Below are 57,671 nucleotides of genomic sequence, written 5' to 3' on the forward strand. Positions count from 1 at the left end.
GCACAGAATTGGCCACAACTGACCATCTGTCGGCCTTCATTGCTGCTGGGCGATCGCCTGGAACCGCGCATGGCGGAGCAAATTGCCGGACCGTTGTCGCGACTTATCCCCGGCAAATATCGCGGCATCGAGGCCTGCCAATTGGCGCGGGCGATGTGGCGGCTGGCGCTGGAAGAGCAGGATGGCGTGCGGATCGTCGAGTCGGATGAGCTGCGTAAACTCGGCAAATAATGCCCCACAAGGATCGTTCCCAAGCAGAGCGTGGGAACGATCAGCTAGAGACCGCCAGTTGCCTGGAAGCTGACGCCGATCACCGTCAGCACAGACAACGGCAGCAACAGCGTATCGAGCAATGCGCTGGCCGGCAGGTCGACACCGGGATAGCTCGGTGCTTCGGCGCCAAACCGGTCCTTCGCGCAGCAACCGCCGTTCATCGCATACAAATCCAGACGCGTGCCCGAGTACACCACGGGCGCCCCGGGTTTGGCCGCATCGAGGGTGCGCGCCGTGGCGCAACCCGTCAGTTGCAACACCAGCACCATGATCAGCAGCTTATTCATCGCTGCTCAAATGGTGTTCCCCCCAGCGCGGCAGCATGTCTTGCGGGATGTTCAGCAGATTGAGAATCCTCGCCACCACAAAGTCGATCAAGTCATCGATGGTCTGTGGCTGATGATAGAAGCCTGGCGAGGCCGGCAAAATCGTCACCCCCATGTTCGACAACTTGAGCATGTGCTCCAGATGAATGCTCGAATACGGTGCCTCACGCGGCACCAGAATCAGCTGGCGGCGCTCCTTCAGCGTGACGTCGGCCGCCCGCTCGATCAAGTTGTTGCAGGCGCCGGTCGCAATCGCCGACAGCGTCCCGGTCGAGCACGGCACCACCACCATCGCCGCTGGCGCACCGGAGCCCGATGCCACCGGCGACATCCAGTCTTCCTTGCCGTACACCTTGATCTGCCCGGCGGCGGCGCCGGTGTATTCGGTCAGGAAAGCCTGCATCGTCTGCGGTTTGGCGGGCAGCGTGACGTCGGTTTCGGTGGCCATCACCAGTTGCGCAGCCTTGGAGATCAGGAAATGCACCTCGCGGTCTTCGCGGATCAGGCAGTCAAGCAGGCGTAAACCGTACTGGGCGCCCGAAGCACCCGTCATCGCCAGTGTGATGCGTTCCGGGCCGCTGTTCATTTGAGTGCCTCGGCGAGCTTGCCGTGCAGGCCGCCGAAGCCGCCGTTGCTCATGATGACCACGTGGGTGCCAGGTTGGGCCTGGGACTTCACGCGCTCGATGATGCCTTCCAGCGAATCGCTGACTATCGACGGCACGGTGCACAACGCAGCGGTCGCGCCCAGGTCCCAGCCGAGGTTGGCCGGGGCGTACCAGATCACCTGATCGGCATCGACCACGCTTTCCGGCAGGCCGTCGCGGTGCGCGCCAAGCTTCATCGAATTGGAGCGCGGCTCAATGATCGCAATCAACGGCGCATCACCGATGCGCTTGCGCAGGCCGTCCAGGGTCGTGGCGATGGCAGTCGGGTGGTGAGCGAAGTCGTCGTAGATGGTGATACCGCGCACTTCGGCGACTTTCTCCATCCGCCGCTTCACGCTTTTGAAGGCGCTCAACGCAGCGATGCCCATCGACGGCACGACACCGACGTGGCGGGCCGCAGCCAAGGTGGCCAAGGCATTGGCGACGTTATGCTGGCCGGTCATGTCCCACTCGACCACGCCTTGGGCGACGCCTTCGAACATCACTTCAAACTTGGAACCGTCTTCGCTGAGCAGTTTGACCTGCCACTGACCGCCGGCGCCGGTGGTTTGCACCGGTGTCCAGCAGCCCATCTCGATGACGCGCTGCAAAGCGGGTTCGGTCGTCGGGTGGATCACCAGGCCTTCGCTCGGGATGGTCCGCACCAAATGGTGGAACTGGCGCTCGATGGCCGGCAGATCGGGGAAGATGTCGGCATGATCGTATTCAAGATTGTTCAGGATCGCCGTGCGTGGGCGGTAGTGAACAAATTTCGAGCGCTTGTCGAAAAACGCGCTGTCGTACTCGTCGGCTTCGATGACGAAGAACGGCGTATCGCCCAAGCGGGCCGACACCGAGAAATTCTGCGGCACGCCGCCAATCAAGAAGCCCGGGCTCATGCCCGCGTGCTCCAGGACCCAGGCGAGCATGCTGCTGGTGGTGGTTTTGCCGTGGGTGCCGGCGACGGCCAGGACCCAGCGACCTTGCAGCACGTGATCCGCCAGCCATTGCGGGCCGGAGACGTAAGGCAGGCCTTTGTTCAACACGTATTCCACGGCCGGGTTGCCGCGGGACATTGCGTTGCCGATCACCACCAGATCCGGTGCCGGATCGAGTTGAGCGGGATCGTAGCCTTGGGTCAACTCAATGCCCTGCGCTTCAAGCTGAGTGCTCATCGGCGGATAGACGTTGGCATCGGAGCCCGTCACGTGATGACCCAGCTCTTTGGCCAGAACTGCCATCGAACCCATGAAAGTGCCGCAGATACCAAGAATATGAATGTGCATTAGTCGACCTCGTAAAACATGGCCGCAGGTTAGCGTAGGGAGTGGGAAATCGCACCCTGTGTTTCGGTCTCACGCACGCCAACCGCGGGCAAGCCCGCTCCCACAGGGTCCAACGGCGCTCGGAAAATGGTGCTCACACCGCAACTCTGTGGGAGCGGGCTTGCCCGCGATTGGCCGCAACGCGGTTTACCGGGCGATACCGTGTTTACGCAGCTTGCGATAGAGGGTGTTACGGCTGACGCCGAGCTGTTCAGCGGTATTCGTCATATGCCAGCGCGTCTGCTCCAGCGCATTGAGCAAGGCCAATCGCTCGGCATCGTCCAGCGGATGCTCTGACGGCTCTTCAACGGCCACAGCCGGCAATGGCCGAACCTGACGAATCATCGCCGGCAAATCTCCCAGCCCGATCCGTCCACCGTCACACAGCGCCGCCAAGGTGCGCAGCACATTGCGCAATTGCCGCACATTCCCCGGCCACGCGAAGCCCAGCAACGCCTGCCGCGCCGGCTCATCGATCACCACCGTTTCACCGCCCGCCTCTTCAGTCAGCAAAAAGTCGAGCAGTTGCGATTTATCACTGCGATCGCGCAACGCCGGCAACGCCACCTCCAGCCCATTGAGCCGGTAATACAAATCCTCGCGGAAACTGCCGTCCTGCACGCGCTCCAGCAAATTACGGTGCGTGGCGCTGATGATCCGCACATTGACCGGCTCCGGCTCGCCACCGATCGGCACGACCTGGCGATCTTCCAGCACTCTCAATAGTCGGGTCTGCAATGCCAACGGCATGTCGCCGATTTCATCGAGGAACAAGGTCCCGCCATCGGCCTGCTGCAACTTGCCGCGCATGCCTTCCTTGCGCGCGCCGGTGAAGCTGCCGCCGCGATAGCCGAACAATTCGCTCTCGATCAAGCTCTCAGGGATGGCCGCACAATTGAGGGCGACGAAGGCTTTTTCAGCCCGTTGACTGGCCTGGTGCACGGCTTTGGCGAATGCCTCTTTGCCGGAACCGGTTTCACCGTTGATCAACAGCGGCACGTCCCGTTCGAACACGCGCAGGGACTTGCGGAAATCTTCCTGTAACGCGGTATCGCCAATACAAATGCCCGACAGGCGCGCCTGCTCGGCAATCACCGGACGTTGCACCACCGGCACTGGAATGCTGCGTGGCTGCCCACGCAACAGCGCAAACAGACTCCGCCCGTCCCGGGTGCGCAGCGGCCAACTGGCGCTGGCGTTTACGCTCGCGCGGCTGAGCAATTCATCCAGCGAGCAATCGAAAAACGCCTCGACCGGCTGCCCCAACAATCCGCAGCGACCATGCCCCAGCAGGTTCAGGGCACTTTGATTGACGGCACTGATCCGCCCTTCCCCGTCAAACGCCAGCAGCCCTTCGCTGAACAGCCCGACGGACTCTGCCTGCAGGTGAAAACGCAACAGCCATTGATTGTCGAAGTAACGCAGGAAATAGCAGCTCTCAATCATTTTCGCCGAAAGATTGACCAGCGCCATGGTGTGAAACTGGCTCTGACGCGAAACCTCGTGACGCGCCGAAGACACATCGAGCACCGCCAGCAGTTCGCCATGCGGGTCGAACACCGGGCTCGCCGAGCAGGTCAGGCCGGTGTGGCGACCGCGAAAGTGTTCGTCCTGGTGGATAGTCAGCGACTGACGCTCCACCAGGCAGGTGCCGATGCCGTTGGTGCCTTCGCAGGCTTCGCTCCAGTCAGCGCCGAGCCAGAGCCCGGCACGCTCGAAAATCTTGCGCTCGGCGGGCGCGGTGACGCAATTGAGGATCACGCCACGGGCGTCGGTCAGCAGCACCGCGTGACCGGCGCCGGAAAGTTGCTGATGCAGGCTGGTCATTTCGTTGCCGGCGATTTGCAGCACTTGCTGCAAGCGCTCGCGGCTTTCCAATACGCGGCCGTGCTCCAGCACCGTCGGTGCCACGGTCAGGGCGGGGTCGAGGTGATAGTCCTCAAGACACCGCAGCCAGGAACGGGCAATCGACGGATCGCTGCCCGGACCGTGCAGGTGAGATTTGCCCTGAGTGACGGTCAGGACCTGCTGGGCATGGCGACTCAAATGGTTGTCGTGCATTTCTTATTATTCTCCCCGGGGTTCGGCGACCCGTGGTTGAGGTGATGCGAGCATCCTCCAGCCTAGCCGGCATTGCAATGGTGGCAAGACCGTGCGGTCACAGGTTGTGCCACAAGCGGTACAAAGTGTCACGGTGACTGTACCGGAAGCGTCACAGCGGCGTTCCGCCCGTCCGACAAAAACGGCGCAAGGCCTTGATTTACCTGACCTGCAAGGCAGTGGCCCGACCTTTGCTCTACGCTTATAGCAAGCGCACATGCGCTCTCTCTTATAAGTACAAAAGCCAAGGAGAAATCACTATGCGTTACGCTCACCCCGGTACTGAAGGCGCTATCGTTTCGTTCAAGAGCAAGTACGGTAACTACATCGGCGGCGAGTTCGTCGCGCCTGTCAAAGGTCAGTACTTCACCAATACCTCGCCAGTAAATGGCCAACCGATTGCCGAATTTCCGCGCTCCACGGCCGAAGACATCGACAAAGCCCTGGACGCCGCCCACGCTGCAGCCGATGCCTGGGGCGCCACGTCCGCCCAGGCGCGCTCGCTGGTGCTGCTGAAAATCGCCGACCGCATCGAACAGAACCTGGAACTGCTGGCAATCACCGAATCCTGGGACAACGGCAAAGCCGTGCGTGAAACGCTCAATGCCGACATCCCGCTGGCCGCGGACCATTTCCGCTACTTCGCCGGCTGCATCCGTGCCCAGGAAGGCAGCGCCGCCGAGATCGACGGCAACACCGTGGCTTATCACATCCATGAACCGCTGGGCGTGGTCGGGCAGATCATCCCGTGGAACTTCCCGATCCTGATGGCTGCCTGGAAACTCGCCCCGGCCCTGGCCGCCGGCAACTGCGTGGTGCTCAAGCCTGCCGAGCAAACGCCACTGGGCATTACCGTGCTGATGGAGCTGATCGGCGACCTGCTGCCGCCGGGCGTGCTGAACGTCGTGCAAGGCTTCGGCAAAGAAGCCGGCGAAGCACTGGCCACCAGCAAACGCATTGCCAAGATCGCCTTCACCGGCTCGACCCCGGTTGGCTCGCACATCATGAAATGCGCGGCTGAAAACATCATTCCGTCCACCGTGGAGCTGGGTGGCAAGTCGCCGAACATCTTCTTCGAAGACATCATGAAAGCCGAACCGTCTTTCATCGAGAAAGCCGCCGAAGGCTTGGTGCTGGCGTTCTTCAACCAAGGCGAAGTCTGCACCTGCCCATCCCGTGCACTGGTCCAAGAGTCCATCTACGACGACTTCATGAAAGTCGTGATGAAGAAAGTGTTGTCGATCAAACGTGGTGACCCGCTGGACACCGACACCATGGTCGGCGCCCAGGCATCCGAGCAGCAATTCGACAAAATCCTTTCGTACCTGGAAATCGCCAAGGGCGAAGGCGCCGAGCTGCTGACTGGCGGCAAGGTGGAAAAACTCGAGGGCAACCTGGCGACCGGGTATTACATCCAGCCGACTCTGCTCAAGGGCACCAACAAAATGCGCGTGTTCCAGGAAGAAATCTTTGGCCCGGTGGTGAGCATCACCACGTTCAAGGACGAAGCCGAAGCCCTGGCCATCGCCAACGACACCGAGTTCGGCCTGGGTGCCGGCCTCTGGACCCGCGACATCAACCGCGCCTATCGCATGGGCCGCGCCATCAAGGCCGGTCGTGTGTGGACCAACTGCTACCACCTGTACCCGGCGCATGCCGCGTTCGGTGGTTACAAAAAGTCTGGCGTCGGGCGTGAAACCCACAAAATGATGCTCGATCACTATCAGCAGACCAAAAACCTGCTGGTGAGCTACGACATCAATCCGCTGGGCTTCTTCTAAAAACCGGGGGCGACACAGGGACTTCTGTGTCGCCCTTCAAATGGCTATCGCGAGCAGGCTCGCTCCCACAGGGATTTGTGGTTATTCCCAACATTTTGGTTCACCCCAAAACCCTGTGGGAGCGGGCTTGCCCGCGATGGCGTCCTTAACGACAACATAAAAACATTGCCCTGCCGCTCTGGCACGGGCCTTGCGTGCCCGCTCCACACCCAAACGTCGTACCTGAAAGTCCAAAAGATCAAACAATAAAAAAATACAGCGAGGACTTATGACTTCTTCCACACAGCTCAAACCCACACTCGGCACCCTGCATTTATGGGGCATTGCCGTCGGCCTGGTGATTTCCGGCGAGTATTTCGGCTGGAGTTACGGCTGGGGCACCGCAGGCACCCTGGGCTTTCTCGTCACCGCCCTGATGGTGGCGACGATGTACACCTGCTTCATCTTCAGTTTTACCGAATTGACCACCGCCATTCCCCACGCTGGCGGGCCGTTTGCCTATAGCCGGCGGGCCTTTGGCGAGAAAGGCGGATTGATCGCCGGCATCGCCACCCTGATCGAGTTCGTCTTTGCGCCCCCGGCCATCGCGATGGCAATTGGCGCCTACCTCAATGTGCAATACCCGGAACTTGACCCCAAGATCGCCGCAGTGGGCGCGTATTTCGTGTTCATGGGCCTGAATATCCTCGGAGTCAGTATCGCGGCGACCTTCGAACTGGTGGTCACCGTGCTGGCCGTCGCCGAGTTGCTGGTATTCATGGGCGTCGTCGCACCGGGCTTCAGCTTCAGTAACTTCGTACTCAATGGCTGGTCGGGCTCTAACGAATTCACGATCGCGTCCATTCCCGGCATATTCGCCGCCATTCCGTTCGCAATCTGGTTTTTCCTCGCGATCGAAGGCGCGGCCATGGCAGCAGAAGAAGCCAAGGACCCGAAACGCACGATTCCCAAGGCCTATGTCAGCGGCATTCTGACCCTGGTGTTCCTGGCCATTGGCGTGATGGTGATGGCCGGCGGCGTCGGCGACTGGCGCCAACTGTCTAACATCAACGATCCGCTGCCGCAGGCGATGAAAGCTGTGGTCGGCAACAATTCGAGCTGGATGCACATGCTGGTCTGGATTGGCCTGTTTGGCCTGGTGGCAAGTTTCCACGGGATCATCCTTGGCTACTCGCGGCAGTTCTTTGCCCTGGCCCGGGCCGGTTACCTGCCCCCTTCGCTGGCCAAGCTTTCGCGCTTCCAGACACCGCACCGTGCCATTTTGGCCGGCGGTGTGATTGGTATCGCGGCAATCTACAGCGACGGCCTGGTCAACCTGCAAGGCATGACCCTGACGGCGGCGATGATCACCATGTCGGTGTTCGGCGCCATCGTGATGTACATCATCAGCATGCTGAGCCTGTTCAAACTGCGTAAAACCGAGCCGAACCTGGAACGCAGCTTCCGCGCGCCGGGCTATCCGATTGTGCCGGGGATTGCGCTGTTTCTGGCGGTGGTGTGCCTGGTGGCGATGGCCTGGTTCAACACGTTGATCGGCTGTGTTTTCCTCGGCTTCATGGCGGCCGGATACTTGTATTTCCAATTGACCGCCAAGCAGCGTTTCGATGCCCCGGCAGATGCGATGCTCGAAAGCGTCTGAGTTGCACCGGCGCCGGGCCAAACTCCCGGCGCCTGCCATATAGAAGTGCATGCAGTTCCCTTGTGGGAGCGAGCCTGCTCGCGATTGCGCTGTTTCATTCAGCGCATGTGACGGATGTAAACCGCAATCGCGAGCAGGCTCACTCCCACAAGGGGATAGTGGTGAATTTGAGTTATTGATTGAATCAGGAGGACACCGTGGCCACATTTGCCCATTCTGTCGGCGCCCAGACCTATCGCTTCGCCAACCTCAAGGACGTCATGGCCAAGGCCAGTCCGGCGCGTTCCGGGGACTTCCTGGCCGGCGTCGCGGCCCTCAACGATGGCGAGCGAGTGGCCGCACAGATGGCCCTGGCCGACATTCCGCTGACGCACTTCCTGGAGGAAATGCTGGTTCCTTACGAGGCCGATGAAGTCACCCGACTGATCATCGACACCCACGACGCACAGGCTTTTTCAGCCGTCAGTCACCTCACCGTCGGCGGTTTTCGCGATTGGCTGCTGAGCGACGCCGCTGACGAACAGAGCCTGCGCGCCCTCGCCCCCGGCCTGACCCCGGAAATGGCCGCCGCCGTGTCGAAAATCATGCGCGTGCAGGATCTGGTGCTGGTGGCGCAGAAAATCCGCGTCGTCACAAAATTTCGCGGCACGATGGGCTTGCGTGGACGTTTATCCACCCGCCTGCAACCCAATCACCCCACCGACGAACCGGCCGGCATCGCAGCGAGCATTCTCGACGGCCTGCTGTACGGCAACGGCGACGCGATGATCGGCATCAACCCGGCCACCGACAGCATCGCCTCGATCTGCGCCATGCTGGAAATGCTCGACGCGATCATCCAGCGCTACGAAATTCCGACCCAGGCCTGCGTGCTGACGCACGTCACGACCTCCATCGAAGCGATCAATCGCGGCGTCCCGCTGGACCTGGTGTTCCAGTCGATCGCCGGCACTGAAGCGGCCAATGCCAGCTTCGGCATCAACCTGAATGTCCTGCAGGAAGGTTACGACGCCGGTCTGAGCCTGAATCGCGGAACGCTTGGCCGCAACCTGATGTATTTCGAGACTGGCCAGGGCAGTGCCCTGTCAGCCAACGCCCACCACGGCATGGATCAGCAGACCTGCGAAACCCGCGCCTACGCCGTGGCACGCCATTTCAAGCCGTTCCTGGTCAATACGGTTGTAGGATTCATTGGCCCGGAATACCTCTACAACGGCAAACAGATCATTCGCGCCGGCCTCGAAGACCACTTCTGCGGCAAACTTCTGGGCGTGCCAATGGGCTGCGACATTTGCTACACCAACCACGCCGAAGCCGATCAGGACGACATGGACACCCTGCTGACCCTGTTGGGCGTGGCCGGGATCAACTTCATCATGGGCATCCCGGGCTCCGACGACATCATGCTCAACTACCAGACCACCTCGTTCCACGACGCCCTGTATGCGCGCCAGACACTGGGGCTGAAACCGGCGCCGGAGTTCGAACAGTGGCTGGCGAAAATGGGCATCCTCACCCAGGCGGATGGCAAGATTCACTTCGGTGACAGGCTACCGCCGGCTTTCCGCCAAGCGATGGCGCAACTGGGATGAGTGTTGAAATGGATAAACCGCCTGTAGATGCAGAAAATCCGCTGCTGGAATTGCGTCGCCTGACACCGGCACGCATTGCTCTGGGCCGCACCGGCACCAGCATGCCAACCAGCGCGCAGCTGGATTTTCAGTACGCCCACGCCCAGGCTCGGGATGCCGTGCATTTGCCGTTCGATCATGCCGGGCTCAGCGCGCAATTGGCTGAATGCGGGCGCGACAGTCTGTTGCTGCACAGCGCCGCCGCCAACCGTGACAGTTACTTGCAGCGTCCCGATCTGGGGCGAAAGTTGAGTGATGAGTCGGCGCAGACCTTGCGCGATTACGCCTTGGCTCATCCTGGCGGCGTGGATCTGGCAATTGTCGTGGCCGATGGTCTGTCGGCGCTGGCGGTTCATCGTCATACACTGCCGTTTCTGACGCGAATGGAAGAACAGATCAAGGCTGAAGGCTGGTCGGTGTCGCCAGTCATACTGGTAGCCCAGGGCCGGGTCGCCGTGGCCGACGAGATTGGCGAGCTGTTGGGCGCTAAAATGGTGGTCATTCTCATTGGCGAGCGCCCGGGCCTCAGTTCGCCGGACAGCCTGGGTTTGTATTTCACTTACGGTCCCAAGGTCGGGCTGACGGACGCCTACCGCAATTGCATTTCCAATGTTCGACTTGAGGGCCTGAGTTACGGCATGGCGGCACACCGTTTGCTGTACTTGATGCGTGAGGCTTGCCGGCGCCAACTGTCGGGCGTCAACTTGAAGGACGAAGCGCAGATTCACACGCTGGAGTCGGACGCAGGTGCGGACATGAAAGGTAACTTCCTGCTCAGCCCACCCGATGCCTGAACCGTTTCCGCATTGCGTTTGTGCTTTGATTTCAGGCAGGATCGATGCACGGCTGCCCGAGTGAAGAACCGTTCGCCGTCAGAGCACGTGATGACAGCCACTTGAAGACGAGACCTACCGATGCGGATTATTCAAGCGACCCTCGAACACCTGGACCTGCTGACCCCGTTGTTCGTCAAATATCGCGAGTTTTATGGCGCCCTGGCCTATCCGGACTCGTCCCGGGCGTTCCTTGAGAAACGCCTGCGACGCAAGGAATCGGTGATCTACCTGGCACTGGCCGATGACGACAGCAACAAACTGATGGGTTTTTGTCAGTTGTATCCGAGCTTTTCGTCCCTTTCGCTTAAACGCGTGTGGATCCTCAACGACATCTACGTCGCCGAAGAAGCCCGCCGCCAACTGGTGGCCGACAACCTCATCCGCACCGCGAAGAAAATGGCCAAGGAAACCAATGCCGTGCGCATGCGTGTTTCCACCAGCAGCAACAATGAAGTGGCGCAGAAAACCTACGAGTCCATCGGCTTCAAGGAAGACACCGAATTCAAGAACTACGTATTGCCGATCAGCGACGAACTTTAAGGTCGCTCCAATGTGGCGAAGGGCTTGCCCCCGCTCGCCACAGGGTTAGTGTGCAGCCTGTCGGACCACGGACATTCCCCGCTACAAACTCGACAGGTTTTTCACGAATCAAATCGTATAATGCCGCACTTTCCGGCTTGTACGAAAAACTACACTCGTCTGTAGGCTTTCGCGAAGTCATCCGCACAGGCCTGCAGAGTTGGGCCATCACGACAGGTGCCCTACATGGATTTCAACCCGATCGACCTTATTTTGCATCTCGATGTTTACCTCGACTTGCTGGTAAAAAACTACGGGTTATGGATCTACGCCATCCTGTTTCTGGTGATTTTCTGCGAAACCGGTCTGGTGGTGATGCCGTTCCTGCCGGGCGACTCCCTGTTGTTCATCGCCGGCGCTGTAGCCGCTGGCGGCGGCATGGACCCGGTATTGCTGGGCGGCCTGTTGATGCTGGCGGCAATCCTCGGCGACAGTACCAACTACATCATTGGCCGAACGGCCGGCGAGAAACTGTTCAGCAATCCAAACTCGAAAATCTTCCGCCGCGACTACCTGCAGCAAACCCACGACTTCTATGACAAGCACGGTGGCAAGACCGTCACCCTGGCCCGTTTCCTGCCGATCATCCGTACGTTTGCACCGTTCGTCGCCGGTGTCGGCAAAATGCCTTACCTGCGTTTCTTTTCCTTCAGCGTCCTCGGCACCATTTTGTGGGTGGGCGGCCTGGTGACCCTCGGTTACTTCTTCGGCAACGTACCGTTCATCAAGAAAAACCTCTCGCTGCTGGTCGTGGGCATCATTGTGCTGTCGCTGCTTCCGATGATCATCGGCTTCATCCGCAGCCGTTACGGCAACGCCGCGCCCAAAGCGCAATAGCGCTGATCCACGATGTGGTCGCTTAGTGCCTGGCGTCGCCAGCGCACCCTGGCTAAACACCCGATTGCCGACGACCTGTGGCAACGGGTGCGTCACCATCTGAGTTTTCTCGACGGCATCAGCGCCGCCGAAGACCAGTGGCTGCGTGAAGCCTGCGTCTTGTTCCTGCAGGACAAACACCTGACCGCCTTGCAGGGCGTCGAACTCCACCAGGAACAGCGCCTGCTGCTTGCCGCTCAGGCGCAATTGCCGCTGCTGCACCTGGGCGATCTGAACTGGTATCAGGGCTTCCACGAAATCGTCCTCTACCCCGACGACTTCCTCAGCCCCCAGCGTCATCGCGACGCCAGCGGCGTTGAACACGAGTGGGACGGTGAACACAGCGGCGAAGCCTGGCAGCAAGGCCCAATCATCCTCGCCTGGCCCGGGGTGATGGCCAGTGGCGGCTGGGAAGGCTACAACCTGGTGATCCACGAACTCGCGCACAAGCTCGACATGCTCAACGGCGACGCCAACGGCCTGCCGCCATTGCACCCCGACATGCGCGTCAGCGACTGGGCCAAGGTCATGCAAGAAGCCTACGACGACCTCAATCGGCAACTCGACCGCAATCCGGACGTTGAAACAGCCATCGACCCCTACGCGGCGGAAAACCCCGCCGAGTTCTTCGCAGTGACCAGCGAATACTTCTTCAGCGCTCCGGACTTGCTGGCCGAGGCTTATCCCCAGGTCTATGAGCAGTTAAAGCTGTTTTACCGCCAGGACCCATTGGCCCGGTTGCGGCAACTTCTGGCCGAAGACCCGGTCTATCAGGCACGCGACTAAGGTCTACACGACCTCTGATCCATAGCAACGGTGGCGGAATATGCCTATAATCGCCGCCACTTTTTGGTCAATCCGGCCAAGTGTTTTTGGTCAACTAACGGGGGCACCGCCCAATGAGCTACAGCAAGATTCCGGCTGGCAAAGACCTGCCGAACGACATCTACGTCGCGATCGAGATTCCGGCCAACCACGCGCCGATCAAATACGAAATCGACAAAGACAGCGATTGCCTGTTCGTTGACCGTTTCATGGCCACCCCGATGTTCTACCCGGCCAACTACGGTTACATCCCGAACACCCTGGCTGACGACGGTGATCCCCTCGACGTGCTGGTCGTGACCCCTTACCCGGTTGCTCCAGGTTCGGTGATCCGCGCTCGTCCAGTCGGCATCCTGAACATGACCGACGACGGCGGCGGCGATGCCAAAGTCATCGCAGTCCCACACGATAAGCTGTCCCAGCTGTACGTCGACGTGAAGGAATACACCGACCTGCCACCACTGCTGATCCAGCAGATCGAGCACTTCTTCGCGAACTACAAAGATCTCGAAAAAGGCAAATGGGTGAAGATCGAAGGCTGGGCCGGTGCAGATGCCGCTCGCGAAGCGATCACCAAGTCGGCTGCGGCCTATAAAGGCTGAGACGCCATTGGCCTCGCGCCGATGACGACTTGAAAAAAACCCCGGTTGATCCGGGGTTTTTTGTGGCCGCTCATAAAGCGCATTAAACAGTGTGTTTATCGTTCAGCTGTCGCGGTTTTTTTCTGTTTAATTTGTTCCAAATACGTCTTACATCCGGTCGTAAATTTCCCGCCTAATTTGAACGGTTCGTTTATTCAAAGCCCCGCCCTGCGCCCGTAGACTCGTGTTTATGAAAAAGAACACTAGCGGCCCACGGTTCAAGGCGCTCCTCGAAAAAGCGAAGATCACAACGACAGGATTCGCTGCTTTTTTCGACACGGAAGCTCAAAACATCCACAACTGGTACACCCGCGGTGTGCCCGCCTACCGCATGGAAGAGGTCTCCAGATTACTCTCGGTCAACAGCGACTGGCTCAAGACCGGCGAAGGCCCACAGGACTCCAAACACCTGCGCCTGCTCGACGAGTCTGGCAACACCTTCGACGCCCAGGCGATTCGTGGCATCTACACGGTCATCGAACCCACTGACGTCGAATTACCCGTCTACAAGGAAACGCCCATCCGCCCGGGGTCCAGCAAAACCCACGTCGTCGAAGACCCTGGCCAATTCATCCGCCTGCCCAAAAGCCACCTCGACACCCTGGAAATCAACCATACGGATGTATTTTGTGTCCAGATGGTCGGTAACGGCATGGGGGCAAGGATTGAGGATGGCTCCACCCTCGCCGTCGACCGGGGGCTGACCAAGGTGATCGACGGAGAGATTTACGCGCTCGAGCACGACGGAATGCTGCGAATCAAATACCTGCACCGGATGCCGGGCAATGCGTTGCGGTTGCGCAGCTACAACAAAGCCGAGCACCCCGACGAGATCTTCAATGCCGAACAGATAGATAAGCAGAACATCCGGGTATTGGGCTGGGTGTTCTGGTGGTCGACGCTGAACAAGCGGCGGCCGGTAGTGCCGTTTCTGTGACCTCTACACCCTCACGGGCCTGCCCACACCCACAGGCATCACACGATCCTTGTGGGAGTGGGCTTGCCCGCGAAGGCGATGCAACATTCACCCTGATCATCCGGACAGGCCACCCGCCGCCCCCAAGCCACGACAGCTCTAATACGCACATCGCACTGGGAATTCCCCAAAAAAATCAGTATGCTGCGCCCCACATTTGCGCATCGACCCGCCCCGCGGCCCGATCGCACCGACAAGGCAGATGATTTTCTCGCCAAGTCCCACAGCCGGACGCAAGATCCGGGTGTACGTTTTGAAGGCTGGCGCGGTTTACCAAAAATGAACCAAGCCAGTCCCCGAGAAGCCGGCCACAAGCCGGCTTTTTAATGCCTGAAAGCCGCACAGAATAAGGGCTTTATACGAAACACCATCTTTGACCCACACTTTGACCCACACTTTGACCCACACCCAAGCGCTGGGCTTAGCTGTTCATCTACTCGAATTTCCGTAATACAAACGATCCGTCTGGTCCCGTGCTTTACCAGACGTGCAACTGTCATCGGAGCTCACACTAACGTTTGAGAGTCCGGCTTCGTTTCTGATCCCCCAAAGCAAAAGTAAAGGTCAGACCACAGGGGGCCGGCTTCAACCCGCTCTTACAACAGAAGATGAATTAATGTCCATTGGGCTTCCCCTGTCTCATCTTGGAACATAACATCACGTCACGTTACAGACTCGAGCCAAGTGCCCATGCCGACGAAAACTAGCAATCGCGTTGTGATCGAGGTTGATCCCGTTCAAAAGCAGAAGATCTATGCCGAACTCAAGGCGCGCGGGTTGACCATGCGCGAGTGGTTTCTGCAGCAGGTGAGCCGGGAGCTTTCCATTCCGCAGCCCACCAACCCCTCCAGTCAGTCGAGCAACGATTAAATAATTCTCAGGGAGTCGAGCAGATGCTCAAGACAGTCAAGCAGGCATGCACATTCAACCCCATCATTCGCGACTACCGGATGAGCGAGGGGATCGAGAACCTTTCCGCCCTTATCTCAGATGAGGGAGATGGCCGCGAGTTCTTTGCACGGAACTACATCACCTCCGGCATGGAGCAGCTGTTTCGCGAGGGGATGCTGCGGCTTGACGGCAAATCAGATCAGGCGGTTTTCGAACTGACCCAGGCAATGGGTGGCGGTAAAACCCACATGATGATTGCTCTCGGCCTGCTGGCTAAGCACCCTCATCTGCGCAGCGAAGTGCTGTCACCCGATCTTGCTAAGCGGATTGACGTTGGTGAAGTGCGAGTAGCGGCATTCAACGGTCGAAACACCCCCGAGAACTACATCTGGGGTGAGATCGCTACCCAGCTGGGCGAAGAAGAGTCCGTCAAGCCCTACTGGGTCAATGGCCCTCGTGCGGTCGACCAGGCTGGCTGGAAGAAAATCATCGGGGACAAGCCGACGCTTATCATGCTTGATGAGCTGCCGCCTTACCTAGAAATCGCAAGCACCACTGTCATCGGTGGCGGTACGCTAGCTACTGTAAGCACCTACACGCTCAGTTGCCTGATGAGTGCTGCTTTGGAGCTACCTCGTTGCTGCGTTGTGATTGCCAACCTATCTGGCAGCTATGTGGCTCAGACCAAGGCAATTGCCGAAGCAATCTCTAACCTCCAGCAAGAAGCCAGTCGCCAAGCCAGCACCATCACCCCCGTCCAACTGGCTGGTAATGAGATCTACGAGATCCTGAAAAAGCGACTGATTCTGGAGCTGCCCGAGGAGTCCGTCATCAACGATGTTGCCGAGGAATATGCCCAGCGCATTAAGGCAGCAGCGGATGGTGGGTACATTGTGGCGACCAGCCTGGAGCAGGTCGCCCAGCAAGTCAGGGAAACCTACCCATTCCACCCCTCCTTTAAGCATCTAGTTGCCTTGTTTAAGGAGAACGAAGGTTTCCGGCAGACACGAGGTCTGATGCAGTTCGCTGCTCGTCTGCTCAAGAGCGTCGATGACCGCGAAACCGATGATGTATTCCTGGCTGGGGCTCAACACCTGCGTCTTAATGACGATGCAGTGCGTGAGGAGGTCGGACGCATTGCCAACTCGCTCCGCCCGGCCATGGCTCACGATATTGCCGACGATGGTCAATCCATTGCAGAGGAAATCGATGCCAACCTGGGTAGTGATGCTGCTCAGCAGGTCGGCTCCCTTCTGCTAGCGTCCTCATTTTCCCGGGCAGTCGGAGGTCGAATTGGCCTGACCGAGGCAGAGATCATTGAGTTCTTGGCAGCACCAAACCGTAAGTCCGATGAGTTCAAAACAGCCTTGGAAAAACTGCGCGAGCAGGCGTGGTATCTGCATCGCGAAGAAGAGCGTTTCTTTATTAAAGAAACAGAAAACCTCTCTCGCCAGATTGAGCGAAATGCTCGCGACATCCCTCAGCCGAAGATTGATCAGGCACTGATCAACAAGCTTACAGCAGTATTGCAGCCGGTTAGCAAGGCAGCCTACCAGGATGTCCAGGTGCTGCCGCGACTGGACGACTTGAAGCTGAGCGGGCCACGCGTCCTGATTGTGGTGCGTCCGGACGGCAAGTTGCCGCCCAGCGAACTGGTCAATTTTTTTGAATACCAGCAAGAGAAGAACAATTTCATGGTGCTGTCCGGTCAGGACAGCTATCTCGCCGATACAGTCGAAGATCGCCTGCGCGATCTATATGCAATTGAGTCAATCTGCAAACGACTGAAGGACGGTGACAGCCTCTTCGAGGAGGCACGTGATCGCCTGGAAGATGCCCAGCAGCGCTTCAACAAAGCGCTTTCCGGCACCTACAATCGGATCTACTTCCCAGCCATCGACGAGATGACTGGCAATGCCCAACTCATGCAAGCCACAATTGATAATGGCCTGAACATGGGACAAGGCACTAACTCTGCCGAACACCAGATTGAGCAGCTCCTGGCCAGCCCTCGTGCCAATTACAAACTGATCCTCAATCTATCGGATGAGCCTGGCACCTATTGGGCGATGGCAGAAGAGGATCTTTGGCCGGCGAATGACCGCAGAACGCCATGGAAGGATGTGCTGATGCGCGCGAAGAGCAATCCGATTTGGGCTTGGATGCCCGGAACCGGAGGTATGGACACCCTTAAGACAGAAGCTCTGAAGCAAGGCCGCTGGCGACAAGGGACTGACGGCTACATCGAAAAAGGACCGTTCCCGGCAGAAAAAACTGCTGTTAACGTGACTTTGCATGCCTCGAACGAAGCAACAGGCGAAACCACTCTGGCCCTTATTCCTCGCAATGCGGGCCAGAGCCCGGTGGTTCATTACGCGCAGACCGCCAAGGTCGACACAAGCGCCCCGAAGGTCGAAGACCTGGATAACTTCACGACCGACGCAGCGACCCTGTACTTCCTCGCGGTGGACAGCGAAGGTCATCATGAAACAGGCGAGCCGCAGCGCTGGGTGGCCGAACTTCGTGTGCGTCATCAGGTCCAGGCCATCGCCGACAAACGCATGGTTACCCTCTCCTGCATGCCTACGGCCGATATGCGTTACACCCTGGATGGTTCCAACCCTAAGGATGGGGAATTGTACGGAGCCCCTTTCGAGGTTGGCTCGCAGCCTGCCCGCTTGATGGTCTATGCCTGCTCGGGCGAGGCTACTCGTACCGCTGACTTTCAGATCCCAGCTGCCAATGACAAACAGGTTCAGATCGACGATGCCAAGCCGGCAAAGTTAGCTGAGAGCAAGAAGGTGTCGCTCGACAGTACAGAAAAAGTGTTTGGCGTGCTCAACACCTTCAAAAGCACGCCCGCCACCTTCAAGGGGGTACGCATCCAAATTGGTGAAGGTGAAAACACCGTTAGCATCAATTTTGTAGAGCGCGAGATCTCGGCTTCCGTTATCGAGGCTGCCATCAACGGGCTGCGTAAGGCGCTAGGAAATGAGCAAGAAACCGTTACCGTTCAAATTCGAAGCGGAGCGACTTTTGAGAATGGCTTCGCTGCCAAGGAGTTCGCGGAACTCAGTGGTGTCGAGTTGCGGCCTGGCGATGTGATTCAGGAAGAGTGACCATGTCCAACGCATTACGTAAAGAGGAATCAGGCATGGCTCGCTCCCCAAGTAAAACTGTAAATGGAGCCAAAAAAATCAAGGCACCTGAGCGCCCAACCATCGGTTTTGGTGTGCCTGCCACCACAGACCCTCATCATTTCATGGTGGAGGTGCCCAAGAGTTCGACAGGCGTAGTTCGGATCATCGAAAGCCTAGGGATGCAAGCTCAGGATCAGCAAACCAGCATCATTGAGCGCGTAGTGATTGAGCGCTCGCGCTGGACGGCGATCCGCAGCGAAGTTCAGCGGGCCTTCAATGTACGCTTGAAGGAACACAACCTGCGTGTCAGCGCGTGGAAGATGGGCGACAACCCTGTGGATCGTCTGCTCGGCAAAGAGCTCTGCGTGCTGGCCTGGGCAGTTGAAGATATGAATCCTGAGAAGATTCCTGTTGCAGTACGCAACTGGCTGGCCTTGCGCCCAGAAGAACGCTGGTGGCTGTTCGGCATGACCGCTATGAATACAGGTGGCATACATGACGGCAACAAGGGGTGGCGATTGGCTCTTCGGCACGCATTGGGCGACGTAGCGCAAACAGAACTATTCAAGCCGCAGGCTGTGAAATCCCGCAAACCAGATACTGAGCGTCCGACGCTGGGCCTGTTCGATTAAGGAAAACCGAAATGACTGCAATGAATACCGTGCAGCTGGTGCCATTTGCTTTGAAAGATGCTCCTGCGCTCATCGAAACAGTGTTCCCGGCGCAAAAGGTGTCTTTTGAGGCGCAGAGAGAACGAAAAGCGGGCTCAGGTCAGACTCTGACAGCTCTTGGTTCCTACTGGAAAGGTAGGAAGCCACTGATTTTGGTGCGTGCAATCATCCTGGGTAGTCTTCTGCCGCAGACAGATGATGCCGAAAAAGATCTGGAGCTTTTCGAAACTTTGATGGCTTTCGATGCTCAAGGCCTAGGTCGGAGGGCTGTGCCTGCCGCAGGATTGAAGCCCTCCGAAATAGCCAAAATGATTACCCTGAATAACCCTTGGGATTACTTCAGTTTCAAGATCACCGAGGGCTGCGAGTTATTAGAGCAAGATGTTAACGCTTGGTGGTTTCCGCTAGACGCAGAGGACCATGGTTTAAAGCTCAGCTGGAAGCGGGGGATCAGCGACGCCGCCAAGTCAGATGTTTATGCCAAGGCCTTGGCTACATTACCGACCTATGAGGAGCGCTCCCTATTGTGTAAGCGTCCTGAGGAGGTCGATCAGGAATTCTTACTTGCTCCAGTCTGGGCTCAAGTGAACTTTCAGCTCAGACATCTAGGTATCAATGCTAATTGCATGGAGGAACTGATTGAGCAGCTAGGTATACTGCGCTTTGGTCATCGCCCGAAAGTGGGTGATACCTTTGCTGGCGGGGGATCAATACCGTTCGAGGCTGCACGAATGGGCTGTAATGTTTTTGCTTCCGATCTCAATCCCATCGCCTGCATGCTTAATTGGGGGAATCTGAACATAATCGGTGCGTGTTCCGAGCGGCGTGAAGAGCTTGAAAGGGCTCAGCAAGCGGTTGCGATTGCGGTTGAGAAGAAAGTCATTGAATTAGGCATTGAGCATGACAGTAAAGGGAATCGAGCTAAGGCGTATCTTTATTGCACAGAAACTCGCTGCCCTGATACTGGTTGGATGATTCCACTGGCACCGTCTTGGGTAATTTCTAAAACTTGGAATGTCGTTGCCAAACTTGTACCCGACCACAAAAACAAGCGATTTGAAATCGAGATAAAGTCAAGTGCAAGCGCAGTTGAAATGCGCGAGGCGGAAACAGGCACGGTGATTGCCGGAATGATGGTCTATAACCTTGATGGAAAGACTTACTCTTCGCCAATTAAGACGCTACGAGGTGATTATAGAGACAACGATGGAAAATCCGCCAGCCGTTTGCGCCTATGGTCAAAGTCCGATTTTAAACCTAGCGCAGATGATATTTTCCAGGATCGTCTTTACTGCATTCAATGGATAACAGCAGCCACGTTTGGAAAGAGTAGACAGGTAACATTCTTTGCCGGAATTACACCGGAGGATCTTGTTCGCGAAAGAGCATTGGATATTTTAATTGAAAGGAATCTTACAGAGTGGCAGGAGAAAGGCTTTGTTCCTGACATGGCTATCGAACCGGGCTACAACACGGATCAACCTATTCGTGAGAGAGGGTGGACCTACTGGCATCACCTATTCAATCCTCGTCAGCTCGTAGTATTCAGTCTCATTCATAAGGAGTTCTGCGAACAAGCGTTTTCAGCTCGTGGGCTGAGCATAGCTTCGGCAGTAAATAGAAGCACAAAACTCAGTCGGTGGGATTCGGCCGACCGTGGCAGAGAGGGTGTGAAGGACGTATTTTCAAATCAGGCGTTAAACACACTATTCAATTACGGTGCGCGCTCATTTTACTCACTAAAAGACTTTACCTTCTTGTCACCGTCGAGTTATCCAATCCACTCTGATATGGAAGTCAGCAATGCGGATTCCAGCGCCGTTCAAACGTTCTCCGATCTCTGGATAACTGACCCTCCTTACGCAGATGCTGTTCATTACCACGAGATCTCGGAATTTTTTATCGCCTGGTTGCGAAAGACCCCCCCTGTACCTTTCAACGAGTGGACCTGGGACTCACGCCGCGCTCTGGCAATCAAGGGTGATGGGGATGATTTCCGGCGTGGCATGATTGACGCTTACTCTGCGATGGCCAAGCACATGCCCGACAATGGCATGCAATGTGTGATGTTCACACACCAGAGCACTGAAGTCTGGTCTGATATGGTTGGCATCTTTTGGGCCGCAGGCCTGCAGGTGGTTGCGGCCTGGTACATCGCCACTGAGACTACCTCCGAGCTGAAGAAGGGCGGTTATGTACAAGGCACTGTGACCCTGATGCTGCGCAAGAGAACAGCAGGTGAAAAGGTTGGCTTCAAACAGCGCATTCTTCCTGCAGTTCGCAATGAGGTTGCGACCCAGATCAAACAGATGATGCATCTAAATGATGAGGTTGAAGCCCGAATGGGCGAGCCTGTCTTTAATGATGCAGACCTGCAGATGGCAGGTTACGCGGCAGCCCTAAAAGTGCTGACCGCCTACACCAAGATCGGCGAGACCGATGTCACTACCTTCGCCTTACGGCCACGCATCAAAGGCGAGATCACCGTGGTGGATGAAATCGTCCAGCAAGCCTCCGAGGCTGCCAACAGCCTTTTGGTGCCTGAAGGAGTTGCGCTGGACACCTGGCAAGCCATTGATGGCATTCAGCGCTTCTACTTACGCATGATGGATATGGAGTCTGTTGGTTCCTCGAAACTGGATAACTACCAGAACTTTGCCAAGGCCTTCCGCGTGGATGACTACACGAAAGTCATGGCAAGCATGACGGCCAATGGCTCGCGGCTGAAGCAAGTTGATGAGTTCGGCTCCCGTGAGCTGACCGATAGCACGGAAGTCGGCCCAACTTGGCTGGGCCATCTGATCATCGCTATTCAGCAGCTGCTAACTGATGTCGAACCGCAATCTGTAGTCAAAACACTGATGGAGGATCTGCCTGACTACCTCGAAATCCGTCCGAAGCTTATCGACTTAGTTCGCTTCCTGGAGAATAAGTCCCGCAATGTAGCTGTGCGTTCGGCTGCAGAGGTTCTTGTCTCACGGATGCAAACGCAGCGATTGGACTCCTGAGAGGTTAAAGCATGACAATCACCCGCTTGTCCTCACGCACTCATGCGCTGGATCAGAGCTTTCTCGTCGAGCACCTCAAAGGGGCCCGGCGTTACCGGCGAATCGCCGGCTACTTCACCAGTTCGCTGTTTGAGGTCGCCGGAGAGCTGATCGATCAGATTCCCGAGGTGCAGATTGTTTGCAATGCGGACATTCAGGCAGAGGACTTGCGGGTGGCTCAGGTGTGTGAGGCCAAGCTGCTGGGCAAGCTGAACGAACGCTCGGTTGAGATTGAATCGCTGCTGAATCGCGAACGCTACCAGCAGTTGGCCTCTTTTCTGGAGAAACGCGGCCAAGTCATCAGGGTTGCGCCTGATAGCGCCTGTGGTTTCGTGCATGGAAAGGCAGGGGTGATCGATCTGGCCGATGGCCGCAAGATAGGCTTCATTGGCTCAATGAACGAGACCAGCAGTGGTTGGCAGAGCCACTACGAAATCCTCTGGTCTGATGACTCTCCTGAAGGGGTCGCATGGATCGAAAATGAGTTTGAGTATCTATGGAATGCTGCCAAGCCCCTGCCGGATGCGGTTTGCCGGGAAATTACTCGCCGCAGCCACCGCCATGAGGTATCTATCGAAGAGGTGGAAGAACCTGAGCAAATTGCCCCTGCTGCCCTAATTGAGTCGCCACTGTATCGCGAAGGGTTCTCTTTGCAGCCCTGGCAACAGGGATTCGTCACAGAGTGCCTGAAGCATTACCAAGAATATGGCGTTGTCCGCTTGCTGTTAGCAGATGAGGTCGGCTTGGGTAAAACACTGTCCATGGGAACAGCTGCACTGGCGTTAAGCCTCCTGGCCGAGCAGAAAGGGCGCAGTAAGCCCGTCATCATCTTTGCACCGGCGACCCTCTGCGAGCAGTGGCAGACCGAGATGATGGACAAGCTAGGCATCCCCTGCGCGCGATGGCAGACGCAGCAGAAAGCCTGGCTCGATGAGCAAGGACGAGCGATCTCGGCCGAGGGAGCTGGGCATGTTGCAAGCTGCCCACTGAGGATCGGCATCATCTCAACTGGCCTGATGCTGCGCGACTCGCCGGAGAAGGCGCATCTGCTCGGGCTCCGTGGCGGCTTTGGGCTGGTCATACTCGATGAGGCTCATAAGGCGCGCACCAGACAGGGGATGGGCAAGGACGCAGGCACACCGAATGAGTTGCTGGCGTTCATCCGTGACATTTCTGCCCGCTCAGATCACGTTTTACTGGGGACGGCAACGCCAATCCAGACTCGCCGGGAGGACTTGTGGGACTTGGTGCGGGTTCTGCACCAGGGCAAAGGTAATTTCGTTCTGGGCGGTGATTTTTCAGAATGGCACAGGCCCAAGGACATTATTCCGATCCTATCCGGGGAAGAGGACGTAACGGATGCGGGTTATGCCTGGCGGTTGCTTCGTGCGCCATTGCCTACCGTTAACTCAACACAAGACAGCCAAGCTCGGCGACTGTACAGCTTGATTCGTCAGGATCTTGGGCTACCGCAGAACGAATGGCTTGGCGGCTCATACTCCGAGCTGGGTGAGGATGCCCGTGAGGTTATGGAGGATGCACTGGAGCGCCGCGTCTCTGGGGCTAGCTTCTTCCAACGCGAGAATCCATTTGTGCGCCATGTGGTGCTGCGCAAACGTACCACGCTTGAAAATGAGGGGCTTCTCAAGGCCATTGGGGTGGACGTTCATCCTGATGTCGGATTAGTAAAGGATGTTCACCGCTTCCATGCGCTGTTTGAGGGATTGGCTCTGCGTTCCAGTGAGGACTTCCGTGAGGCTTACAACCAGGCTCGCGGCTTCGGTAAGGCTTTGGCCAGCAGCGGACGTGGAAGCGGCTTCATGAAAAATCTGATGGAGCAGCGCATATGCAGCAGTATCGTCGCAGGGATCAACACCGCCACCAAATTGCTGGGCGGCGAGACGATCACTGAAGAAAGCGATGAAGGTGAGGTTTCAGTGCAAGTACAAAGCACCGATGAGCAGCTAGCCCTGGAGCGGCTGCTAGATCGCCTGAAGCTGGTCAAGGAAGATCCAAAACTTAAGGCAATCCTGCACTACCTGGAGAACGAGGGCTGGCGTGAGCTTGGGTGCATCATTTTCAGCCAGTACTACGACACCGCCCGCTGGGTGGCTGAATCGCTCGCTGCACGCTACCCCGATGAGGCGGTAGGTCTTTATGCAGGGGCTGGTCGCAGCCGGCTCTATCGACAAGGTGACAGCGTGGCCATCGAACGTGAAACCCTCAAGCGCATGGTCGCGGATCGCAAGCTTCGCCTTATGGTAGCCACCGATGCAGCCTGTGAGGGACTCAACCTGCAGACTCTGGGCACGCTAATCAACGTTGACCTTCCATGGAACCCGACCAAACTCGAACAACGCATCGGCCGCATCAAGCGTTTCGGTCAGACACGCGACAAAGTGGACATGCTCAACCTCGTGAACGAGCAGACGGTGGACGAAAAAGTCTACGACCGCCTTTCCGAGCGCATGAAGGACCGCTTCGATCTGTTCGGTTCGTTGCCGGATACCATCAAGGACGAATGGATTGACGACATCGAGCATCTCGGGGAATTTATGGATCAGTACATCAATGCCCAGAAGCAGGAAACCGGCTTCGATCTGCGCTACAACGCAACCATGCGCCCAACTGATAACGACTGGCGCAACTGCGCTCAGGTCTTGTCACGTAGAGATTTCGAGACGCTGATGAGGAAGGGGTGGTGATCGCCGATACCCAATCTCCTACCAATTACGCCCTGATCACGAGACGACTCAACCGTTTCGCACCAGCGTGATTACGAAGACAAAGGGGGGCAGGCAGAAAGAACCGACTTATTTGCCGTACTCTTGGCCGGCAGCTTCTGGCCCAGACTGTGTAAAAACGCAGACACCGTTCTAACGTCTGCGTTGCTACATAAAATCTACCAGTCCTTCGTTAATCGACAGACCTGAAATCTGCGTAGGAATGCGATTTTCGTTCTGGTTCTATACCTCAACCCTGCACTAAAACGCTTTTACTCAGCCTCGGTCGATTGCTGCCTATTGCAGCAATCGGCAAAGTGGCAATAGGGTTCATTCATGCGCTCCTACGAACCAAAGTCGAAAAATAAAGCATGATGGATGCCGTGAGCGAGAAACGAATGTCTGAAGTCATCTTAACCACTTGCGACGTAGTTCAATGATTTACTAGGTCACCGCTTCCCATGCCCGAAGCTACCCGGCAGACGTGCCCACGAATCGAGCATATCAACACGCTTTGGAGTCTTCTTCTCCTTAGTTGCAGCAGGCTTTACCGGCACTTTTGCCTTAAATTTCGCTCCGGCGAACTCTTCCACACTTACCTTAAAGCTCATATGCGTATTGGGAGGTTTCCCGCTCCTTGCGAAGACGGCACCATCTGGCCCCATTTTGCTTGTCAGCCCAAGACGTTCGCAGATCCATGCTGAAACGAACAGCTTGAAGTCACGACCGTCAAATATGTTCACCAACGCACCAAGAAGGGAGTAATCACCATGCTTCTCCGAATGCTCTATACAGTACGTGAGCGCCTGACTATACAGGTAGGACATAAGAACCTTCTTTTCGTCGAGAAGTGTTCGGACAGTGCCTTTACTTAGGGCTACGATCTGTTTATACGATTCCTTCATAATCGTTCCAGCTCCTGCCATTCGTGTAGTGAAGCCAATTTTACCCAAAAAGTAGATACTCTGAATCGTCCCTCGTTTAGAAGGTAACTCGTAACTCCATTTTCGACAGCTACCACCAAGGCTGACCGTCTACTTTTGGCTGATAACTGCCTTTCACGAAGGGTAGCTACCGCTCCCAAGCGGCCCCTCCCTATTACCTCGGAAGCAACCATTACCACTTCAAATTGCTGGACAACGAGGGCCACCAACGACGTTGTTGTTTTTTTCAGCGGGTTCAAGTTATGAATTGAAGTCCCGCGCAACGCGACGCAGTAACCTTCCGCCAAAAACCTCAGTTCTGATGAATACTCTCTCACCAAAAGGAAATGGTTGAATGCATGAACCCATTGCAGAGCGTGAAAAGATCTGGACCGCATTCCTTGAGCGCTGGCCGCTCGAATCCTTGCCAGCCATGACGCTGAAGCAATACAGCCAGGCGGGCACAGATGACTACTTCTGCCGCTGGTTGGAAAAGCACACCGAACCTTTGGGCTCGATCTGGGGTGGTTCATCTTTCAAGTTTGGTGTGTTCTCACGCTTGGACAAAGTGGAAAAGCGCAGCCCGCATCATAGCTTTACCGCAGACCATGCTTGGCTGAACAAATACGGAGATAGTGCGGACGAAGCTTTTGCTCTGGTGCGCGGGTTGATTATCACCGTCGCAAACGCCGCCCGCGAGGGCGATCTGGATGTAATCGAGAAGGTCGATCTCGGTCCGGTGTTCAAATGGAAAATCGCCTTCCTTTACCAAGACCGAGAACGCCCTCAGATCCTTGGCATCTTCGCCGCAAGAGACCTGCGCGCCGCTCTTGGTGAGAAGGCCAGCTACAAGGAAAATCTTGCAGCTCTACACCAGCAGCTGATAACCACTCGTAATGATGAGAATCTGTTTGCCTGCTCCGATCGCCTCTGGGATAAGGCGCAGCACTGGCTATATGAGCAAAGTCTGCCTGAACAAGCGTTGGGCTTTTTCAACAGCCAGCCTGACCGGTTTGAAGCGATCAACACGACTCAAAAAATGGCGGGCTTTACCTTGGGGAATGGTAGGCCGTTAGCGTTGGTGCGGGAGAAGAAAGAACTTTCCGCATTCGTCTCACCAGGGGCTTGGCAGCAAATAGTTACGCCCTTTTCTACAGAACCTTATCCCAGCGAACGTACCCGCCACTCCGGCCTGGCCACCTGTGCACCACAGCTTGTGCAAGGATCTGAAGCGCTTTTGGTTACGCTCAAAAATCTTCGCGACCTTGAGGCGTTCTGCGAAGCCTATGAATTGGACGACGCTGATGTAGAACCCCGGCCACCCTTCACAGAAGAGCTCAATGTAACCATGTCCGCACCTCTGAACCAGATCTTGTTCGGCCCACCAGGCACTGGCAAAACCTACGCCACTATCGAAGCAACCCTGGAAATTCTCGACCCGGACTTCCTTCGTGGCGCAGTAGGTGATCGAGCGCAACTGAAGGCGCGTTTCGATGAGTTCTCCAACGAGGAAAGAGTTCGCTTCGTGACCTTTCACCAAAGCTTCAGCTACGAAGACTTTGTGGAGGGTATACGCGCGTTGCCGGTCGAAGGTGACGATCAAACGGCCGGAGGCATTCGCTATGACGTTGAGCCCGGCATCTTTCGCAAGCTGTGCGAGGATGCCGTCCGCGACAAAGCCTATGAACACAAGGTGGGTGTCCGCGAGCATGCACGGGTGTGGAAAATATCCATTGATGACGCGGGACCAAGCGAGACGCGAAATCACTGCTTCAAACACGGTGAAGCGCGAATCGGCTGGAATAAGGTCGGAGACATCCGTAAGGCCAATCTGGCCGACCCCGCCCACAAACTCGGCACCAACGATCAAAGCTCCTTGAATATGTTCGGCAATGAAATCCTGCCGGGCGACATTCTGCTGTGCCTCAAGAGCAAGACGTCCATTTGCGGCGTGGGAGTGGTAACCGGTGAGTACCGCCTCGATGAGCACCAGGAGCCTTATCTGCGCGATAACTTCGTCCACGTATTACCGGTGCGCTGGCTGGCCAAGCACATCAACTTCGATATTCTAGCCCTGAATGGTGATACCAGCCTGACCCAGAAAACGGTCTATCCCTTGGCTCGTATCAAATGGCCTGCGTTGCAACAGGCACTTCAGGAAGCGGGTATTGCCCTCGAAGCAGCGCCTTTAGCTGCAACGGCGGCGACAGCACATCAACCTCACGTGCTGATAATCGATGAAATCAACCGTGGCAATATTTCCCGGATCTTTGGTGAGCTGATCACTCTGCTTGAGCCCTCGAAGCGCGCCGGTGCCGAGGAGGCTCTGCATGTGCAGCTACCCTACTCCAAGGCTCAATTCAGCGTGCCATCCAATGTGTACCTGATCGGCACCATGAACACCGCCGACCGTTCGTTGGCCGGGCTGGATATCGCACTGCGGCGACGGTTCAGCTTTAAGGAGATGCCTCCCCAGCCTGCTCTACTGCGCAACGTATCGGTAAGTGGTATCAATATCGCGGACCTGCTTTCTGTGATGAATGAGCGAATTGAGGTGCTTCTCGATCGTGATCATTGCCTCGGCCACGCCTACTTCATACCCTTGAAACTAGAACCGACCATGGAGCGTCTGGCCTCGATTTTCCGCAATCAGGTACTGCCGCTGTTGCAGGAGTATTTCTTTGAGGATTGGCAGCGTATTCAATGGGTCCTCAATGATCACCGTAAAGTAGACCCTGCAGACCACTTCGTTTACCAGTCAAAGGCAGACCTCAGCGTATTGTTCGGCGACAAAGTACCCGTTTCCGTCCATAACATGCCTTGGCGAATCAATCAGCAGGCGTTCACTCGAGCGACTGCGTATCGGAGCTTGATCGCTACTGTGCACCAACCGACCGTACCAGCGTCCGAGCCGGATGCAGTTAACCTGTGAGCAGCGTAACGGTTCGTGAGCACGCGCAACTTACCACCGAATCTATAAAGGCTACGCTGGACCGTGCGCAGGTCTCCGTCAGTGCATTCGACTGGCTATGTGAACTGAGCGCCTCCTTTAAGAAAAATGGTGCGCCACTGGTCCAACGCAACGGCCAGCGGTCGCTGAAGCTGGACAATTACGTCGGCATTGTTGAAACGCCTTGCGGCACAAGACTGGAAATCCTTCCCAAGCATAGGCACCACAACGATTGCTTGAAAGAAAGCCGAGCGCTTTTGCAGAAGATGATTCAGGCTGCGTTGGACTTGCCAGTACGCCAGACAAGCATGGCGAGTCTTGAACTATTCGACACGCCTTTACCTGAATGGTTAATGCGTCATTTCCTTCAGGCGCTGGATCATCTTGTAAAACGCGGCATGCGCTTCGACTATCGCAACATCGAAGAACAACAGCAGTTCCTGCGTGGGCAGCTCAATGTGGTGGCGCAGATGCGCCAACCACCCGGGCGCGAGCACCTGTTCCAAATTCGCTACGACGTTTTCCAACCTGACGGTCCGGAGAACCGGCTATTGCGTAAAGCTCTGGAACGGGTGTGCGAATTCACGCGAGATCCTGACAATTGGCGACTGGCCCATGAGTTGCGTCACCTACTGCATGAAGTGGCTCCAAGCCGCAGTATCAGCCAGGACCTCAAACGATGGCGCACCGACCGGCTGATGGCGCACTATCAGCCGATAAAGCCTTGGTGCGAACTGATCCTAGGTGAACAGTCACCACTGGCTGTGAGTGGTGGCTGGCACGGTATCAGCCTGTTGTTCCCCATGGAGAAGCTATTCGAACGCTACGTCGAGGTGATGCTGCGCCGAGATTTACCCTCAGCGGCCACGTTATCGGCTCAACCATCTAGACATTCACTATGCTCACACCAAGGGAAACCTTTGTTTCAACTCAGGCCGGACTTCTTGCTCAGGCATGCAGCCAGCACTTGGATTCTGGATGCAAAGTGGAAGCTGCTCGACGGTGCAGACCCAGACGATAAGTATGGCCTGAAACAAAGCGATTTCTACCAGATGTTCGCCTACGGCCAACGCTATTTGGAAGGCAAAGGTGACATGGTGCTGATTTACCCGAAGCACGATCGCTTTGCCAGGGCCTTAGAGCCCTTCGCCTTCACTAAAGATTTGCGTTTATGGGTATTGCCCTTTGACTTGGTCGCCGGCGAACTCGTAGGCGGTGAGAAGGTAGGCTTACCCTTGGAAGGGCTGAAGTTACAACAACGCCCTGCTAACCCGATTGAATCGCCCCTAATTAAGTAGAGACTCGGGAGCGTCCACTTCTGGCCGATCTCTTCCAGTCACCTCTTCGGCATGCACTGATCAACCCGTGTGCAAACAGTGGTCAGCACCTATCCAAATATTTGGTAATACGCCGCCCCCCACTGGCTATGCCGTAGATGGGTAGCCTGGTGATGATCCACGCGCGTATTGTTTAAGAAAGTTTTCTCGCCCTTTAGGGGCTCCAGGAATCATCAATCTCTTTGTGACGACTGCTGAAAACAGTTCAACGGTTCTTCATTCAAACCACGTCATGCTCCAGTTTTTCCTCAACTGGAGTTTCATCAATGTTTCACATTCATACTACGGCGGTGCTCAGGCACTCGGAAGTGGTGTTTCACTCAGTCCAGAATCTCGCGACGAATCTTGTCCTGCTCTCGCAGCTCTTCGGCCAGCTCTCGCAGCAGCGGCCTCATCCCGCCCGTCCAGGCATTGCGCGATGAAGCAGCCATACCCTCGGCGCTGCGTGGTCCGGTGCTTCGCTCCCATGGTCGCCATTGCCGGATCAGCTCCGCCTGCCGTGCCCGTCGCTCGGGTGTCCAGCCATTCGCCACGCTCAACCTCCAATAGTTCGTTCTGCATTTTTTTGATTTTCCGCGTGCACGTGGGGGATGCTTGACTGCCGTTGTTCACTTGAACCTGATTGCCGATATTAGCCTGCTTCACAAAGGCAATCTGTTTTGGTGCCTTCAGTTCGGCCAGAGTCTGCAAGGTGGCGCGGCTTTGGCTCTGTGCCTTGAGCGCCAGCCGCAAAAACTTATCCATTCGGTCCAAATGATCTGCCACCATTGCTTTACCCGCCAGATTGGCAAACAGCCCATCAAGGGTATGTGCCAGAGCCAAAAGCATGTTCTCCGCACGGGTCATGTCGCCGCTGTTCATTGCGGCGGTTTGGCGCTTGAGCTCCTCCACGACCTCTGTAACCGGCTCATCAAAGTGCTTGCACGTGACCAGCACGGCGGCGCTCAGGCACTCCGGAGTGAGCGCTATGCGGACCTGAAATTGAGACTGTGTTTCCTCGTCGCGTTTGGGAATACTGAGTGATTCGCTCATGAGGTCGACTCCATATGGGTGTTGTCATAACGCTGGCGCAGCGCTACCCCTGTCACAAAATAAAGAAGTTTCAGTGCGTGACAGGTTACGGACACAATCAGGCGAATTTCGGACTGATTTATGAACAGACGGTTCTTGCTCATCGCTTACTCCCCCTGCCCTACTTTTTCATATCGCCTCTCAGCCACATAAGCCGACGATAGGACGACATCTTGGGTGGGCACTTCTTTGCGCCGATTGCGCCGATGGTGTTCGGCGCTGCGCCGGTCATGTTTGGCGCACTGGCGCAAGCATACTCATGCGCTGCGCCGATGCGCTGGGGGGTTATAGGGGGTGGCGCGGCGCATGTTAAACATACGGAATTGGCACACCATCGGGCGCATCAGCGGAATTCTTTGACAGCTCGACCAACTCCAGGAACTCTCGGATTTACCTTCAACTCGCAAGGTGTGGAACAGGCTGACGATATTGCGATCCAGCCGGTAAATCAGATCGGCCTGCGAAAGGTTGCCTTCGATCTCGACACCCGCACGGCTGGCTACATCCTGGGCCAGGGCTTCACCCAACTGCCGCAGCTTGATCAGCGTGGTGTTGGGGTCACTGGCGAATACTTGTTCGGCCGTACCTGCGAGTTGCAGGAATACCGGGTCGTGTTCTTCCAAGAAGGCAAAGTTACTGCAAAGCGCCATGATCGATCCTTCGAGTGCAAACCAGTGAGTCGGCGATATTGAATTCAATAACGCATAGTGGATGGAGTTTAACCAACTAGAGCCACGCGAACCATGGCACTGGGCCACCCCTTTTCGTGGCGGCCTGTTCAACGCCAAAGAGATCGTTGCATGTCGTCGGTGCAAAAAACGATAGCGAGCGACGCTCTAACTTCTTACACCTTTGCCAAATCCAACTCCCCAATCACACTGCAATCCCCTGCTTGCAACGCTTCCAGCGAACTCGCGGTACATAGCTGTATTCCATGAGGTCCGGTCGCTTGGGCAAACACCCGATGCCCCTGGTGATCGCCGACGATATTCAATCGGTATTTGTAGAGACCGGTTTCGCCTTCGAGCATTTCACCCGTGTGGGCTCTTGGCGATTGGGAGTGGAACAAGTTGAAGACCCGGTCGCGGGGGACGCCAAGCTCTTTCCAGGTGTTGTAAGACTCGCCTTGCTGCAGCCCGGGGCTGAACTTGCCTCGTTGAACGCGACCGACGTAGTGGGCAAACGGCGCTTCTTCGGTGTCGCGAGTGATATTGGAGATTACTTTGACCGGGCTGCCGGGGGCTAGACGTAGCAGGCCGATTGCAACACCTGTTTTGCCGTTGGGACTGAAGGGTTGGTCGGGATTAGCAGTCAGCGGTTGATGGACGATGATCGTCGGGACGGATTCGCCTATCGGATAGATTTTGACTGTAAAGGTCTGCTCTGGCGGCGGAGTTGAGGCTTTGGTGCCCGTTTCCGGCTGCATTTTCCTGACAAAGACTTCCAACGTGGAAGCCAGGTTGCCGAAGATTTCAGCCGCTTCCTCACCAGTACCCTGAGACACTGATTCAAACAGCTTACGCACAATCGCCGAGCGGCTGCTGTTACCGGCCAGCAATACGTGCACGCTTTCCACCGGGTGCCCGGTGAAGGCTTTACTCATAGCGCTGAAAAAGTTCTGAATGCCCAAGCCGATACGAACGGTCAGATAGCTCAAGAGCTTATCCACAGGGACGGCCAGCTCACTGTCGATTTTTTCACCGTCGCGATTAAGCAATGGCAGTTTCAGTACGCCGTTCTTCTCCGGCAAGGCACCTTGTTCCCACAGCGGACGCAAACGCGATACCAACATCACGCTGTTGGTAGAGGCGCTTTGGCTATCGAGCAGGAACATCTCCGAGCCAGGGAAATCTTCTGCGTCCAACGGTCGAACGAAGCCAATACGCTTGGCTCGGCAGACCTCGATGTTGTGACGAAACACCAGATAGGCCATGTTCTCGAGCAGGTTTTCACCGCCAAGGTAGGCGTCCCCGGCGTTGCCGTAATGTTCGAAAACCTCTTCCCAACCTTCATCCTCTTCGGCTTCGGTGGGCAAGCGGTAGCGCCCGAAATCGAAGTCGGTGGTGCCACCGCCGAAGTCGAAAACGCCGTACGAAATGCCACTCTCGGTCGGCTCAATGCCCAGTTTCGGCAGCGCGGCGGCAGCGTAGGCGGCAGGTTCGTTGGCCAGTTCTTCGACGCAGAACTCTTTGAAAACCTCATTCTCAAGTAGCTGAGGCGGCAGGCTGCGCTGCAGACCTCTGCGGAATGACATCAGGATGGTTTCTTTGAGATCACGGGTATAGGCGACCGGGAACGTCATGTAGTAACGCAAAAAGAGTCCGCGGCTGCGCCAGTTGATCGCCATGCCCAAGTACCAGGCGTACAACTCGATCGGGTCGAGCGGATCATCCTGGCTGACGGTCAACGCCTTGCCTTTGACCACATCACGTTTGGTCAGGGCGGGAAGCTGGTATTCATAACCGTTTGCGCGATCGGCAATACGAGTGAGGTTGTCCGAACCATGGCGTAAAGCCCAGTGTTTGATTTTGGACAAGATGCTGGCGACCACTTTGGGGTCGCTGCCGTTATTGCGCAGGCTGTGCAAAGCCTCGTGAGAACAACGCACGTTGTCCCAATCCAGATTGGGGCGGTAAGCCTCCGAATTCCAGGTTTCCAGGCTGCGTTGCAAATCGATGAACTCAAGCACCGTCGGGTTTTCGTAATGCTCGGGTTTTTCTTTTTCCCACTGGTCCTTGGCGCCGATACGCAGCAGTTTGTATCGGCCGTTATCGTCGTAGGCCACTACGCTGCTGCTCGTGCCAAAGTCGATGGCAATGTTCCAGTCCTTGACGTCCGTCACCGGGTCGCGGGCACGCAGCTTGGCTTCGGTCAGCCAAGCCTGATCTTCGCCACAGAACTCCCACATACCCAAGTTCGGGTCGGTGAACTGGGCATCACTGAGTTTGGGTAAACGGCAGATACGGTAGTCGACGTCGCGGTACAGAGTGGCCAAATCAGGTGCTGGAGTGTTCATGATTGCTAGTGGATCCTTGTCGTAGTCCGCATCAAGAGTAGTCAGGCTCCAGCCGCGCTGGATGGCGTGAGTTACAAACGCCTGAGTGTCGAAGCGCCTCACCTGATCGCTGCATGCAATCAGGTAACCGATCCCGTCGGCTTCAAACCAATCGCCAACAACGTCGACCGTTCCCTCTTGCGACAACCAATACTCTTCCCCTCTTATCGCTTTGGAGTAGCCATCGTGTAGAGGATTGTCCTCGGTGGTAGCAAACGCTACCAGCTCGACCTTGGTGGGAACACGCCATGGGCCAGTGCCCATGATCAGTTTTTCATCAAGGATTTCCTTTGCCTCGCACAGACTGTAGGTAGAGTGGGCATCGCAGTCGTAGTCCCACATCAACCGAGTTTGAGTGTCGTACAGAATCAACGCGGACTCTTCGGGATACCCCACCAGCCAAAACCGCGAGGCGGCAATTTCAGATGCGCACTTGACGCGCAGGTTTGCCACAAACGCATTGCGGATACGGGGCGGAGTACTCCCTGACATACGGCGTTCCTTTAATGTTTTGACTTGTTTTAGCAGCCCTATCAACTGACCGAGCAAAGCGGGCGAAGACGAAGCCTGGTACATGGTCATTGGTCTGGTAGGACTCTGTTTTTAAACGGCAATCCATGGGCGGTGTTGGCACCTATTCCGTCGCAGCCAAGGGGAGACGCTGTCGCTCGCCTCCCGCATTGGCCAGGCCTGGCAACCACTGCGCCGTGATTACATCCCCTCTCAATGTGGCTCGCTGATGCAGGCGATAGTCGTATTCAACGCCCGCGTCCACCTGGCACAGCTCTGCCTGGCGATCGCGCCAGATCAGGTTATGGATACCCAGGCATCCTTCAAGGATGTGCAGCTCGGAGACATGTGCCGGGCGCGCCTGGGATTTGCAACGCTCGGCCAGCAGGTCCCACAGTTCAAGCAGGCGTTCCCATTGGGCGGCGCTGGCCAACAAACGCGCCAGCTGCCTTCCCTGGTCTTCGCCTTGAATGAGCCACGTGCTATTGAGCTCCTGATCGCTCGAGATGGCGTCGAGCAAGGTCAATTGAGCGGACAACTGCGCGCGCAATGGGTCGTCCGGGCATTCGTGCGCGGCTGTCGGAAACGCGACGATGGAGACCGGTTCCTGTTCGGGCTCTGATACCGGCTCTGGGAGTGGTTCGAGCGAAACTTCCCGTGAGGCGACGATTTCAAGTACCAACCGCTGAATCTCACAGTCGCTACCCAGCAGTTTGATCAGCTCTACTCTAAGCCATTCCACTTTAGGGATCTGTGAGGAGAGCTCGTCCATCAAACCACCTCCAGCAGGTCGCGCAACTGTGCTCGTACCTTGAGTTTGTAAGTCAGCTCTTGGGCAAATCCGAGTACCGCGTTGCGTTGTGTGACCGATAGTTTCAGGAAGCGTCGACGCAGCACGGCGATGGCCTCCAGCGACGGCTCGGGGAAAGGTGACTCGACGTCTGGAATCTGCAGCGAACCCGACATGAACGCCAGATCCTGCGGACTGACGCTGGACCAGAAGTTCTGAAACAACAACGGCAAATAGAGCTGCAACAACTCGACGTCCTGCAACTCGCCCAAGCCGGACACGGCAGCTGAAGCAACGTGTACGGACGCTTGCGCCAGTTGAGCCGGGCTTTGTTGTGTCAACACGTACTGTGCAAGCCAGGTAGCATCGTAGGGCCTAAGCTGTTCACCCTCCGGCAACGTAATACGCTCTGCTATCGGCTCATAACGAAGTACTTCCCAACTCGTGCATTGCAACTCGGTGAGTGTTCTGGAAACGTCAAACAGGTGATGAGCCGTAGCCTGCTCATAGATCAGTGTGATGTGCACCTGCGCCATCTGCTTGCTTGAATTGCGGCGCTCGCTCAATTGCTTGAGCACCGAGCCTGCGGTATGCGCCGAATGGCTGTTTAGGAACACCCACGGATCACCATTGACCAAGGTGATTTTCCACAAATCGTCGGGCGCGGCCGTTGACTCAAAACAGGCGATCTGATCGCCGATCAGGACTAAAGCATATTTCTCGATAGACACGGGACGGTCCCAATTGATGGCCTCAACACGCCGAAACCGACGTGCGAGGCATGGCTGTCAGATTGCCTCAGGCTTTTTGAACTGCTCAACCGCCGCATCCAGTTGCGCGAAAATGGCTTCTTCAGTTTTCTCAGGTGCCATGGCTTTTTCGGCGGCGACAATTTTACCTTCGGTCTCTGCCGCTGCGGCCGGAGCAAGACGGCCTTCAAAGTATTTGAGCAGACTGATGACGTCAGTTGTGGAGTTCAGCAATGAGGTCAAACGAGTGCTGGTGAAGTACTCCGGATTGTTCGCCACCAGCGGCCAAAGATTGGCCATGGTGCCTTCACGGACATTGAATTTTTCATCCATACCTTGGGCTCCGACTACCAGGCCGGCGGCATATTTATCGGCATCGGTGATTTTGTCCGTCTGGGCAGGGTCGAGTTCAAAGGCACGAATTTCTTTCATGTACGCATCAAAACTGTCGAAGTTTTCGGGTTTGATATCTTGACGGGATGCCTGAATGGCTCTGTCACCGATGTCTTTGAGTTGCTCGCCAGGTCGGAAAATCTCCATGATCTGTAGCACGGCCTGGACCACGTTGACGAACGTGTTGAGTTTTTCAAGGCTACCGATCAGCACCGGCACAATCTTGGGCAGTACGGTAGTACAGAACGTAGCAACGGCCGGACCAATGGACGCGATTACCGGTGTAATGGTGGCTACAACGCTCGCTACTGTGCTGAATACTGCTGCAATGAGAGGAAATACCATGGTTCAGATTCCTAGATTGAGTCGAAAGATTTAAGGAGTTCCAGCCGCTTCATCGGCCGTTGTGCGCAGGTCGCGTCGAAGGTTTCCAGCGAGTCACCCAACGCGTCAAAAGCTTGATCGAGCAGCGGACGAATAATGATCCAGTCCTCTTCGTACCAATCAGGAATGCTGGCGCAATCCTCGAAGACCTTGGCTAATAACCCGAACACCTGTGCAGGTGTCAGGTTGAGCGAATCGCTTAACGCTCGAGCCTCAATTCCAAAGCGTTGTGCGATGCGCACCTGCAATGGTTTCGAGCTGTCCGCCTGCAAACGCATGTGGTTGAGTGTGAGGAACATGTTGATCAGCAAGCAGCCTTTTTCCAGCACCTGCGCCAGCTGCTCTGGCTTACTCATCAATGGATCTGCAGCCAGTAGCGGCAGCAATTTGTCTCGTTGCTCCCAGAGCTGGAGACGACCGCGTTGCTTGATCGCTGACTCCGGTATTTCTGCCGCGTCAGTTTGCGCAATCTGCTCGATCTGGACGCGCACAGCACCGTGCCAACCGCCGCAGTAGACGATGGTTTCACCCGGTTTGAGCAGCGGTAGAAAGGCCTGCTGTTCTTCGCTCAAGCCAATGGCATCACCGATGATTTTTCTGTCATCGGCAGCGAACAGACGGTGGACGATTTTGGTGTTCGTGTTCTTGATCACGTCAGCAATCAGCTTGTTCGGAATTTGATCGGCAATGATCAATCCCTCTCCATACTTGCGCACCTCCGCGAGCAAGTTAGCGAACATTTCGACGCCCATTTTTTTGGATTCGGCATCGCCGGGCTCCGGCCGCGACAACAGACGATGAGCTTCTTCGATAAGCGTCAAATGCTGGAATGTCGGTTGGACTCTATGCCGCTGTTTCATGCACTCAGCCAAGCGATTGATGATCAATCCCATCAACAGGGCCTTATCCTTCTCGTCTTTGATTTCTTCCATTTCGATCACTACGTGGCGATCAAGTAACTGGTCGAAATTCATCGAGTAGCGAGAGTTGAGCATCCGTCCTTTGACCCCGAGCGTCAGGCTGGTCAAACGCGCGACCAATGAGCCACGGTACTTCTCTTCGAACTCGCGCCCCATTTGCTTGGACATGATGACCTTGTCCAGTTTGGCGATCATGTCGGAGAAGGTGGGCCAGGCGTCGCTGCCGTTTCTCCAAGGATCGTCGAGCAAGAAGTTCTGTGTACTGTGAATATCCCAACCCTTGGCCTTGTAGGCCTCGATAATTGCCTCTTCGACAATCGACGGCATCGCCGCTTCCATTGGAAACACTGCCGCCAGCGTGGCATTCAACACCGAGATATGGCTGGCCAGATTCTGCCGGCTGGAGACCAGTTCAAAAGGATTCAGGCGGAACGGTGTGAGATCTTCACGGCCCAAGGTGTAGTAATCGACCTCAACCCCGCGACCGTGCAGTGCGCGGTATTCAGTTTTGGCCGGTTCGATCACCATGAACGGTAGCCTGGACTCCAGCAGCAGGTTCATGCAGGTAGTAGTTTTCCCTGCTCCCGTTACGCCAGTCACGAAAACGTGCTTGGACAGTTCTTTCAGTGGCAGACTGACCGGTTTGAACTCCAGCAGCCGGCCATGCTGGATAATCTTGCCGATCTTCAACGTCTTGTCGGCGCATGTAGCATCCGTGCCGGTATTAAGGGCAAAGTCGACATTCTTGCGAATTTTCAATCCGGGCAACTCGAGGCTCGGCAAACCGGCGACCAACGCCAGCTCTTCAATGTTCAGCCATGTCGCGCCCAGCAATTCGCCTGCCGGAAGCAGCGGCGTGCTGTGGGCAACGCAGTTGTCAGCGGAAATACCTTTGCTCTTCAGCCGCCGTAGCTGTAACAACTCCGGCAGGTTGAAAGTAGTGCCGGACTGCAACTTATGAACCCGTAGCGGTGTGACGCTTGAGTTATTCCCCTGGAAAGTCGAAATCAAACCGCGAGATAGCCGCTCAAAGGTACTGCGAGCCTCGGCGCTGACATAAATGGCTGTGCGGTACATGCCTTTACTGCGCCCCTGAAGGAAACGTTCGATCAACGTTTCGCTCAGGTGTTTTTGCAGCTCTTCGGCGCGTTTGTCGGTGCGCTCACGGGTCATGGCCAGACTTTGACCGCCACTCACCCCATTGGCTTGGGAGTCACTACTACCTTCGGCCCTTGAATCACTGGTGCCAGTGCCCGAGTCTCTACTCGTACCGTTTTGAGTTGATTTGCTGGAGGAGTTGCTGGAGGCTCCCATGCTGGAACCCCGGTTGGAGGACGTCGAGGTGCCTTTAGTGTCAGTGGTCGAGGTTCCGGCGGTCTGGGTGCTTTGCCATCCGCTGTTCTCGGACTGCTGCACGGACTGCTTGATATGCGCCGACAGCAACGTCGAAAGGTTGTAGACGCTGTCTAGGGTAGCGCGGACTTCATCGTCCTTGCCGGGCTCCGCATAGATAGTCAGTTGCCAGGTTTCTCCGACCAGGCTGTTGGCCAGTCGCTCGACGCCCTGGAAGTCCTCTTCTGCCGCACGGTCGTTTTCATTGAACGAAGGCACACCGGTGATCATGCCCAAGTGACGGCTATCGTGATAAAGATTTTTGAACTTGTCGTCATCAGACCGAACGTCTTCAAGTCGAGCGCCGAGAAAGTTACCTTCAAAGGTAGCCCGCAGCATTTTCGATGCATCCGGAATATCGATGTCCTGCGAAGATGTCGCGACACCAAGGTACAAATTGATGCCTTCGGGTCGGCCAGACAGGATGTACACGCTGGCGCAGGAAGTACTGTTCAGGCAGGAAATGACATTGGTCATTGCCTGACGATAGGCTTCGGGCTTTCCTTCACCGATTTCGCTGATGTGCAGCATCCGATAACGGATCTGGCTATCAGGCAGTTTGGGTAAACGGACCAGCTCGGCAAAATTTGGAGCGTCCCAATCAATGCTTGGCAAGTCATTGGCCATTGGCACCAGGCTTTTCAATGCCGGCGAAGTTGGATCGTGTTTAGCGTTCATTCAATAATCCCAATCCATGAGGAGGTCCCAGGCACTCAGCGCTTACGAATGTTGAGCAAACCTTTTTCATCGAAATGATGGTCGTAGTGCGTGCGAAAATAGCGGTCCACTGACTGCTCGTAAGTCTTTTTCTTGAGCCATTCGATGACCTCGATATTGGCATCCGGCTTACTCCGCAGATGTCGTGCAAGCGCCAGACCCAGTGCAGTTCTGCCCTTGGCGTCGAGCATTTTCAGGTCGGAACCCTGATCGACCAACAGCTTGACCAACCGTAAGTTGCCCATTCGGGTTGTGATCATTTGCCCGTCTGCCGCGTGCATCAGTGCCGACCTCGAATACTGGTCGGTTTCATTGATGGTCGAGGCAAACAACTCGACGACACCTGCGTGAGGTTTGAATCGCCTGGACATGGAGAGCTGAATCAACGGAGTTTGCCCGCTGTGATTTCTGATGTCTGGCTGGACGTAGCGGAACAACAAGCGGCACGCTTCCACGTCACCCGCCTCGGCGGCTAGATGCAGTGGGGTGTTGCCTTTCTCGAAGGCATCGGCACAGTCGATGATTGATGAGTGAGCGCGAATGTAGCGCTCAAGGTCGCCTACATCTCCAGAGTTCAGCGCCTCATTGAACTCACGGGTATTGAGCTGTTGCTCGGTCAGAACAGTGGGTTCGATCCGGAAAGAGAAAGCGCGCCGGTTGTCGTCCTCAGACGGCGGGCGTTCAACTGGGCTCAGGTCGCGCGAGGTCCAGTTTTCCAGGTCCTGTGGTGTCCAGACCTTGTCGTCCTGGAAGTGGAACAGAGGTTGCCAGTCTTGTTCGTCGCCAATGGTCGCGCCCTTGGCACTTCTCAGGAGAGAGCCAAGCTCTTTCTCCATAAATCTTCCGAGCAGAACCACAAAGTTCTCGGGCAGTTTCGTACTGGCAGCCAGATGAACACCGTATCGCCCATCAAATAACGTGCTTGAAGTGTTCAACATCCACAGGGTTGCCGGTTTCTGGTCAGGATGATCGAACGCCCACTGACGGGTGAAGCGCGCGACTGACTCACACCAGGCAAGATCTTGATTGGAAGCTTCGATGCGGCACACATCAATGGCGAGAAAGTGCACCGGCCCTTTCGGAACTTTGACGACAGACGAATAGTGAGTGTTCATGGCGCAGGGCTTCCATTTCCGATGGGCATGATTCAACAAAGAGCAGCTGATGGACGCGATGAGTCAGGCACAATCGCCAAACCGAATTTGCACCAGCATTGGTTGGGAGCGGGATGTAAGACACGGCAAGATTTACATCCTTGCGCATTGCACCAAAGGCCGAGCACGTAGACGAACCCGCAACAAGATCGCTATCGGCCGCAGCCCCGGCTTCTTGAATACGGCAAGCATCGGGAAGGCGAGTTCTCTCATACCTTCACCCAAGAGCGTTTTGCAATAGCGTTCTTCACGCAATAAAACACCGCGATCAACAGCACGAAAGCGACCCATTTATAGGGCGTAACTTTCACCAAAAAACTCGCTGCGATCCAGTCCTCCCAAGACCGTCCATTGCCGGCCAGAAACAAGCCAACTGTAGCCAGTTGGGTCATCAGGACATACGCGCCCCCAAACTTGAGCAAGAACAGCAGGACTTTTTTACGTTGGTCCACATACTGCTGTTCACTTTCCGCCGCCGAGCGCATCGCGCCCATAACGCCACCCACTATCAATAGGCCAATGCCTCCTGTAATCAGCGTCAAAAAGGTGGATGCCTGCTCAATATCAGCCTTGCCGGCATACAAATAGAGGTAATAGACGAAGTACCCAACGTACAACGCAAAAACGATTTTGAACGGTCGCGACATGGCAACAAAGCCGATCAGCGCGACGACAAATGCGATAAATACCAACATCCCTTTCCCCTGCTACAACACTTACTCCGTGGCGTCCCGATCTGATCGGCACTGCATCGGGCCCAACGATATCATCATGATATTACTTTGTGCGTCTGCGAGGACTCAAAAACCCCGTAATCGCGCAAGCCATTCGGCCAGAGTGCGGTCGATAACGCCTGCGCGGTGACGACTCAACGACTCGCTCCCACACTTTGGGCAGCAAGCGAACCAGTCGCCTGGCCCAAGTGCATCGCTTCGCGGCGCTACGGTTTTCTTCCATCTACACTCATCGCAAACAAAGGTGAACGGCTTAGGTTTAATGGGCATAACGACTCTCCAAAAGACTTGAAAACTTGCGATCTCCAGCATCTCTTTGGACCCCGGACAATCACCCTCGATTTGCTGATCAAACTCCCCACATTACCCGCAGCACTCTCGCGGTATCCGCTCGATCAGCTCGCGCAACTGCTACTGAGTCCGACGCCTTCACACTGACGGAATCAATGACTGCAAAATCTTCAGCTTTCCTTGCAGCTGTTCCACATGCGCTTTCTCCGCTCGCAACGCCGAGCGCAACTCTCGATTCTCCATCTCCCACATACGTGCCCAGCGAGTTGCGCTCCGGCACACCAGCATCATCTTCCAGATGCCGCGTAGCCGCAGATACTGAAACATCAAGATCAACAGGATCAGCCCAAGCAACACCAGCGCACCTGCAGAAACCACGTCCAACGCGTTCATATCCACTTCCTTAGTGAGTCCGAGTTATCTCGAAGACATTCACAAGATATGTAGTGTTAAGCGACAGGTCTAGAATGTAGACTTATACAGGTAAACAAAACGAGCACATGGAGGGGACATGAAACGCAAGCAATCGATCGAGCAGGTTCGCTGGGATCTGGCACTTCGCTATCGTTTGATCGAGACCGTTGCCTGGTGGGAAGGCCGGCTGACCACGGGACACCTGATCCAGAGCTTCGGCATCAGCCGGCAGCAGGCGTCCAAGGACATCAATACCTACATCAATGAACATGCGCCTAAAAACCTTACATATGACAAACAGATAAAGGGCTATGTGCCGAGCAAGGTGTTCAAACCGCTGTTCATTGACGACAGTGCGAGCGCCTATTTGCACCTGCTCTATCAAAACAACGCACGCGCGCCGCACATCGAAGGCCTTGCCCTGGCCTATGCCCACACCAAAGTGCTCGAAGTACCGGATCGTTCGATCAAGGCTGAGATTCTTCGCCCACTGCTCAAAGCCTGCCGTGAGCACCTGCGTCTGGACATCGATTACGTCTCGCTAAACAGCCCGGAGCCCGAAGGCCGCACGATTGCGCCGCACACATTGGTGTACACCGGGATGCGCTGGCATGTGCGCGCCTACTGCGAGAAAAACCGGGAGTACCGCGACTTTGTACTGAGCAGGCTAAGAGGCGTGCCCGATATGCGGGAGGATGAAACCGAAAACGGCATTGATGGAGATGAGGTGTGGAATACCGAGGTGGCGGTAATCATCAAGCCTGACGGGCGCTTGAATAAAGCACAACAAGCGATCATTGAAGTCGACTTCGGGATGACTGATGGGCAATTGGTTGTTCCGAGTCGAAGGGCCTTGGTGATGTATGTGTTGCAGCGCTATCAGATTGATCCAAAAAACCTGAATCCAAATCCTGAGGCTCAGCAGATTGTGGTCGCAAACCTCAAGGAGTTGAAACCCTGGCTGTACGATTGAACCAGGGCTTTGCCTTTAGTTGAAACAGCCCCGCACAAGTCCGGTCTCCGCATCGGCTCTCATAGTATCCAGGTTCTCGCAGGGGATTTCGGCTCAATCTCGACTAATCCCAACGCCTGCAGAATCGGCAACACGTAAGTGATGTTTCTTGGGCCGAAACTGCCTGTGGTAGTTAAACGAGATGCCCGGCAAAGTGGACCTGCCTCCTCGGGAACTGTCTTCGCGTTTATCACGCACGGTCCTCTTCGGTCGTGGTTATGGTCATGCAAGTACTGGATTGCGTTCTCGAAAGCGCTACGGGGAACAACCATCGACGTGGAGCCAGGGGTCACAGTGACCCCATTGGCACTCACTGCTACTACGTTAAAAGTCCGTTGCCCACCGGGCGTATTCAACACAGTCATACCGCTGATCAGTGGCCAGACGGATGCAATGGTGTTCGCTGCTGAAAAACTCATTGTGTTTGCTCCCTGTAGGCAGATAAATAAATTCGAAACGCACTATAAGCCCTCACGGATAACTAAACCCCTTAACCAACGTCAACTCCCCCACCGCCCGCATCGGCACCAGGAACGTCTCCATCTTCTCATTCGGCGTCCCTTCCTCCGTAATCACCGTCACCTGCGCCGTGGTCAGCGGCTGAACCGCCTCTTCCTGTCCTTCTTCGTCACTGCGATACCCGCCGCCGAAGTAGTTCACGTACACCAGATACTGCCCCTTGATCGGCGCCGGCATGGCGAAGATCTCCGGGCCGTACCCCGTGGTCACGTCGACATCCAGCGCTGCGCCGTTGGGTGCGACACGGTCGCCGTACCAGATGTGTGCGCCGTCGGGCGTAATCAGGTGCAAGTCCAGGTCCGTGTTGTCGCTGTCCCAGGACAGCAGCACCCGCAACTTGGCCGGGGTTGCGCCGCCGCTGGCGTTGAGAAACTGCGTGCGATGCCGCTGCTGGCCATCGGGGCTGCGGACTTCGACGCTGTTGCTGCCTTTGGGAAACGAGAACGGGCGATCAAAGCGCCCAGCGGGATCAATTTTCAACGGCATGCTGACGCCGTTGACGATCAACCGGCCTGGTTCGCCGGACTTGGGCGTGGCTTTGATCTGGCCGGTGATGCGCGCGGTGTTGGCTTGGCCCACCGGCGTGTTCACTGATGAAGCCGGGTAGTTGACTGTCTGACGGAAGTTTTCACCTTCCCCCTCAATAGCCCCCGTACGCCAACCGCCAACAGGCGTATCAAGTTTTACGGCGCTATCGGAGGCGAACACCGTCGGTAATACGCAAAAAGAGCAAAGGAACAGGAAGACCTGTGGGTAACGGAGTTTCATGGCCTATTCCAGCAAGAGGTGGCGGGCGAGCCCTTCGATGTAGGTTTCATCCTGGCCATTGGGGTGTGCTTCGAAGGCCAGGTGCAGGTATTCGTGGGTCAGGTCGAGGCGGTCTTGCAGCGTTAGCACGCCGCGCACGTAGATGCGCTGGCGTTCGCGGTCGACATAGGGGCGGCCGAAGGCCAGGCGGCAGACGGCGAAGGTGCTGACTTCGTTGTAGCCGACTTCGCTTTCCAGACGTTGGCGCCAGCCGCGACGTTGGGTTTGCAGCCAGTCCTGGGCGGCGGGGAGCGCTTCGCAGGAGGCGACCGGATTGTCCCAACGGCTGAGGCTGGCACGCGGGTAGGCGTGCAGCAGAATGGCGTCGTAGCGTTGGCCGGCGTTGGCTTGTTCGACGGCTTGCTGCCAGGAGAGTTTGTCCGGGCCCGGTTGGTCGGAGTGGTAGGTGACGGTGCTGCCGGCGAGAACCAGGTCGCTGGTCCAGGCTGCGATGTAGCGTGACTCGGCAGTGGCCGGACGTGGGGCAACACGTTGTCGGCTGCTGCTGTCGTCGATGCTCAGGCAGTCGCCGTGGCGGGTGGCGTTTTGCAGCAGGTAGGTGCGGATGGCGATGGCCAGGGCTTTGGCGGCCTCGGCAGGTTCGGGCTTGGCTTCTCGTTGCAGAACACGGGCGACGTATTCTTCGCGGTCCAGACGGGCGATGAGCTTGTCCTTGAGCAAAAACAGTTCGCCGTCGCTGTGGATATCGAGTTGATTGCCGCTGGTGAATTCAACGCGGTAATCGCCTTGCAACGGCCCGGCAGTAACAACCCGATCCCCGGCCAGTACACGCCCGACCGGATAACGGGAAAATAGCCCGACCTCGACGCAGCGTCCTGCCTCCGAGGGCCAATCCACCGGCAACACCGAAGCCAACGCCGCTCCGTAGTGACGCAGCACCATCTGGCTGGTTCCGCGCCCTCCAGCCCAGACGGGCGTGCCATCCACCGTCCAACCGGCAAACCCGCCCTGACGCGACGACGGATCCTGATCTCCCAACCAGCTCCAGGTTTTCACCCGCAACCGACCACCGAGTTCACCCACGACGTTGCCGTCAGCGGCGTTCAATACCACATCCAGCAACACCCGCCGCGCCTGATCCTGCGCGGGCATAACCGTCAGCGCTTTGAGCAATTCAGCCACCGGCACTCGTGTCGAAGGCTGCAGCGACGGCAAGTTCAGCAACCACTCCGGCGCCTGTCGCGACTGCCAGTACGTGCGCCAGTCAGCGGCAGCGATGCCCAAGCGTGCCGGCTCGAAATACAACCCGCACGACTTCACCAACGCCTGATCGCGTTCAATCTTGCCGCCCGCGGAACAGCAATAAACCTCTTCCTTCGACTGGCCGCGACATTCATAGGGCGATTCATGCGCGCCGTTATCCACCAGCCAGCCGTACACAAACAACTTCCACACACTGCCCAACGGGGTCTGTAGATCAGCAGGCATTGGCTGGTGTGAGATCACCTGAGTGCGGCTCAACGAGATCAACTCGCCCTTGAAGCCCAGGCGCAGCGGCTCGTCCTGCGCTGTCGCTAGCGCAGGGATCAAACACAACAGCCACCAGACCAGGGGGCGGATCACATCAGTTGACCGTGATCTGGCCAAGCGCCGGTTGCTGTTCCTGGGCCTGATGCTGTGGCGCATAGACCTGCGTGAAACGCACCGGCGGCAGGTTGAACTGGCCTTTTTGCGAGAAGCGCACCAGATGACGCAGGCGCAATTCGCCACTCAACGCATCCACAGGAATCGCGTAAGCCATCTGCCCCGGCTCGAAGCGCGCCTTCTCCAGCGCCGTCGGTTCGGTGCCCGCCTTGCCCATCAACTTGATGCCCCAGGTGGTGCGCTCGACATCGGCGCCCGGTGGCAGCGGCACTTCGATCATGCCGTAACGCAGCGGTTTCGCGGCTTTGCTGGTGATGATCACTTCGTCCAGATAAAGGCTGTCGCTGGACAACGGTTTGCTCCCCACCGCTTCAAGTTTGAAGTTGAAGGCTTCGTCGCCCGGCACCAGGCGCGACAGGCGACGGGTGATGGTCACCGCCATCGGGTCAACTGGCGGTTGTTTGGTCTGGAAGCTCAATGCCGCCCGCAGCGGACGCTCTTGCGCTCCCGCCAACGCTAGCACCGCAGGCACAGGCGTAGCACCCTGCCACGTCCAATACATCTCACCGGTAGCGCCGTACTGTTTCTTCCAGCCCTCGCCGGGGGCCAGTGCGATGGTCGGCGAAGCCTGTTCGATACCGCGTTGCAACCAGGTCAGCGCCAACGCACGTTCGAGTGTCGATTGCTGCGGCAGCAAACGTTGCAACAGCGCTTTCGCGTGAGCTTGATCAAAGGTTTGCAGCGACAGGTTCAGCGCCTCGGCAAACGGTTGAGAACTGACGGCCAGACGCTGCTGCGCATCAGGCAGTTGACGGTTGAAAGCATCAGGCAACGTCACCTTGGACTGACGCGCCAGAGAGGCCGTCAACGCACGCGCCGCCGCCAACCCCAGCGCCGAATCCGGATCGCTCATGACAATGCTGTCTTCGCCGTCCTCCATCAGGTTCGCCGCATTACCCTCGCCGGCTTTCGACAGGTCATCCATCAACCCGCTGAGCAACGTGTTGACCGGCAATTGCATCTGCTTGGCGAACGACAGAATCAGTGCACGCTGCAACAGCGGGGTATTTTTCGCCTGCTTGGCATACACCTCCAGCACCCGCTGCCAATGCTCCGGCGGCAGGCTCAACTCCAGCGCTTTGCTGGCGTGCCAGTCGGCGTAATAGGCGTACGCGGTGAGGAACGCATCCGGCTCACCGTCCATGCCCCACCAGGTGAAACTCGCCGACGGCCCGGCCATTTGCACCAGACGCAGACGACTGTTTTGCATGATCAGGCGCAAGCGATCACGGATCTGCGGGTTCGAGGACAAGACCGGATACGCGATGCTCAATGGGAGCAAACGGCTGGCCGTCTGCTCGACGCCGCCATACGGATAGCTCAGCAAATCATCGAGCGCCGAGCGGAACAGCGCTTGCGGACTGTCATCCAGGCGCAGGCGAATATCCGTAGCATCCGCCGGCAGCGTCAGCGGCGTATCACCGCTGGCCACGTCCAGGCTTTGGCTTTGCGTGACCTGCCAGCCTTCACCGGTCGCGGTCAGACGCACGGCCAGCGCATCGGCGGTTTTGCCGTCCTGCACCAGTTCAGCGGTCCACTCACCCGAGGCCAATACAAATGCTGGCAGTGGGATGTAGTTGATGCCGTTGTTCAGGGTCACCGGCACACGTTGATCGGCGCCGCCGTAATGGATGACCAGCTCGGCCTTGACCGGTTTTTCAGACTGGCTAAACGCGAACACACCCAGATCCGGCTTGTCGCCCGTGCGGAATTTGCTTGGTCCACTCCACTTCAGGTACAGCGGTTTTTCCGAGCGCACGAATTGCTTCTTCTGCCCGACCTGACCGTCATCGGCGATGGCTCGCGCAGTGATGCGCCAGCGGGTCAGCGAGTCCGGCATCTTGAAGGTGAAACGGGTTTTGCCATTGGCATCGGTCACCAATTCAGGCTGCCACGCGGCGGTGTCGACGTCTTCGCGACGCGGCCGCTCCAGCACTTTCACGCCACGCTCGCTGCGGTTGGCTTTGCCCGGCGCGCCCGGGCTACCCGGCAATGCGACGTCGTAGCTGATGAACGACAAACTGGCACTGGTGCGCACGTTGTTGCGGCGCGGGTGGTAGAAGAACTGGTCGATGGTCGGCGCCACTTCCGGTTGCAGCGCGTAGATCATTTCGTCGACGACACTGACCGTCAGGTGCGCCGGAATCGGCTTGCCGGCGAATTGCGTGGTCAGGTCAACCGACACCGTATCGCCCGGCTGATACGTCTCTTTATCGGTGGCGATGGCCACGTCGATCTGCGGCGCAATCACCTTGATGCCGGCGTTCTGGAAGCTGTATTGGCCACCCTTGGTGTACAGCACCGAGAACGTCAGGTTCGGCGCGAAGGTATTCTTCACCGGGATGCGCGCGCGATATTGGGTGTCGCTGAGCTTTTCCATCTTCAGCCAGTCGCCGCCCTTGGACAGCAACGCCGTGGCCTCGACCTTGTCCCGCTCCAGCGACAGCAATGCATCGCTGATCGGCTCAGGGAATGTAATCAACGCGAGGGCTTCGTCGCCGGCCTTGTACTCGGGTTTATCGAGGACGATTTCCACCGTGCCCGGCACGGCTTTGACGCCGTCGCCAGTAACCGAATGGCCGGTCGCACCAACCACGCGGCCATGGTCATCCTTCAACGTCAGGTTGTAGGTGCCCGGACGTTCGAAGGCCAACGTGAAGTTTTTATCGGCTGCGGCCAGTTTGCCTTCGCCGATGCTCTGGTCTTCCAGGCGCACCCAACCGTAACTGCTTGGTTTCACTGCTTTGCTTTGTTCGCTGCCGCCTTCATTCAAATAGCTGAACGTGACCTTGTCGCCCACCGCACTGAAACGTTGCGGCGCCCGCAGACTGAAACTCGCGGCACCACGGTCGATGAGGATTTCCTTGGTGGTCTTGACCCGATACGCCGCGCCATCGCTGGCAAAAACCGTGAGCATGTAGCGGCTTGGTTTTTCAGCGGCTGGCAGCTCAAGGGTCGCGTTGCCCTTGGCGTCGGTGGTCAGTTCGGTGCTGGTCAGCTCCACCGGGAATTGCCCGAGGTATTGCAGTTCGTTGTCGACCATCGACAGTTGTTGAGCGCGCAGGCTCAAGCTCAACTTGGCGTTGGCCACTGGCTTGCCGTCCGGGTACAGCAGCACCAGGCTGCCTTTCACCGGCTCGCCGGTGCGGTAATCCTGCTTGGCCAGGTTCAAGGAAACTTCGAAGTGCGGCTTGATATATTCGGCGACACGGAAGGCGCTGCTATAGGCCTGGTCCTTGTAGCTGAAACGTAGCTCGTAACCGCCGGCCACGGCGTTGTCCGGCAACTGGAAGCGACCTTGGGTGCCGGCCTTGGAATCGAGTTTCAGCGCCAGCGATTGCAAGGCTGTGCCGGTGGCATCGAGCACGGTCACGTTGACGTCGGCAGCCGTCGGCGCCACGGAATCCCGGGCGTTCTTGAACTCGCGACCGACGATTTTCAGCGACACCCAATCCCCCGGCCGATACAGCGGTCGATCCGTGAAGGCATAGAGTTTGGTGTCGTAGATTTCGCTGTCGTAATAGAAGTTTTCGGAGACAAACACCCCGCCCTCTTCGTCCTCGCCAATGACGAACGAACGCTCGGGGCTGACGTGTTTCAGACGCAGCAAACCATCGGCATCGGTAGCGCCGCTGCTCATCACACCCAGGCCATCGGTCCACAGCACATTGACCTTGGGCACCGAACTGCCTTCGTGTTTGCGCGCGGCCCACACCAGCAGTTCATCACCGGCAATCTTGCTCACGGCCACGGTATTGGAAACGAACACCATCGTCGTCGCGCGGTACTTGCCGATCAGCGCTTCCACCAGATACAGGCCTGGTTTGAGGTTGCCCAACGGAATGTACACGTTGCCCGGTGCGACGCTGACGAACTCGCTGGACGAGCCGGCCAGGTTCACGCCCTCAGGCGGCTGGATCGGCTTGGCTTGCCACAGCGGATAACGGAACTGGCTGACCACCGGCAGGCCCGGGATCAAGGCGAATTGCGGCTGCGCATCGTAAGGCGTTGGCGCGGCAATCGCGCTGCCCATCTTCAGTTCCGGCACTTCTTCGGTGACTTGTTTACGCGATTCGTAGGAGAACGCGCGCTGCATCACCCGGCGGGATTTGCGATACCAGTTGTCCCACAGGTACGCGAGGGTGTTCGACAGGCCCTCACCCTTGAACTGGCCGTCGCTGACCACGCGGTGCAGGTTCTTTTGACGCTTGAGGAAATCCAGCGGCTTGTCGATGCGATACACGCGAATATCCGCGCCACCGTAAGGCTCCATGCGGAAACGACGATAGTCACGGCCCGGCGCTTCGAGGCGCACCATCGCCTGTTCGTCGCTGGCGAAACTGCTGTCGGCCAGCAGGAAAAAGCTTTCACCGGCCACCGGCGTGTAGCCGCTGGGCTCGACGGTGTCTTCGGCGATGGCCGCCGAAAAAGGCAGAACCAATACCAACAGTAGAGGCAGAAAACGCAGCATGCGGGCACCGATCATTGGGAGAGAAAGTTCAGTCGATAGACGCCGATGAAGTTGGGGTTGGCTGCGTCGGGTATCCATCGGGTGTCCTTCCATGTCATGAGTTGCTGCAGGCTTGCGGATCGCATGCCGTTGTCAGTGGGGGTGGTGGTGCCGGTGTGATAGGCGATGTAGCGGCCCATCCAGATCATCAGGTGCTGGTCGTCGCCCTGATCGAAAAACATCAGGTCGCCGGGCCGTGCTTGCGCCACATCCCGGCCGACCAGATGGCTGTTGAACTGAATCAATTTGATTGCGTTGACGTACGGCCCGACCTTGCCGCCACCCTGTTGCCATTGCTGGGCTAGGCCGCGCTGGGCTTCGCTCAACTGCAATTCGGGCGGCAGGTAGCGATTGGACAGGCCATTGCTGCGCAGCCATTTATCGTCATGGACTTTCAGCGCTTCGTTGGCGGCGAAACGCACAAGGCCGGCGCAGTCCTGCTGATACCAGCGCGGGCTTGGGCCTTGGGTCAATTGTTCCTGGGCGATGCGCACAAACCAGGCACGGAACACCTGGGATTGCTGCGGATCCAGCGCGGGGGCGTCACCGGCAAATGCACGACTGCCCAGCAACATCGCCAGCAGGCCGAGGCCTCGGATGAGTGCGGTCACAGGGCTTTCCATTCCAGCGGCAGCCATTGCCAGTGGCCATCGGGTTCGCTGCCTTCGGGCAAGGTCAGGGCGTATTTGCCGTAACCGCCGAGCTTGCGCAATTTCGGGATCAGGTAGGTTTGCGCGGCGTTGTAGAACACCGGCTCCATGTCCTGCGGCAAGCTGTCGAGGGTTTCCTGTTGCATCAGCTGCGCCATGGAATCCGGGCCGAAGTAGACCGGCATCAGCAAGTCTTTGGGCACCACGTCAGCCATCGGCGGAAAGCGTTTGTCGAGGGTGCCGAGGGCTTTGTCCACCAGCTTGTCGTCGAGGGAGAACAGCAGCGTCGAACCGTGACGGGCCAAGCTCACGCGCATGAACGCCTTGCCGGTGATCGCGTCCGGTTGCTCGGCGTCCTTGGCCGCGTAAGGGCCGAAGTTGGAGCTGACCTGACGCTGCCATTGGTGAGTGGTGCCTTCCTGCTTCTCGACCACCGGGAAGGCGTGGTCTGCCACATTACCCTCGTAAGCACCGACCATCGAGCTGAACAGGTTGCCCAGGTCGCCATCGAGCTTGGCGCTGTCATCATCATTCAGGCTGGCCACCAGCAGCGGCGTGTACAACCGCGAATCGGCGTACCAGCACAGGCCGGCAGCACCGGCCATGTGTTCGGTCAGTGCCTGAGCCACGGTTTCGTCGGCGCCGAGTTTCACCAGCAGCGGTTTCTGTTGTTCGGCGGCCAGAGGCAACGCGACGCAGGCGCTGGCGCCCATCGGCATGGCTTTCCAGATGGGTTTGAAATCGAAGTCCGGCTGCTTGTCCAGTTCATCCATGGCGAGGAAGCTGTGCCAGCCTTTGTCGTCCATGTCGAAACGCAGACCGGCGAAGTTCGGGATGAAGCGCTGATAACCCATGGCCAGCACACTGGCGTTGACCGAAAGACGTTGTTTCACCTCAGGCGCGCGGGGTGGCAGGCCAAACGCTTCGGGGAACAGTTTGTCGCCGTTGAGCAACGCGGCGATGGCCTTGGTCGAAACGCTGCCCGATTCTTCGGATGTGCCGCTTTCGGGGTCGTAGAGTTTGGTCGGATTGGACAGCACCACCAGTTTGTCGCCGTGGGAAGCGAACACCAGCGCCTTGCTGGCGTTGTAGCTGAGTTGATAAAGCGCCACGTCGTCGGTCCCGACTTTCACATCAGCGATTTTGGTCAGCTGCGAATCATCCAGCGCCACTTTGGCCAGCGGCTCCAGCACCTTGGCCAGTCCGCCGCGATCCATCACCAACAAAAAGTCTTTCAGACGACCGTCCGCCCCACGCCACAGCGCTACGTCCGCCGGTTGATCGAAGAGCTGCTCGATCAGGCTGTCCTGCAATTTCAGGTCATGTTCGTAAATGATCCGCCGCAGACTGCCGATCAAGCCGAGACGGTCGGCGTGCGCTTCGTAATAGAAGACGAAATCTTCGGTCAGGGTTTCCTTGAGGAACGGCACCGCCAGCAAGTCCTTGGGCAACTGGCTCAAGGAGTGGGTTTCGAGCAGGCCGTCCGGACGACTCATGCCCAGCTTGTCGCTGGCCAGCTCGGCCGGTGGTGCCTTGGGCTTGTGCATGAACCAGCCCAATCCGCCTGCTACGCCAGCGACCAGGACCAGCCCGACCAGCACGGCCGGCCAGCGGCGGGAAGGTTTGGCGGCCGGTGCGTCAGCGCCAGGAGTCACAGTGTTATCGCTCATGTTCACAAAGCCCATTTCATCCGTGGAGCGGGATGCTTAATAGTTGAAAGTCTTGACCAGCAACAGGTCACCGATCGCGCGCAGGGGCACGATGAAGGTCTCGCGTTTTTCGTCGACGGTGTTTTCGTTCAGCACCAGATTGATTTGCGAGGTGATGACCTCGTTCTGGTTGCTGGTCTCATCGAAGTTATAGCCTTCGCTGCCGAAGTTGCCCCAATAGTTCACGTAAACCAGATAGGTGCCATGCAGCGGCGCGGTCATGGTGAACATCTCCGGACCGGGGCCATCGACGCCATCCGGGTCCAGACCGCCGCCATTGGTCAACGCCGTGTGGGCGAAAAACGCGTGCTGGCCGTCGGGGGTAATGATGTGCAGGTCGAGTTCGGCTTTCGGATCGTCCCAACCCAGCACCACGCGAATCCGTGCTGGGGTGCGCAGGTTGTTGGCTTCATAGAATTGAACGCGCTTGAGAGACTTGCCTTCAGCGCTGCGCACTTCGACGCTGTTGGAACCCGCGCCGAACGCATACGGCCGGGCGAAACGCCCTTCGTCGTCGGTGTAAAGATTCAGCGGATTGCCATTGACCGCCAGGGTGTGGGGCCCGCGTTGAGTGCCGATGGCCTTGAGCTGACCTTCGATCATCGTGCGATTGCGCTGCACGCCCCGGTCGATGGGCGGTGTGGGATAGGCAACTTCAGGATTTTCACTGCGATCGAGCAGGCCGGAATAACGCCAGCCGCCCACCGGTTCCGAAAGCTCGGCCGTCGGTTCGGCCCAGGCCGCGCTCGCGCAGACCAGCCCCATTACCAGCAAAAGAAATGAACGCATGTGACGCCTCCTGCCATGCATAACGAAACCTTGCGCCCGATCCTCGGCGCGTTACAGATCTAAAAACTGCGTTTCGTCAGAAAGACCCATGACTATCGGGTCGTAGAAGGCGCGAAGGTTAGCCATTTGGCGGTTTTTTAACAATCGGATACATCTTTATTTGTGGTGAGAATCACGGTGAAAGCGAGGCGTGAGCCGAATAGCGCAGTTATTCGGCTCACCAAATGAGCCGAATAAGATTATTATTCGGCTCATTCACCTTGGAGCACCCGGTTAATGGCACCTCACTGGATCTGGCAACAGCCCGATTGGCCGAATTTCAACTGGCACCCCGAGCGCCTGACGCCGCTGTTGCGCGAGTGCGTGCAAGCCCAAGGTCAGTTAATGGGCATGGCCTGTTCTGTGGACCGCTCACTCAGTGCACAGACAGAACTGGATGCGTTGTTGCAGAACATCGTGACGTCTTCGGCTATCGAGGGGGAACAACTGAACGTTGGCTCGGTGCGCTCTTCGCTGGCACGGCGTCTAGGCCTGGAAGCAGTCGATGGCGGTCAAGTCAGCCAACGCAGCGAAGGGCTGGCGCAGTTGCTGCTCGATGCCACTCAGCACTTCGCCTCTCCCCTGACATTGGAGCGACTTCTGGCGTGGCATGAATGGCTGTTCCCGGATCAGGACACAAACTTTGCCACTCGCTCCATCCATATCGGTGCGTTACGCGGCGATGAGCCGATGCAAGTGGTGTCCGGGCGTATCGACAGACCCACCATTCACTTTGAAGCACCACCGCGCAAAGGACTGGAGCAGCAATTGGACGCCTTCCTCAACTGGTTTGAAGCCAGCCAGAGTCAGGTCGGGCTCGATCCTTTGTTGCGGGCCGGCATCGCACACTTCTGGTTCGTCACCCTGCACCCCTTCGATGATGGTAATGGACGACTGACGCGCACCATCACCGATCTGGCACTGGCTCAGGGCGAGGCGCAAGCGATCCGTTTCTATGCGATGTCAGCGAGCATTCTGGAGGACCGTTCCGGCTACTACCGGGTACTTGAGGCCAGCCAGAAAGCCACCGTGGATATCACGGATTGGCTGGAGTGGTTCCTGCAAACCTTGTTACGCAGCCTGCAGCAGGCCATGACCCGGATTGAATCAGTGCTGGGCAAGGCGCGTTTCTGGCAGGCCCACCGCGAGTCCGTTTTGACGGCGGAGCAAACCAAAGTACTGAATCGCTTGCTGGATGGCGGAGAGCGCGGTTTCGAGGAAGGCATCAGCGCTGCGCAGTATCAGGCGGTGGTAAAGGTGTCCAAGGCCACTGCCACTCGTCATCTGGCTGAATTGCTGGAGAAAGGCTATGTGAAGCGGCTTGCCGGTGGTGGGCGTAATACTCGATACCAGATCAGCTATCCCGAAAGCAGTGGCTGAAATGCCCCGCTCATTTGCCCATAACCCCCATGTCTGCTAGTGTCGCGCCGGTTTAACGTCAACCGGAAATAGCCGCCATGGCCCGCAAAAAAGCTGCACTGGATTTCGAACAATCTCTCGCTGACCTGCAAACGCTGGTGGAGCGTCTGGAGAACGGCGAATTGTCGCTGGAAGACTCGCTGACGGCTTTCGAGCAAGGCATCGGTCTGACCCGCGATTGCCAGGCGGCGCTGGCCCAGGCCGAGCAAAAGGTTCAAGTGCTGCTCGAGCGTGATGGCGAGTTGGCCGAGGAACCCTTCGACGCGGATCAGCCAGAATGATTGCAGCGTATTCGGCGACCAGCCAGGCCCGCGTCAACGCAGCACTGGAAACCCTGTTCAACCCGCCGAGCCCCGAGCTGGCGCGGCTGTACGAAGCCATGCGCTACAGCGTGATGAACGGCGGCAAACGCGTGCGTCCGCTGCTGGCCTATGCCGCCTGCGAGGCGCTGGGCGGCAAGGCTGAGCAAGCCAATGGCGCGGCGTGTGCAGTGGAGCTGATCCACGCCTATTCCCTGGTGCACGACGATTTGCCGGCGATGGACGACGACGATCTGCGCCGCGGCCAGCCGACTACGCACAAGAAATTCGATGAAGCCTGCGCGATTCTGGCCGGTGACGGCTTGCAGAGCCTGGCGTTCACCGCGCTGCTCGACCCGCGTCTGAGCGCTTCGGATGCTGCTCTCCCCTCCGATCACCTCCAACTGCAAATGGTCAGCGCCCTGGCGTTGGCAGCAGGCCCGGCGGGCATGGTCGGCGGTCAAGCCATCGACCTTGGTTCGGTCGGCCTGAAACTCGATCAGAAAGCCCTTGAGTACATGCATCGGCACAAGACCGGCGCGCTGATCGAGGTCAGCGTCAAGCTCGGCGCCCTGGCGAGCGGTCGTGCCGAGAAAGACGAACTGAAGTCCCTGCAGACTTATGCACAGGCCATCGGTCTGGCTTTTCAGGTACAGGACGACATTCTCGACGTCGAAAGCGATACCGAAACCCTCGGCAAGCGCCAGGGCGCCGACATTGCCCGCGACAAACCGACCTACCCGGCCTTGCTCGGCCTCGACGCGGCCAAGGCCTATGCCCTGGAACTGCGCGATCAGGCCCTGCACGCACTGCGACCGTTTGACGCTGCCGCCGAGCCACTGCGCGACCTGGCCCGGTACATCGTCGAGCGTCGCAGCTGACGGCGTATCTGCCAAGTTAAAACCAACGCGTGGGCAGGGGGCGATGCATCAGGTAAACTGCCGCATCTTTTATACCTATAACGATTCGCCTGATGCCCACGACGTTTCATGAGATTCCCCGCAAGCGCCCGACCACGCCCCTGCTCGACCGTGCCAACACGCCGGACGGCCTGCGCCGGTTAGGCGAAGCCGAGCTGGAAACCCTGGCCGATGAGTTGCGCCTGGAATTGCTCTACACGGTCGGTCAGACCGGTGGGCATTTCGGTGCAGGCCTGGGCGTCATCGAACTGACCATTGCGTTGCATTACGTCTTCGACACCCCGGACGACCGGCTGGTGTGGGACGTGGGTCATCAGGCCTATCCGCACAAGATCCTCACTGGCCGTCGCGAGCGCATGAGCACCCTGCGCCAGAAGGACGGCGTCGCAGCCTTCCCGCGCCGCGCCGAGAGCGAGTACGACACCTTTGGCGTCGGCCATTCCAGCACCTCGATCAGTGCAGCGCTGGGCATGGCCATTGCCGCCCGCCTGCAGAACAGTGATCGCAAGGCCATTGCCGTGATCGGCGACGGTGCGTTGACTGCCGGCATGGCCTTCGAGGCGCTGAACCATGCGCCGGAAGTGAACGCCAACATGCTGGTGATCCTCAACGACAACGACATG

General features: G+C 57.3%; 44 protein-coding genes (2 of these 44 cut by a window edge). 22 read left to right on the plus strand and 22 right to left on the minus strand.

Annotated features, from left to right (window positions below):
• Positions 1-231 carry the final stretch of an oxidoreductase gene (locus ACM6I0_RS27125; protein ID WP_208671297.1) on the plus strand. The gene continues 411 nt to the left of window position 1, outside the view, so the window shows 231 of its 642 coding nt (coding positions 412-642); its start codon lies beyond the left edge, outside the window; its stop codon occupies positions 229-231.
• Positions 232-275: 44 nt separating this feature from the next.
• Here the strand turns inward: ACM6I0_RS27125 and ACM6I0_RS27130 are convergent, their stop codons facing one another.
• The 4 genes from ACM6I0_RS27130 to ACM6I0_RS27145 all read right to left on the minus strand — a co-directional run bounded on the left by ACM6I0_RS27130 (position 276) and on the right by ACM6I0_RS27145 (position 4,631).
• Entirely contained in the window at positions 276-560 is a 285-nt protein-coding gene (locus ACM6I0_RS27130; RefSeq protein WP_285432450.1) for a YceK/YidQ family lipoprotein, read from the minus strand.
• Positions 553-1,185 carry a flavin prenyltransferase UbiX gene (ubiX, locus tag ACM6I0_RS27135; protein WP_222588615.1) on the minus strand — a complete coding sequence of 211 codons (633 nt, stop codon included), beginning with the start codon at positions 1,183-1,185 and terminating at the stop codon, positions 553-555. The genes ACM6I0_RS27130 and ubiX overlap by 8 nt, the downstream gene beginning before the upstream one ends.
• Complete coding sequence (gene mpl, locus ACM6I0_RS27140) at positions 1,182-2,531, minus strand: UDP-N-acetylmuramate:L-alanyl-gamma-D-glutamyl-meso-diaminopimelate ligase (protein ID WP_259156132.1); 1,350 nt, start codon at positions 2,529-2,531, stop codon at positions 1,182-1,184. Before mpl ends, ubiX begins: the two co-directional genes overlap by 4 nt.
• 186 nt (positions 2,532-2,717) lie before the next feature.
• On the minus strand, positions 2,718-4,631 hold the full coding sequence (locus ACM6I0_RS27145) for a sigma-54-dependent Fis family transcriptional regulator (protein WP_414923703.1): 1,914 nt from the start codon (positions 4,629-4,631) through the stop codon (positions 2,718-2,720).
• A 299-nt stretch (positions 4,632-4,930) separates the two neighbouring features.
• Here ACM6I0_RS27145 and ACM6I0_RS27150 point away from each other — a divergent pair, with 299 nt between their 5' ends.
• From ACM6I0_RS27150 to ACM6I0_RS27215, 14 genes are all read left to right on the plus strand, one after another.
• Positions 4,931-6,451, plus strand: coding sequence for an aldehyde dehydrogenase family protein (locus ACM6I0_RS27150; RefSeq protein ID WP_285432446.1), 1,521 nt, complete (start codon positions 4,931-4,933; stop codon positions 6,449-6,451).
• A 268-nt stretch (positions 6,452-6,719) separates the two neighbouring features.
• A complete protein-coding gene (eat, locus tag ACM6I0_RS27155) occupies positions 6,720-8,090 on the plus strand; it encodes an ethanolamine permease (RefSeq protein WP_285432445.1) in 1,371 nt (456 codons plus the stop codon).
• A 197-nt stretch (positions 8,091-8,287) separates the two neighbouring features.
• Positions 8,288-9,682, plus strand: coding sequence for an ethanolamine ammonia-lyase subunit EutB (locus ACM6I0_RS27160; RefSeq protein WP_414923704.1), 1,395 nt, complete (start codon positions 8,288-8,290; stop codon positions 9,680-9,682).
• A gap of 8 nt (positions 9,683-9,690) precedes the next feature.
• Positions 9,691-10,515, plus strand: coding sequence for an ethanolamine ammonia-lyase subunit EutC (eutC, locus tag ACM6I0_RS27165; RefSeq protein ID WP_414923705.1), 825 nt, complete (start codon positions 9,691-9,693; stop codon positions 10,513-10,515).
• A gap of 120 nt (positions 10,516-10,635) precedes the next feature.
• Positions 10,636-11,097 carry a GNAT family N-acetyltransferase gene (locus ACM6I0_RS27170; protein ID WP_222588622.1) on the plus strand — a complete coding sequence of 154 codons (462 nt, stop codon included), beginning with the start codon at positions 10,636-10,638 and terminating at the stop codon, positions 11,095-11,097.
• 225 nt (positions 11,098-11,322) lie between these two features.
• Complete coding sequence (locus ACM6I0_RS27175; RefSeq protein WP_414923706.1) at positions 11,323-11,973, plus strand: DedA family protein; 651 nt, start codon at positions 11,323-11,325, stop codon at positions 11,971-11,973.
• Between the two features lie 12 nt (positions 11,974-11,985).
• Entirely contained in the window at positions 11,986-12,798 is an 813-nt protein-coding gene (locus ACM6I0_RS27180) for a zinc-dependent peptidase (RefSeq protein WP_414923707.1), read from the plus strand.
• 113 nt (positions 12,799-12,911) lie between these two features.
• Entirely contained in the window at positions 12,912-13,439 is a 528-nt protein-coding gene (gene ppa / locus ACM6I0_RS27185) for an inorganic diphosphatase (protein ID WP_027924322.1), read from the plus strand.
• 229 nt (positions 13,440-13,668) lie between these two features.
• A complete protein-coding gene (locus ACM6I0_RS27190) occupies positions 13,669-14,415 on the plus strand; it encodes a helix-turn-helix transcriptional regulator (protein WP_285432437.1) in 747 nt (248 codons plus the stop codon).
• Positions 14,416-15,144: 729 nt separating this feature from the next.
• Positions 15,145-15,324: a hypothetical protein gene (locus ACM6I0_RS27195; protein WP_414923708.1), complete on the plus strand. Its 180-nt coding sequence runs from the start codon at positions 15,145-15,147 to the stop codon at positions 15,322-15,324.
• A 23-nt stretch (positions 15,325-15,347) separates the two neighbouring features.
• Positions 15,348-18,464, plus strand: a complete 3,117-nt coding sequence (locus ACM6I0_RS27200; RefSeq protein WP_414923709.1) for an anti-phage-associated DUF499 domain-containing protein — start codon at positions 15,348-15,350, stop codon at positions 18,462-18,464.
• A gap of 2 nt (positions 18,465-18,466) precedes the next feature.
• Positions 18,467-19,117 carry an anti-phage-associated DUF3780 domain-containing protein gene (locus tag ACM6I0_RS27205; RefSeq protein WP_414923710.1) on the plus strand — a complete coding sequence of 217 codons (651 nt, stop codon included), beginning with the start codon at positions 18,467-18,469 and terminating at the stop codon, positions 19,115-19,117.
• Between the two features lie 11 nt (positions 19,118-19,128).
• Entirely contained in the window at positions 19,129-22,164 is a 3,036-nt protein-coding gene (locus tag ACM6I0_RS27210; RefSeq protein ID WP_414923711.1) for an anti-phage-associated DUF1156 domain-containing protein, read from the plus strand.
• 11 nt (positions 22,165-22,175) lie between these two features.
• Entirely contained in the window at positions 22,176-24,908 is a 2,733-nt protein-coding gene (locus ACM6I0_RS27215) for a phospholipase D-like domain-containing anti-phage protein (RefSeq protein ID WP_414923712.1), read from the plus strand.
• Between the two features lie 467 nt (positions 24,909-25,375).
• Here ACM6I0_RS27215 and ACM6I0_RS27220 read toward each other — a convergent pair whose 3' ends face one another.
• Entirely contained in the window at positions 25,376-25,831 is a 456-nt protein-coding gene (locus ACM6I0_RS27220) for a hypothetical protein (protein ID WP_414923713.1), read from the minus strand.
• Between the two features lie 373 nt (positions 25,832-26,204).
• Between ACM6I0_RS27220 and ACM6I0_RS27225 the strand changes: the two genes are divergently transcribed.
• Together ACM6I0_RS27225 and ACM6I0_RS27230 are read left to right on the plus strand one after the other, a co-directional pair.
• A complete protein-coding gene (locus ACM6I0_RS27225; protein WP_414923714.1) occupies positions 26,205-28,781 on the plus strand; it encodes an AAA family ATPase in 2,577 nt (858 codons plus the stop codon).
• Positions 28,778-30,097 (plus strand): McrC family protein, encoded by a 1,320-nt coding sequence (locus ACM6I0_RS27230; protein ID WP_414923715.1) that lies wholly within the window; start codon positions 28,778-28,780, stop codon positions 30,095-30,097. The genes ACM6I0_RS27225 and ACM6I0_RS27230 overlap by 4 nt, the downstream gene beginning before the upstream one ends.
• A 333-nt stretch (positions 30,098-30,430) precedes the next feature.
• Here ACM6I0_RS27230 and ACM6I0_RS27235 read toward each other — a convergent pair whose 3' ends face one another.
• The 11 genes from ACM6I0_RS27235 to ACM6I0_RS27285 form a co-directional block, all read right to left on the minus strand.
• On the minus strand, positions 30,431-31,168 hold the full coding sequence (locus ACM6I0_RS27235) for a hypothetical protein (RefSeq protein ID WP_414923716.1): 738 nt from the start codon (positions 31,166-31,168) through the stop codon (positions 30,431-30,433).
• Positions 31,165-31,311, minus strand: a complete 147-nt coding sequence (locus tag ACM6I0_RS27240) for a hypothetical protein (protein ID WP_414923717.1) — start codon at positions 31,309-31,311, stop codon at positions 31,165-31,167. Before ACM6I0_RS27240 ends, ACM6I0_RS27235 begins: the two co-directional genes overlap by 4 nt.
• 153 nt (positions 31,312-31,464) lie before the next feature.
• A complete protein-coding gene (locus ACM6I0_RS27245; RefSeq protein ID WP_414923718.1) occupies positions 31,465-31,857 on the minus strand; it encodes a hypothetical protein in 393 nt (130 codons plus the stop codon).
• A 194-nt stretch (positions 31,858-32,051) separates the two neighbouring features.
• A complete protein-coding gene (locus ACM6I0_RS27250) occupies positions 32,052-34,754 on the minus strand; it encodes a hypothetical protein (RefSeq protein ID WP_414923719.1) in 2,703 nt (900 codons plus the stop codon).
• Positions 34,755-34,896: 142 nt separating this feature from the next.
• On the minus strand, positions 34,897-35,544 hold the full coding sequence (locus ACM6I0_RS27255; RefSeq protein ID WP_414923720.1) for a hypothetical protein: 648 nt from the start codon (positions 35,542-35,544) through the stop codon (positions 34,897-34,899).
• Positions 35,544-36,293: a hypothetical protein gene (locus ACM6I0_RS27260; protein ID WP_414923721.1), complete on the minus strand. Its 750-nt coding sequence runs from the start codon at positions 36,291-36,293 to the stop codon at positions 35,544-35,546. Before ACM6I0_RS27260 ends, ACM6I0_RS27255 begins: the two co-directional genes overlap by 1 nt.
• 57 nt (positions 36,294-36,350) lie before the next feature.
• Positions 36,351-37,049 carry a hypothetical protein gene (locus ACM6I0_RS27265; protein ID WP_414923722.1) on the minus strand — a complete coding sequence of 233 codons (699 nt, stop codon included), beginning with the start codon at positions 37,047-37,049 and terminating at the stop codon, positions 36,351-36,353.
• Positions 37,050-37,060: 11 nt separating this feature from the next.
• Positions 37,061-40,078, minus strand: coding sequence for an ATP-binding protein (locus ACM6I0_RS27270; RefSeq protein ID WP_414923723.1), 3,018 nt, complete (start codon positions 40,076-40,078; stop codon positions 37,061-37,063).
• Positions 40,079-40,113: 35 nt separating this feature from the next.
• Positions 40,114-41,232 carry an ankyrin repeat domain-containing protein gene (locus tag ACM6I0_RS27275; RefSeq protein ID WP_414923724.1) on the minus strand — a complete coding sequence of 373 codons (1,119 nt, stop codon included), beginning with the start codon at positions 41,230-41,232 and terminating at the stop codon, positions 40,114-40,116.
• A gap of 248 nt (positions 41,233-41,480) precedes the next feature.
• Complete coding sequence (locus ACM6I0_RS27280) at positions 41,481-41,966, minus strand: hypothetical protein (RefSeq protein WP_414923725.1); 486 nt, start codon at positions 41,964-41,966, stop codon at positions 41,481-41,483.
• 468 nt (positions 41,967-42,434) lie between these two features.
• Entirely contained in the window at positions 42,435-42,689 is a 255-nt protein-coding gene (locus ACM6I0_RS27285; RefSeq protein ID WP_414923726.1) for a hypothetical protein, read from the minus strand.
• Positions 42,690-42,807: 118 nt separating this feature from the next.
• On the opposite strand from ACM6I0_RS27285, the gene ACM6I0_RS27290 reads away from it, so the two are divergent.
• The gene (locus tag ACM6I0_RS27290; RefSeq protein WP_046055575.1) at positions 42,808-43,683 is read left to right on the plus strand and encodes a helix-turn-helix transcriptional regulator; all 876 of its coding nucleotides are present in this window, start codon (positions 42,808-42,810) and stop codon (positions 43,681-43,683) included.
• Between the two features lie 510 nt (positions 43,684-44,193).
• Here the strand turns inward: ACM6I0_RS27290 and ACM6I0_RS27295 are convergent.
• The 6 genes from ACM6I0_RS27295 to ACM6I0_RS27320 are packed head-to-tail and all read right to left on the minus strand — an operon-like array spanning position 44,194 to position 54,371.
• Positions 44,194-45,009 (minus strand): YfaP family protein, encoded by an 816-nt coding sequence (locus ACM6I0_RS27295; protein WP_414923727.1) that lies wholly within the window; start codon positions 45,007-45,009, stop codon positions 44,194-44,196.
• Positions 45,010-45,012: 3 nt separating this feature from the next.
• Positions 45,013-46,632, minus strand: coding sequence for a DUF2300 domain-containing protein (locus ACM6I0_RS27300; RefSeq protein ID WP_414923728.1), 1,620 nt, complete (start codon positions 46,630-46,632; stop codon positions 45,013-45,015).
• A 1-nt stretch (position 46,633) separates the two neighbouring features.
• Entirely contained in the window at positions 46,634-51,199 is a 4,566-nt protein-coding gene (locus ACM6I0_RS27305) for an alpha-2-macroglobulin family protein (protein ID WP_414923729.1), read from the minus strand.
• On the minus strand, positions 51,196-51,846 hold the full coding sequence (locus ACM6I0_RS27310; protein ID WP_405046081.1) for a DUF1175 domain-containing protein: 651 nt from the start codon (positions 51,844-51,846) through the stop codon (positions 51,196-51,198). The genes ACM6I0_RS27305 and ACM6I0_RS27310 overlap by 4 nt, the downstream gene beginning before the upstream one ends.
• A complete protein-coding gene (locus ACM6I0_RS27315) occupies positions 51,831-53,543 on the minus strand; it encodes a DUF2138 domain-containing protein (protein WP_414923730.1) in 1,713 nt (570 codons plus the stop codon). The genes ACM6I0_RS27310 and ACM6I0_RS27315 overlap by 16 nt, the downstream gene beginning before the upstream one ends.
• Positions 53,544-53,579: 36 nt before the next feature.
• Positions 53,580-54,371, minus strand: a complete 792-nt coding sequence (locus ACM6I0_RS27320; protein ID WP_414923731.1) for a YfaP family protein — start codon at positions 54,369-54,371, stop codon at positions 53,580-53,582.
• 276 nt (positions 54,372-54,647) lie between these two features.
• Between ACM6I0_RS27320 and ACM6I0_RS27325 the strand changes: the two genes are divergently transcribed.
• From ACM6I0_RS27325 to dxs, 4 genes are all read left to right on the plus strand, one after another.
• Entirely contained in the window at positions 54,648-55,790 is a 1,143-nt protein-coding gene (locus ACM6I0_RS27325) for a Fic family protein (protein WP_414923732.1), read from the plus strand.
• 77 nt (positions 55,791-55,867) lie between these two features.
• Positions 55,868-56,110 (plus strand): exodeoxyribonuclease VII small subunit, encoded by a 243-nt coding sequence (locus ACM6I0_RS27330; protein ID WP_007894317.1) that lies wholly within the window; start codon positions 55,868-55,870, stop codon positions 56,108-56,110.
• A complete protein-coding gene (locus ACM6I0_RS27335; RefSeq protein WP_285432428.1) occupies positions 56,107-57,009 on the plus strand; it encodes a polyprenyl synthetase family protein in 903 nt (300 codons plus the stop codon). The genes ACM6I0_RS27330 and ACM6I0_RS27335 overlap by 4 nt, the downstream gene beginning before the upstream one ends.
• Positions 57,010-57,101: 92 nt before the next feature.
• Positions 57,102-57,671 carry the start of a 1-deoxy-D-xylulose-5-phosphate synthase gene (gene dxs / locus ACM6I0_RS27340; protein WP_414923733.1) on the plus strand. Its footprint extends 1,329 nt past the window's final position, so 570 of the gene's 1,899 nt are visible here — the first part of the coding sequence; it begins with the start codon at positions 57,102-57,104; its stop codon lies beyond the right edge, outside the window.

This window comes from Pseudomonas sp. IT-P294, from assembly GCF_949767865.1.
Classification (GTDB): Bacteria; Pseudomonadota; Gammaproteobacteria; order Pseudomonadales; family Pseudomonadaceae; genus Aquipseudomonas.

Bases quoted from the DNA above. Each gene is read 5' to 3' on its own strand.
- ACM6I0_RS27130 (WP_285432450.1), bottom strand. From the start codon at position 560: ATGAATAAGCTGCTGATCATGGTGCTGGTGTTGCAACTGACGGGTTGC.
- ubiX (WP_222588615.1), bottom strand. From the start codon at position 1,185: ATGAACAGCGGCCCGGAACGCATCACACTGGCGATGACGGGTGCTTCG.
- mpl (WP_259156132.1), bottom strand. From the start codon at position 2,531: ATGCACATTCATATTCTTGGTATCTGCGGCACTTTCATGGGTTCGATG.
- ACM6I0_RS27145 (WP_414923703.1), bottom strand. From the start codon at position 4,631: ATGCACGACAACCATTTGAGTCGCCATGCCCAGCAGGTCCTGACCGTC.
- ACM6I0_RS27150 (WP_285432446.1), top strand. From the start codon at position 4,931: ATGCGTTACGCTCACCCCGGTACTGAAGGCGCTATCGTTTCGTTCAAG.
- eat (WP_285432445.1), top strand. From the start codon at position 6,720: ATGACTTCTTCCACACAGCTCAAACCCACACTCGGCACCCTGCATTTA.
- eutC (WP_414923705.1), top strand. From the start codon at position 9,691: ATGGATAAACCGCCTGTAGATGCAGAAAATCCGCTGCTGGAATTGCGT.
- ACM6I0_RS27170 (WP_222588622.1), top strand. From the start codon at position 10,636: ATGCGGATTATTCAAGCGACCCTCGAACACCTGGACCTGCTGACCCCG.
- ACM6I0_RS27175 (WP_414923706.1), top strand. From the start codon at position 11,323: ATGGATTTCAACCCGATCGACCTTATTTTGCATCTCGATGTTTACCTC.
- ACM6I0_RS27180 (WP_414923707.1), top strand. From the start codon at position 11,986: ATGTGGTCGCTTAGTGCCTGGCGTCGCCAGCGCACCCTGGCTAAACAC.
- ppa (WP_027924322.1), top strand. From the start codon at position 12,912: ATGAGCTACAGCAAGATTCCGGCTGGCAAAGACCTGCCGAACGACATC.
- ACM6I0_RS27190 (WP_285432437.1), top strand. From the start codon at position 13,669: ATGAAAAAGAACACTAGCGGCCCACGGTTCAAGGCGCTCCTCGAAAAA.
- ACM6I0_RS27195 (WP_414923708.1), top strand. From the start codon at position 15,145: ATGCCGACGAAAACTAGCAATCGCGTTGTGATCGAGGTTGATCCCGTT.
- ACM6I0_RS27200 (WP_414923709.1), top strand. From the start codon at position 15,348: ATGCTCAAGACAGTCAAGCAGGCATGCACATTCAACCCCATCATTCGC.
- ACM6I0_RS27205 (WP_414923710.1), top strand. From the start codon at position 18,467: ATGTCCAACGCATTACGTAAAGAGGAATCAGGCATGGCTCGCTCCCCA.
- ACM6I0_RS27210 (WP_414923711.1), top strand. From the start codon at position 19,129: ATGACTGCAATGAATACCGTGCAGCTGGTGCCATTTGCTTTGAAAGAT.
- ACM6I0_RS27215 (WP_414923712.1), top strand. From the start codon at position 22,176: ATGACAATCACCCGCTTGTCCTCACGCACTCATGCGCTGGATCAGAGC.
- ACM6I0_RS27220 (WP_414923713.1), bottom strand. From the start codon at position 25,831: ATGAAGGAATCGTATAAACAGATCGTAGCCCTAAGTAAAGGCACTGTC.
- ACM6I0_RS27225 (WP_414923714.1), top strand. From the start codon at position 26,205: ATGCATGAACCCATTGCAGAGCGTGAAAAGATCTGGACCGCATTCCTT.
- ACM6I0_RS27235 (WP_414923716.1), bottom strand. From the start codon at position 31,168: ATGAGCGAATCACTCAGTATTCCCAAACGCGACGAGGAAACACAGTCT.
- ACM6I0_RS27240 (WP_414923717.1), bottom strand. From the start codon at position 31,311: ATGAGCAAGAACCGTCTGTTCATAAATCAGTCCGAAATTCGCCTGATT.
- ACM6I0_RS27245 (WP_414923718.1), bottom strand. From the start codon at position 31,857: ATGGCGCTTTGCAGTAACTTTGCCTTCTTGGAAGAACACGACCCGGTA.
- ACM6I0_RS27250 (WP_414923719.1), bottom strand. From the start codon at position 34,754: ATGTCAGGGAGTACTCCGCCCCGTATCCGCAATGCGTTTGTGGCAAAC.
- ACM6I0_RS27255 (WP_414923720.1), bottom strand. From the start codon at position 35,544: ATGGACGAGCTCTCCTCACAGATCCCTAAAGTGGAATGGCTTAGAGTA.
- ACM6I0_RS27265 (WP_414923722.1), bottom strand. From the start codon at position 37,049: ATGGTATTTCCTCTCATTGCAGCAGTATTCAGCACAGTAGCGAGCGTT.
- ACM6I0_RS27270 (WP_414923723.1), bottom strand. From the start codon at position 40,078: ATGAACGCTAAACACGATCCAACTTCGCCGGCATTGAAAAGCCTGGTG.
- ACM6I0_RS27275 (WP_414923724.1), bottom strand. From the start codon at position 41,232: ATGAACACTCACTATTCGTCTGTCGTCAAAGTTCCGAAAGGGCCGGTG.
- ACM6I0_RS27280 (WP_414923725.1), bottom strand. From the start codon at position 41,966: ATGTTGGTATTTATCGCATTTGTCGTCGCGCTGATCGGCTTTGTTGCC.
- ACM6I0_RS27285 (WP_414923726.1), bottom strand. From the start codon at position 42,689: ATGAACGCGTTGGACGTGGTTTCTGCAGGTGCGCTGGTGTTGCTTGGG.
- ACM6I0_RS27290 (WP_046055575.1), top strand. From the start codon at position 42,808: ATGAAACGCAAGCAATCGATCGAGCAGGTTCGCTGGGATCTGGCACTT.
- ACM6I0_RS27295 (WP_414923727.1), bottom strand. From the start codon at position 45,009: ATGAAACTCCGTTACCCACAGGTCTTCCTGTTCCTTTGCTCTTTTTGC.
- ACM6I0_RS27305 (WP_414923729.1), bottom strand. From the start codon at position 51,199: ATGATCGGTGCCCGCATGCTGCGTTTTCTGCCTCTACTGTTGGTATTG.
- ACM6I0_RS27310 (WP_405046081.1), bottom strand. From the start codon at position 51,846: ATGGAAAGCCCTGTGACCGCACTCATCCGAGGCCTCGGCCTGCTGGCG.
- ACM6I0_RS27315 (WP_414923730.1), bottom strand. From the start codon at position 53,543: ATGAGCGATAACACTGTGACTCCTGGCGCTGACGCACCGGCCGCCAAA.
- ACM6I0_RS27320 (WP_414923731.1), bottom strand. From the start codon at position 54,371: ATGCGTTCATTTCTTTTGCTGGTAATGGGGCTGGTCTGCGCGAGCGCG.
- ACM6I0_RS27325 (WP_414923732.1), top strand. From the start codon at position 54,648: ATGGCACCTCACTGGATCTGGCAACAGCCCGATTGGCCGAATTTCAAC.
- ACM6I0_RS27330 (WP_007894317.1), top strand. From the start codon at position 55,868: ATGGCCCGCAAAAAAGCTGCACTGGATTTCGAACAATCTCTCGCTGAC.
- ACM6I0_RS27335 (WP_285432428.1), top strand. From the start codon at position 56,107: ATGATTGCAGCGTATTCGGCGACCAGCCAGGCCCGCGTCAACGCAGCA.